This is a genomic window from Chryseolinea soli, from assembly GCF_003589925.1.
In the GTDB taxonomy this organism is placed as follows: Bacteria; Bacteroidota; Bacteroidia; order Cytophagales; family Cyclobacteriaceae; genus Chryseolinea; species Chryseolinea soli.
In genome coordinates, this window is record NZ_CP032382.1 from 3,687,075 (window position 1) to 3,744,745 (window position 57,671).

Annotated in this window: 38 protein-coding genes (2 of these 38 cut by a window edge); 16 read left to right on the forward strand and 22 right to left on the reverse strand. The window is 46.4% G+C overall.

Annotation, left to right across the window (positions count from 1 at the left end; translation table 11 throughout):
• On the reverse strand, nt 1-613 hold the 5' portion of the coding sequence (locus D4L85_RS15790; protein ID WP_119755197.1) for a metallophosphoesterase. The gene continues 134 nt to the left of window position 1, outside the view; the window shows 613 of its 747 coding nt (coding positions 1-613); the start codon lies at nt 611-613; the stop codon falls past the left edge of the window.
• 107 nt (nt 614-720) lie between these two features.
• Here D4L85_RS15790 and D4L85_RS15795 point away from each other — a divergent pair, with 107 nt between their 5' ends.
• A complete protein-coding gene (locus D4L85_RS15795; RefSeq protein ID WP_119755198.1) occupies nt 721-1,605 on the forward strand; it encodes a nucleotidyl transferase AbiEii/AbiGii toxin family protein in 885 nt (294 codons plus the stop codon).
• Here the strand turns inward: D4L85_RS15795 and D4L85_RS15800 are convergent.
• From D4L85_RS15800 to D4L85_RS15880, 15 genes are all read right to left on the reverse strand, one after another.
• Nucleotides 1,592-2,458, reverse strand: a complete 867-nt coding sequence (locus tag D4L85_RS15800; protein ID WP_119755199.1) for a type IV toxin-antitoxin system AbiEi family antitoxin domain-containing protein — start codon at nt 2,456-2,458, stop codon at nt 1,592-1,594. The two genes, D4L85_RS15795 and D4L85_RS15800, sit on opposite strands and share 14 nt — an antisense overlap.
• 569 nt (nt 2,459-3,027) lie before the next feature.
• Complete coding sequence (locus D4L85_RS15805) at nt 3,028-4,212, reverse strand: alpha-hydroxy acid oxidase (RefSeq protein WP_119755200.1); 1,185 nt, start codon at nt 4,210-4,212, stop codon at nt 3,028-3,030.
• Between the two features lie 37 nt (nt 4,213-4,249).
• Entirely contained in the window at nt 4,250-5,113 is an 864-nt protein-coding gene (locus D4L85_RS15810) for a fumarylacetoacetate hydrolase family protein (protein WP_119755201.1), read from the reverse strand.
• A gap of 18 nt (nt 5,114-5,131) precedes the next feature.
• Entirely contained in the window at nt 5,132-5,896 is a 765-nt protein-coding gene (locus D4L85_RS15815) for an SDR family NAD(P)-dependent oxidoreductase (protein WP_119755202.1), read from the reverse strand.
• Between the two features lie 42 nt (nt 5,897-5,938).
• A complete protein-coding gene (locus D4L85_RS15820) occupies nt 5,939-7,576 on the reverse strand; it encodes a UxaA family hydrolase (RefSeq protein ID WP_119755203.1) in 1,638 nt (545 codons plus the stop codon).
• A 5-nt stretch (nt 7,577-7,581) separates the two neighbouring features.
• Complete coding sequence (locus tag D4L85_RS15825) at nt 7,582-8,808, reverse strand: sugar MFS transporter (RefSeq protein WP_119755204.1); 1,227 nt, start codon at nt 8,806-8,808, stop codon at nt 7,582-7,584.
• 489 nt (nt 8,809-9,297) lie between these two features.
• Complete coding sequence (locus D4L85_RS15835; RefSeq protein ID WP_119755206.1) at nt 9,298-9,924, reverse strand: outer membrane beta-barrel protein; 627 nt, start codon at nt 9,922-9,924, stop codon at nt 9,298-9,300.
• Nucleotides 9,925-9,933: 9 nt separating this feature from the next.
• A complete protein-coding gene (locus D4L85_RS15840; RefSeq protein ID WP_119755207.1) occupies nt 9,934-10,146 on the reverse strand; it encodes a hypothetical protein in 213 nt (70 codons plus the stop codon).
• Between the two features lie 44 nt (nt 10,147-10,190).
• Nucleotides 10,191-11,543 (reverse strand): TolC family protein, encoded by a 1,353-nt coding sequence (locus tag D4L85_RS15845; protein WP_119755208.1) that lies wholly within the window; start codon nt 11,541-11,543, stop codon nt 10,191-10,193.
• A 9-nt stretch (nt 11,544-11,552) separates the two neighbouring features.
• Nucleotides 11,553-14,645 carry an efflux RND transporter permease subunit gene (locus D4L85_RS15850; RefSeq protein ID WP_119755209.1) on the reverse strand — a complete coding sequence of 1,031 codons (3,093 nt, stop codon included), beginning with the start codon at nt 14,643-14,645 and terminating at the stop codon, nt 11,553-11,555.
• Nucleotides 14,646-14,649: 4 nt separating this feature from the next.
• Complete coding sequence (locus D4L85_RS15855; protein WP_119755210.1) at nt 14,650-15,681, reverse strand: efflux RND transporter periplasmic adaptor subunit; 1,032 nt, start codon at nt 15,679-15,681, stop codon at nt 14,650-14,652.
• Nucleotides 15,682-16,363: 682 nt separating this feature from the next.
• Entirely contained in the window at nt 16,364-17,440 is a 1,077-nt protein-coding gene (locus D4L85_RS15865; protein WP_160143765.1) for an adenylate/guanylate cyclase domain-containing protein, read from the reverse strand.
• A gap of 139 nt (nt 17,441-17,579) precedes the next feature.
• Nucleotides 17,580-18,140, reverse strand: a complete 561-nt coding sequence (locus D4L85_RS15870) for a Crp/Fnr family transcriptional regulator (RefSeq protein ID WP_119755213.1) — start codon at nt 18,138-18,140, stop codon at nt 17,580-17,582.
• Between the two features lie 78 nt (nt 18,141-18,218).
• Nucleotides 18,219-19,001 carry an L-fucose dehydrogenase gene (locus tag D4L85_RS15875; RefSeq protein ID WP_119755214.1) on the reverse strand — a complete coding sequence of 261 codons (783 nt, stop codon included), beginning with the start codon at nt 18,999-19,001 and terminating at the stop codon, nt 18,219-18,221.
• Nucleotides 19,002-19,057: 56 nt separating this feature from the next.
• On the reverse strand, nt 19,058-19,822 hold the full coding sequence (locus D4L85_RS15880) for an SDR family NAD(P)-dependent oxidoreductase (RefSeq protein WP_119758820.1): 765 nt from the start codon (nt 19,820-19,822) through the stop codon (nt 19,058-19,060).
• Nucleotides 19,823-20,268: 446 nt separating this feature from the next.
• Between D4L85_RS15880 and D4L85_RS15885 the strand changes: the two genes are divergently transcribed.
• Both D4L85_RS15885 and D4L85_RS15890 read left to right on the forward strand, forming a co-directional pair.
• On the forward strand, nt 20,269-22,857 hold the full coding sequence (locus D4L85_RS15885) for a glycoside hydrolase family 95 protein (protein WP_228450918.1): 2,589 nt from the start codon (nt 20,269-20,271) through the stop codon (nt 22,855-22,857).
• Between the two features lie 89 nt (nt 22,858-22,946).
• Nucleotides 22,947-23,966, forward strand: a complete 1,020-nt coding sequence (locus D4L85_RS15890; protein ID WP_119755215.1) for a zinc-binding alcohol dehydrogenase family protein — start codon at nt 22,947-22,949, stop codon at nt 23,964-23,966.
• A gap of 61 nt (nt 23,967-24,027) precedes the next feature.
• On the opposite strand, the gene D4L85_RS15895 is transcribed toward D4L85_RS15890, so the two are convergent.
• The gene (locus D4L85_RS15895; protein ID WP_228450919.1) at nt 24,028-24,813 is read right to left on the reverse strand and encodes a 3-keto-disaccharide hydrolase; all 786 of its coding nucleotides are present in this window, start codon (nt 24,811-24,813) and stop codon (nt 24,028-24,030) included.
• 33 nt (nt 24,814-24,846) lie between these two features.
• Nucleotides 24,847-25,425 carry an RNA polymerase sigma factor gene (locus tag D4L85_RS15900; RefSeq protein ID WP_119755216.1) on the reverse strand — a complete coding sequence of 193 codons (579 nt, stop codon included), beginning with the start codon at nt 25,423-25,425 and terminating at the stop codon, nt 24,847-24,849.
• A 374-nt stretch (nt 25,426-25,799) separates the two neighbouring features.
• On the opposite strand from D4L85_RS15900, the gene D4L85_RS15905 reads away from it, so the two are divergent.
• Complete coding sequence (locus tag D4L85_RS15905) at nt 25,800-28,472, forward strand: glycoside hydrolase family 95 protein (RefSeq protein WP_160143766.1); 2,673 nt, start codon at nt 25,800-25,802, stop codon at nt 28,470-28,472.
• A 64-nt stretch (nt 28,473-28,536) separates the two neighbouring features.
• Here the strand turns inward: D4L85_RS15905 and D4L85_RS15910 are convergent, their stop codons facing one another.
• The 4 genes from D4L85_RS15910 to D4L85_RS15925 form a co-directional block, all read right to left on the reverse strand.
• The gene (locus D4L85_RS15910) at nt 28,537-28,737 is read right to left on the reverse strand and encodes a hypothetical protein (protein ID WP_119755218.1); all 201 of its coding nucleotides are present in this window, start codon (nt 28,735-28,737) and stop codon (nt 28,537-28,539) included.
• Nucleotides 28,734-32,786 carry a two-component regulator propeller domain-containing protein gene (locus D4L85_RS15915; protein ID WP_119755219.1) on the reverse strand — a complete coding sequence of 1,351 codons (4,053 nt, stop codon included), beginning with the start codon at nt 32,784-32,786 and terminating at the stop codon, nt 28,734-28,736. The genes D4L85_RS15910 and D4L85_RS15915 overlap by 4 nt, the downstream gene beginning before the upstream one ends.
• Before the next feature lie 223 nt (nt 32,787-33,009).
• Nucleotides 33,010-34,551: a RagB/SusD family nutrient uptake outer membrane protein gene (locus tag D4L85_RS15920; RefSeq protein ID WP_119755220.1), complete on the reverse strand. Its 1,542-nt coding sequence runs from the start codon at nt 34,549-34,551 to the stop codon at nt 33,010-33,012.
• A 20-nt stretch (nt 34,552-34,571) separates the two neighbouring features.
• A complete protein-coding gene (locus D4L85_RS15925) occupies nt 34,572-37,634 on the reverse strand; it encodes a SusC/RagA family TonB-linked outer membrane protein (protein ID WP_119755221.1) in 3,063 nt (1,020 codons plus the stop codon).
• A 323-nt stretch (nt 37,635-37,957) separates the two neighbouring features.
• On the opposite strand from D4L85_RS15925, the gene D4L85_RS15930 reads away from it, so the two are divergent.
• The 12 genes from D4L85_RS15930 to D4L85_RS15985 all read left to right on the forward strand — a co-directional run.
• Entirely contained in the window at nt 37,958-40,531 is a 2,574-nt protein-coding gene (locus D4L85_RS15930) for a glycoside hydrolase family 2 protein (protein ID WP_119755222.1), read from the forward strand.
• 272 nt (nt 40,532-40,803) lie between these two features.
• The gene (locus tag D4L85_RS15935) at nt 40,804-41,961 is read left to right on the forward strand and encodes a FecR family protein (protein WP_119755223.1); all 1,158 of its coding nucleotides are present in this window, start codon (nt 40,804-40,806) and stop codon (nt 41,959-41,961) included.
• Between the two features lie 177 nt (nt 41,962-42,138).
• Nucleotides 42,139-45,522: a SusC/RagA family TonB-linked outer membrane protein gene (locus D4L85_RS15940; protein ID WP_119755224.1), complete on the forward strand. Its 3,384-nt coding sequence runs from the start codon at nt 42,139-42,141 to the stop codon at nt 45,520-45,522.
• Nucleotides 45,523-45,541: 19 nt separating this feature from the next.
• The gene (locus D4L85_RS15945; RefSeq protein WP_119755225.1) at nt 45,542-47,041 is read left to right on the forward strand and encodes a RagB/SusD family nutrient uptake outer membrane protein; all 1,500 of its coding nucleotides are present in this window, start codon (nt 45,542-45,544) and stop codon (nt 47,039-47,041) included.
• A 34-nt stretch (nt 47,042-47,075) separates the two neighbouring features.
• A complete protein-coding gene (locus D4L85_RS15950; RefSeq protein ID WP_119755226.1) occupies nt 47,076-47,768 on the forward strand; it encodes a DUF4843 domain-containing protein in 693 nt (230 codons plus the stop codon).
• 35 nt (nt 47,769-47,803) lie between these two features.
• Entirely contained in the window at nt 47,804-49,423 is a 1,620-nt protein-coding gene (locus D4L85_RS15955) for a PKD-like family lipoprotein (protein WP_160143767.1), read from the forward strand.
• 132 nt (nt 49,424-49,555) lie between these two features.
• Nucleotides 49,556-50,704, forward strand: a complete 1,149-nt coding sequence (locus D4L85_RS15960) for a TlpA family protein disulfide reductase (RefSeq protein ID WP_160143768.1) — start codon at nt 49,556-49,558, stop codon at nt 50,702-50,704.
• 295 nt (nt 50,705-50,999) lie between these two features.
• On the forward strand, nt 51,000-51,929 hold the full coding sequence (locus D4L85_RS15965; protein WP_119755229.1) for an ABC transporter ATP-binding protein: 930 nt from the start codon (nt 51,000-51,002) through the stop codon (nt 51,927-51,929).
• 23 nt (nt 51,930-51,952) lie between these two features.
• The gene (locus tag D4L85_RS15970; protein WP_119755230.1) at nt 51,953-54,361 is read left to right on the forward strand and encodes a Gldg family protein; all 2,409 of its coding nucleotides are present in this window, start codon (nt 51,953-51,955) and stop codon (nt 54,359-54,361) included.
• A gap of 3 nt (nt 54,362-54,364) precedes the next feature.
• The gene (locus tag D4L85_RS15975; RefSeq protein WP_119755231.1) at nt 54,365-55,720 is read left to right on the forward strand and encodes a MutS-related protein; all 1,356 of its coding nucleotides are present in this window, start codon (nt 54,365-54,367) and stop codon (nt 55,718-55,720) included.
• Nucleotides 55,721-55,740: 20 nt separating this feature from the next.
• The gene (locus D4L85_RS15980; protein ID WP_119755232.1) at nt 55,741-57,072 is read left to right on the forward strand and encodes a MutS-related protein; all 1,332 of its coding nucleotides are present in this window, start codon (nt 55,741-55,743) and stop codon (nt 57,070-57,072) included.
• Between the two features lie 54 nt (nt 57,073-57,126).
• Nucleotides 57,127-57,671 carry the 5' portion of an FG-GAP repeat domain-containing protein gene (locus D4L85_RS15985; protein WP_119755233.1) on the forward strand. 1,309 nt of this gene lie beyond the right edge of the window, so the window shows 545 of its 1,854 coding nt (coding positions 1-545); it begins with the start codon at nt 57,127-57,129; the stop codon falls past the right edge of the window.

Below are 57,671 nucleotides of genomic sequence, written 5' to 3' on the forward strand. Positions count from 1 at the left end.
GTGGCTGATATTTTAAGATAACGGATTCCAAATCGGATGCATAGGCACTGGAGAGGATGTTGTCTTTTAGTTTTTCGGGTATCGATTTAATACTTGGTGCATGGTGGGTGATTACAACATTTTTTTCAGTGGTCGTTAATTCTAGGCTAGACTTGAGCCACGTCAAAGACGCCTGATGAATAATATAGGTGTCAATGGAACGAAGCTTGGAGAAAGAAGGATCCCTCCGGATATATTTGTAGTCGTTCATTTTTTGCTGGCAGATACTCCCATTAATTTTGGGATCGCCAAGTAATGCAAAATCTGTCCATAGTGTTGCTCCGTGAAAAGTAATATCGTTAATAACAATACTGTTATTTTCCAGAACATAAACATTCGTGTCAATGGATTGGCTTTTTATGCTGTTTAATGTCTTAGGAAAACTTCCTTTGTAATACTCATGATTCCCGAGCACATAAAGAACGGGGATATCTTTGATCACTGATTTAATCCATTCGATTCCTTTAGTTCCCAGATTTACATCGCCTGCAAAGATGACCAAGTCCGCATTATTAAAGCTGAAATCCAGAGATCCAAACTCCTGATGTAAATCACTAACGACTTGTATCCGCATGCATCAAATCAAAACAACTAATAGTGAAACTCGTAAATTTACGAAGCAACGGGATCGAAACAACCTGATTATTTTATATTTTTAGAAGAAACTTAATCCGATCCTTAATGGATATTCACATAGTAAATCGAATAAAGCGGTTAGCCATTATTGCCCTGGCTTCTGATGATGAGCTGGTCGAAGCACTGGTGTTGAAAGGAGGCAATGCGATCGATTTGTCCTATCAGCAACAGGGTATTGGCCACGGCGCCCGAACATCCTTTGATCTGGATTATTCAATTGATCATGGTGATTTCGATAAGGACCTACCTATCGCCGATAGGATAGAACGGACGTTGGCCCAGACCTTTAATGAAGACGGATATACCATGATTGACTATAGTTTTGGCCCCAAGCCGAAGATTGCGCGTGAAGAGGTGGCCGATTTCTGGGGTGGTTACAAAGTCGAATTCAAAGTGATTTCAAATTCCCTTTATGAGGAAAACAAAGAAGACCCGAAGAAATTGAGCAGGATGTCAATTCCTGTGAATATGGATAACTCACCCAAATTCGAACTTGAATTCAGTAAGTTCGAGTTTGTTGAGAAGAAGGTCGAAGCTCATGTGGATGGATTTAAAATTTACGTCTATACGCCAGAAATGATCGTGTTTGAGAAAGTGCGCGCATTGTGCCAGCAGCTGCCTCGTTATAAGGAGGTAGTACCTTCTTTCAGTCCCCGTGCCCGAGCAAAGGACTTCTACGATATTCATTTAATGGTAGAACAGTATAAAATTGATCCGGGGACAACGGAAAACCTGGAGCTGATTCAGAATATTTTTTCTGCGAAGAAAGTCCCTGTAGGTTTTATTAAAGATCTTCAGTCAGGCAGTGCCTTTCATGCTGACAACTGGAAAGATGTTGTAGTTACCTTACCCGCATCAGAAGCATTGGAGACCTTTGAATACTATCGTGATTATGTGGTAAACAAATTTGCGAGCCTTACATTCCCTTAGGATAGTAAAGTCTCCACCCTTTGTCGTAGTCTTTTTCTATCATATCATAAGTCAAATAGAAATCATATCGCATTTCCTTCTCGCGAAGAACCCGGAGCTTTCCAGCGTCAAGCCCCGCCTTTTCCAAGTAAAAGCCAATTGGTTGATGATAAGGGTATATGAAGTTAAATCGGTCTAAAATGGCCACTAGTTTATTTATCGATATTTTATCCAAGGCCCGTCGGTATGCTTCGAGAACTGAATCAACGCCGCCAGCATAGTCAGGTCTCACAGCGATATCTATTAATGTTCTTTCGATGTTGGTTACAGGAAGATCATTTAAAGTAAATACTCCGGATCGATTTGAGTACATGCCGTTATGCACCAAAAAAGTATATTCCTGGAATGTAGTAGTGTTAGCAGATTTTCGCTGAGGTTTGGCAAATGCTGAATTGATAGCACTTTGCTCCAATGTTCTGTTAATATTCTGCTTCTTACTTTGTTCAAATGAAATGTAGATAGTCTTAGGGACCTGGTTGGTTAACCCATTAAGGAATACGGCAGAGTAATGTGATAAGTACGATTTGTTTATCAACGACACAGCAACTTGAAAAACCGAAGCTTCCTGAGAGAGAAATCTTTCCTTATTCGCTTTTAAGCCCTCCAAGTAGAACACATTCTTAAACAAGATCTCGCTATTTGTCAGCTTCTCGGTGAATTTCTCAACATTCATAGAGGCGGGGAGATTCCAGTTAGCACGATTATCCTCCAATACCTGATCCAACTGGGCAAGGCTATAAACCTTAGTCGAGTCATTCTTAAAGAATGACTTAATGCTACTTTCCGCAATTATGAATCGGGATTTGTTAGCCATAAAATAGTAAAGTATATATACTTTACTACAAAGTTAGTCATTTAAAACTACATTTTGGCTTATGCACCTGGAAATATTTTCTCGGGAAGGGAAGTTCCGCAGGTAATTGATAATAGTCATTTTAATAAAGTATATATACTTTATTAAAGTTAGTACTTTAAGAACTAAAAAGCTATGATAGTACCAATAAAATAGCGGCAATGAGATAAATATAGTTCTTTATCTATCACATATATAAAGTATATATACTTTATATAAAGTTAATGATTAAAATTGACTTTGGCGCTGAAATCGCCCGGAAATATTTTTTTGATAAAGCGGCTGGGTTTGAAACCTAATAATGCATTTATTCGTAAAGTATATATACTTTACGAATCACAGTGGAATAGGAACTGCGTCACCGAAACGGGTTTTGGTAAGGCGTCCTTTTACTTCAATGCACTTTCCCTATGTTGCGGTTTAATGGTGTAGTAACCGGGTTTTCAGGGAACAAGTGAGGGACTGGGAAAACGCGTGTAACCAGAGTTCAGTTGAACTGGTTCGCTTATGCCGGGTGGCTGGAATAGCAGCTAATGGGATGGTGGGTTAAGGGTAGAAGCTTTTTGACGGATGAAAAGATGGGTCGGGAGATCTTGAACCTGTTCACAACACAGTTGTTCCATTACTTGCTGCAGTTGCGTCTTGAGCAGCGAGATCACGTGATTGCCACCAGACGGTCCCAACGCAGCCACGCCATACATGAATGATCTTCCTAGAAAGGTGAAGTTTGCGCCGGCAGCCAGCGCTCTGGCTATGTCCGGCCCAGAACGAACGCCGCTATCCATGAGTATTTTAATCTTGTTCGCAAATTTGTCTACGATTGGTGCTAAAGAGCGGATGGAAGATTGACCGGCGTCGAGTTGCCGGCCACCATGATTGGAGACAATAATGCCATCCAAACCAAGTCTGACGGCCATCTCGGCATCCTCGAGGCTGGCCACGCCTTTGAGGACCAGTTTGCCATTCCATTTGTTGCGTATGGCAGAGATTCTTTGCTCATTGAGCCGGCCAGAAAATGTGCGATTCATAAACTGTCCGAGTTGTGACATATTAAGTCCGCTGGGCATGTACTGCTTGAGTGTGGCGAATTCGGGTTGGCCGTGAAAGAGCGTTTGAAGTGCCCAGGTGGGCCGCAATGAAATTTGTAACATGTTTTGAAGGGTCATCCGTGGAGGCATAGCCAAACCGTTACGGATGTCGCGCGGACGAAATCCAAAAGAAGGAACGTCGCAGAGTAAGACCAAAACCTGGCATTGGACCTCGGTCAGTCGTTTGATGATGTTGTCGCGCAAGGAATTTTCTGCCGGATGGTACAATTGAAACCAAGCTCTGCCTTGGGTTAATTCACTCACCCGTTCGATGCTTGCAGTCGTTACCGTGCTAAGTGTAAAAGGGATGTTATGGTCGTATGCTGCCTTGGCTAGAATTTCCGTGGCACCGGGCCACATCAGGCCCTGAAGGCCTACAGGGGCCACTCCGAAGGGCGCATCATAGGTATGTCCAAAGAGTTCCGTCTTTAAATCAGGCGTGGTGTAGGGCTTGAGATACTGCGGTATTAGTTCTATCTCGCGCAGTTCACGCGTATTCTTCTCTAGGTTAACATCCTCGTTGCAGCCCCCGTCCAAATATTCGAAGGCAAAACGGGGAATGCGTTGTCGTGCACGTTCACGCAAATCCTCGATGGAAGGATACCGTGTGTCGAATTGCAATTTCATAGTCTGCGTTGTAGTATTCTCCAACAAATAGATTCAGTTAGGCAGGTTGCTCCTCATAGGATACAGCGATCTGTCGTTGGGTGCCTAACCTGTCGATACCGAGTTCAATGACGTCGCCTGGGCGAACGAATCGCGGGGGTTTCAATCCCAGTCCAACCCCGGAAGGGGTTCCAGTAGAGATCACATCCCCTGGTAAGAGCGTCATGAATTGGCTAATATAGCTAATTAGAACCGGTACCGGGAATATCATGTCACTGGTGGTCGAGTCCTGCAGCCTTTCGTTATTCACCGTCAGCCACAGGGACAGATTGTTGGGGTCTTCGATTTCATCCGCGGTCACCAGCAGCGGGCCCAGTGGCGCGAAGGTATCGGCGCTTTTTCCTTTTACCCACTGGCCGCCTCGTTCCAATTGAAAGGCACGTTCACTGTAGTCGTTATGCAAGGCGTATCCGGCGACGAAGTCGAGTGCACGGCGCTCCTCAACATGTCTTGCTACTTTGCCTATGACGACGGCGAGTTCGACTTCCCAATCCGTTTTGAATGATCTCTTTGGAATGACTACGTTATCGTAAGGACCGCATAATGCCGTTGTAGACTTGAAGAATAGTATAGGTTCTTTCGGAATGGGCGCGTTGGTCTCATGGGCATGTCGGACATAGTTAAGGCCGACGCAGATGATTTTGCTTGGCCGGCTTATGCAGGAACCGAGCCGGGCATCTGGCGGTACCACAGGACAGTTTTCTAAATTCGCGCCGAGCCATTTTTCAAGCCTGGCAAGCCCATCGCTTTCAAAAAAACGCTCATTGTAATCCTCGCCAAATCTGGAGACGTCGAGCCTTGCCTGTGCTATGATCACTCCGGGACGTTCTTTGCCCAGGGGGCCAAATCGAAATAATTTCATATAATGATATTGAAGGTTTTAGTTGTTGAGTTTTACAAATCCCCCATCGATGAGATAGTCATTCCCTGTAACAAAGCCTGCTTCATCGCTGCACAGATAAAGCGCGAGCGCCGCGATCTCCTCCGGTCTGCCCATTCTTCCGATGGGTTGCGAATGGGAGAGTTTTTCGAACATTTCTTTTTCGTTGCCTGGATAGTTCTGTTTCAAAAATCCATCGACGAAAGGTGTGTGCACCCGGGCTGGCGAGATCGCATTACAGCGAATGTTATTTTCGAGGTAGTCTTTTGCAACCGACAGTGTCATTGCTAATACAGCTCCCTTGGTAGCTGAATATGCGAACCGGTCGCGCAGGCCAACGGAGGCAGCAATCGATGCGACATTGAGAATGACACCACCACCTGCGTTTATGAACACTGGCAGTGCCGCATGCAGGCAATTATAGACGCCTTTCATGTTGACGGCCACCAGGCGGTCGAAGTCTTCTTCACTGGTCGTATCCGCTTTGCCGATGTGAGCAACGCCAGCGGAGTTTACCAAAATCTGAAATTGTCCAATGGAGCTCAATGTGTTCGACACATTTTTCTGGTCGGCGACGTTGCAACGATGCACGAATGCCTTTCCTCCCGAGCTATTAATTTCGTCAGCGACGTGCTGGGCGTTATCTGGGTTAAGCTCGACGATGTGGACCTCGGCATGTTGCTTGGCAAACATCTGTGTAATGGCTTTGCCGATTCCGCTGGCTCCGCCTGTTATGACAGCCTTCTTGTTGGTTAGTACAAACATAGTTTTATGTAGTCGGATAGATGGTTATGCAGGTATATATGATCACAATGACACGCCACGCTTCCAGGGGATGAAGTCATCTTGATTAAGTTTAACGGCTTTCGGAACGACTTCGCCGCTAGCCGCCCGTATACAGTATTCCAAAATCTCCTCTCCAAGGCCCGGGATCGTTTTCTTGCCTCGAATAACGGTCCCGCAGTCAATGTCGATGATGTCGTTCATTTGCTGGGCAAGGCGTGTGTTGGTGGCGAGCTTAATAGTGGGGCATACGGGGTTCCCGGTCGGTGTTCCAAGTCCGGTTGTAAATAGAATCAAGGTAGCGCCGGATGCAGCTTGCCCGGTTGTTGCTTCCACATCGTTGCCGGGTGTGCAGACAAGGCTTAGGCCCGCACGAGTGGCCGGTTCTGTATAGTTAAGTATTTCTGCAACGGGCGCGTTACCTGCCTTTTTGGCTGCACCTGCCGATTTGATGGCATCTGTGATCAGGCCGTCTTTGATGTTTCCCGGTGATGGATTCATATGAAACCCAGAGCCAACGGCATGTGCCTGGGCGTCGTACTCCTTCATGAGCCGGATAAACTTTTCAGCGCTGTTCTGATCCCCACAGCGATCAATAATATTTTGTTCAACGCCGCAGAGCTCAGGAAATTCTGCCAGTAACACTTTGCCTCCGAGTGCCACCAGTAAGTCGGCCGCATACCCTACCGCTGGATTTGCAGAGATCCCACTGAAGCCATCACTTCCTCCGCACTTGACGCCAATGCAAAGTTTATTGAGTGGCGCCGGTCTCCGTTCAATTCTATTAAGCTCAACCATTGCTTGAAACGTTTTTCGTATCGCCTGGATGACCAGCTGCTCCTCGCTTTTTATTTGTTGCTGTTCGAATATGAGTAGCGGCTTATTGAATTTTGGATTTCGAGCCAGGATGTCTTCACGTAGTTGATTGGTTTGAAGGTGCTGGCATCCAAGACTTAAGATGGTCACGCCGCCGACGTTGGGGTGATCTGCATATGCCGCCAGCAGTCTGCTTAGCGTCGCTGCGTCTTCTCTAGTGCCGCCACATCCTCCTGTGTGATTGAGAAATTTTACGCCATCAATGTTTTGGAAAAGGCGATGCGAGTTCGTGGAAGTAAAGGTGTCGAGGTCGACGTCTTCGAGGTTGGTTTGGTTGTTGTGGGCTTGTACCAGGCGGTGGGTAAAGGATTTGTATTTATCCGTGATCGCATAACCGAGTTCGTTATGCAGTGCTTCGCGGATAACATCCAGATTGCGATTTTCACAAAACACCGTGGGAATGAAAAGCCAGTAGTTTGCTGTTCCCACGCTGCCGTCGGGCCTATGATACCCAAGAAAGGTGCGAGCACTGAACCGTGTTGCATCGGGCGGAGACCATTGATAGTTGTGGGGTTTATAGGAATAAGCTTGTGCTGCGTGTTTGGTGTTGGAAGTTGTCATTAATCTTCCGGCGAGCAGGTGCTCCTGTGCCGTTCCTACAAGCACGCCATACATAAAGATAGGATCGCCCTTTTGAAGATCTTGTGTGAAGAACTTGTGCTTCTGTGGGATATCGTCAAGCAGTATATAGGTATTTTCCTGTACGATGATGGATGATCCTTTTTTGAGGTCCGTTAGAGCGGTAATTACATTGTCGCGGTCATCGATTTTTAATACGGTATTCATGCGTGTTAGTTTGCTTTATGTCCATTCCATCCATACCATGCCACTACCGTCAGACACAATGTCGGCACAGCGTATGAGCTGGCAGTAGAGTAATGATCGGCTATGGTTCCCATGATGTATGGTATGAATGCGCCACCGGCAATGGACATGATGATAAATGCGGATCCTCTTTTTGTATCAGGTCCCAGGTCTTTGATGCCAAGGGCAAAAATGGTTGGAAACATGATGGATAAGAAAAAGAATGTTCCAACAAGCGCATAAACGGACAGCCATCCGAAGGCGAGCAGGGCAATGCCTGTAAGCAGAATGGCGAGTAGAGCATAGGTGAAAAGCAGCGTGTTGGGTGCTATGCGCTTCATGAGTGCGGTGCCGACAAAACGGCCAACGGTAAACAAGAGGAGCCCGATAGAGAGCAGGTAGGATGCCTGCGCATTGTCAATCGTGGTAATGGTTTCCGTGCAGTAGTTGATAAAGAGGGCCGCAATGCCAACCTGTGCAGCGACGTAGAAGAACTGGGTGATAACAGCATTTCGAAAATGCCGGCGCGCGAACAATGGGTTTCTTGAGTGAGTATCTTCCTCCGCGATCGTATGGGCTGGGGCAATTTCAGGCAGGTGTGTGAAACTGAAAACGACGGCAATCAGAAAGACCACGGCGCCAATCATGATATACACCATCTTGACAGCGTCCAGTCCGCTGCCAGCACTTTTTTCGCCAAAGAAGAAGGTGGCTGCCAGGATAGGCCCTAAGAACGCACCGATGCCGTTGAAGCACTGTGAGAGATTCAGACGAAATTCGGAGGACTTTGAATCACCCAGAACTGTGATGTAGGCATTGGCCGTGGTCTCCAGAAATGCCAGTCCGCTCGCCAGTACAAACATGGCTAGGACAAAAAATTCGAAGCTTACCCACTCGGCGGCTGGATAAAAAAGGAATGTTCCCCCGGTATACAGCAGCAATCCTGCTATGATCCCAGTTTTGTATCCAAATCTGTGAGTGAAAATGCCGGCGGGAAGGGCAACCAAAAAGTAGGCTCCGAAATACGCCATTTGAAGGAATGTTGAACGGGAGGTCGTGATGTTTAGCGTATCCTGGAAATGCTTGTTTAATACGTCGAGTAGTCCATAGGCCAAGCCCCACAAAAAGAAGAGACTCGTTACCAAAGTCAATGGAATCAAGTATGAGTCTTTTTGTGGTTGTATGGTGGCGGGTGCGTCTGAAGTAAAATGCATCGTGCGTTGGGTAAAGTTTAGGTGGGCTATGTAGGCCCATCACATGTGATGGCTGGGCCAAAGCTGTTGACCTGCACCCATTCATCACATTCGATTGCGGTCCAAAGGTCGCCCAATCACTATGATCGGAAGAAGGGCAAAATAGTCAAACAGGGCATGGAAATTCATCAAAATGGGGGATGCAATCGTCGAAACGGACACAAACGGATTGAAATGGCAAAGGGCGCTCGACTGACTCCAGATATAAAAATCGGCCTCAAAGCCGATCCTCATACTGAGGCCTGAAGGCCGGCGACATTCTTAAAATCACCGCTCTAAACTTGGCTAAATTCGACGAATGATGTTCCGATGCTTAAGGTCCCGTTGACAATCCCGTCGAGGGTTAGCGGATTTTATCCATCCAAACGTACGCTCCTGCCAAGCTTTGTGCGGATATATTTCTATTGCATCTCATGGTTGGCGTTGATATATAGGAAAGTGCTAAGATTTCTATTGCAAAGGAGTTTTGAATCCAAACTGCAAGCAAACACCGTCTAATGTCCCATTATATACCTGCGTGGCGATAGGGAAACTCAGGTATTGTGATTCGAGGTATAGGATGAAAAACTTACTTAGTTTGACTGTGACGCCGACTCCGCCACGATACGTAAAAGAGGATCGCGAATCACTCGTTAGCACTACATCTTTCGAAGTCGAGCTCTCTTCCAGAAAGGGTACATCTGTGATCGCTATGCCCGTACCAGCATAAATATACGGCGAGAATTTGCGGATCTGCCATCTATACCCCACTTCCAGACCCGGTATTGTCGATGGTAATTTTCCATTGATAAACAAAGTAGCTCCGTCGCGCGCGGTATACATTGTATGAAATGATATGTTATACTGATCGAAGAACAGCCGGCCAAAAAGATGTTTTTTATAGTCAATTTGAAATTGAAAGCTGCTGGCAAATCCGGTTTCGTTAAGGGCACTGTGTGTTTTTATTGGACTATAAAGCCCTATACCACCGTTGAAATAGTATGATGGCTTCCGATGCTTTTCTTCAGTATTGGACTGGGCATGCCCTGCAGTGATGCACAATAAGACTGCTAAGCAAAAAACTAAAATGAATTTCATATGCCTGTATTATTTTAATATTTCACAAGAAAAGCCATGCTTGCTCAGGAGATCCACCACTTCCTCAGCTATATTTCTTTGCGTCTTCAGCCGCAAGACTTTGTCTTCATCACCGATATCAACGGACCAATTGTTTACACCGACTAAAAGAGAAAGTCCTCCAGCGACCAGATTTACATCCCGACTATTGAGAATTGTAGTTTTGAAGAGGAGTATTATCATATATGAAAATGAGGTTATGAATTGGTCTATTGAGTAAATGCAGGTCAGCGCCCGATCAGATTTTCAAGCTCGGCCACGGCGATGAAGTATGCTAACTGTGCTGCGTATAGGTCGGCCTCGGATTTGGCAACATCGGCCTTGACGGCAAGCAGATCACTATTCATGCTTAGCCCTGCTGCCTGTTTATCCTTTTGTACCTTTAGCTCTTCCAGTCGATACTTCAGTGCTTTCCTTGCCACTGTAACCAGGGCGATCGTTTGATTTATTTTGCGGTAGGCTTTTTCAACATCGGTATATACTTTCTGTTGCTGATAAGCCACGGTATGTTCTGCTTGTTTGAGTTGTGCTTCTCGTTGATGTAACACGTGATGGTTGACGAAGAGGTCTTGAAGATTCCATTTGAGGTTTATACCGATATAGGGCATCGAGGTCGGAAGGATGGGGTTCCCTCTCTGGTAATAATATCCGGCAATCAATCCGAGATCGGGGAGATTACTTTGGTTAGCGGCTTTAATAGAAAGAAGCGCCTTGTCACGGTTTAGACGTGCGAGCTGAAGATCCGTATTAACGGATATGCGATTCGTGTAAGTATCTACAGACGCGATGACATGCATCCCTATCGTTGCCGAGTCCGGCTCCTGAAGCTTTGTAAGAGAATTTTCTGATAAATTAGCAACCACGATTAGTTCACGTTTATAATCTTGGACGATGATTTCTTGCTTGAGCATATTTTGTTCCTCCTCGGCAACGGCTGCTCGCAAGCCCGCTAGATTGGGGGCAATTACTTTTCCGGCTGCTGCTCCGCTCTCCGCGTCTTTGACCTTAGCTTTCGCAAGCTCAAGTCGGGTAGAGGCCGCTTCCCATTGTTTTTCGCTAATGAGGATGCCATAATACAATTCCTGAACCGCTAGCGTGAGTTGCTGTGCAATTTTTACTTGTTCTGTCTCTGATACTGTTACATCGATCTTATCTATTGCTAGTCCTGTTTTGATCTTTGCCTGTTGAAGAAGAGGCTGGTACAGTGCAACGTCTGTGCTAAAGTTGTCGTGTTGGCCCATTTTGAAATTGGTATTCTCCTGCGGAAACAATTGATCACCCGTTGAAGTCGGTGCGACTCCGATAGAACCTGCCGGTATATTTAGCTCTCCTATTGAAAAGTTATACTGATAATTCGCACCGACCATTACCGAAGGGTATCGCCTGATTTGATCTTCGTTCAGCTTGCTGACCTTCTCTTTTACCTGCCAGCTTTTGATCGCCATCGGGTGGCTTCGCGAAATTGCCGAATCAATAAGTTGTTGCAAGGTGTAGCTACTCCCGGTCTGTGCCTGCAATCCGGTGCAAGTAAGCATGAGGATGGCCGATAGCACGAGGCTATATTTTATTTTCAGATTCATAAGAAACAATTATTGTACGGTTGGAAGAATATTTTTGTCCCGGTCACGGATCATGGCTATATACAAGACGGGAACGGTAAGGAGTGCCATGATCATACTCCACACAACTCCGAATGCTAACACACTGGCTAAAGGCGCCCACATTCCAGAGCCTGAAATGATCATGGGTAGGACGCCTATAGCGGCGGCCATCGCAGTAAGAAATATAGGACGCAATCTTCTTTTGGCCGATTCGATTGCGGAGGTGCGAATATCCATCCCCTGGCGTAGCAGTATGTTAGTATAATCAACCAGGATAATCGCGTTTCGAACTACTATGCCTGAGAGCGCAATCAGTCCAATGAAAGCCGTAAAGCTGAAATTATTGCCTGTTACTACTAGGCCGAAGATAGCGCCAAGTAGACTCAGCGGTATAGTGAGCATGACGATGATCGTCTCCTTCATGTTTCGGAATTGGAAGAGCAGTATGAAGAATATCAAGACAAGACTTATTACCAGCGCCGTTACCATCTCTACAAATACCTCGTCCTTGTTTGCTTCCTCTCCGCCATAGTCAATCCGGTATCCTTCCGGTAGTGTTAGTTTTTGAATCTTAGGTTTAATGGCTTCCAGCAGTTCGGCAGGTAACACATCAGGCTGTGTTTCACTTTGCACAGTAAGCGTTCGTACGCCATTTCGATGCATGATTTTGCCTGAATGCCATTGAGGAATAAGTGTAGCAATTTGTCGGAGTGGTAACTCAGCTCCTGTTGCCGGGGATGTGATGTATATATCTTGAAGGTCGGTTGTATTTCTTCGCTTGTTGGCATCCAGTCTCAAGACTATATCAATCGGGGTGTCACCTTCATACATAGTAGATATAGGGGCTCCATTAAACCCTGTATAGACGGACTGTGCGACGCTACTGGTAGTGAAGCCCAGGCGTTTGGCTTCTTCCTTGAGTTGAAGATCGATACCGTAGTAATCTTCAGAAAAGTCATCCCGAACAAACAAACTTCCCGGAGTAGTTTTTAGGATCTCTCTAACCTGATCTCTGATTTCCTTTAATCGGTTTACATCTTCTCCAACAATTCTTACTTCTACCGGTGCACTCATAGAAGAACCCTGCTGCATCAGTTTTACGAAAAATGTACCGCCTGCCGTAAGGTTTCTGACTTTGGTACTCAGTTCATGTGATAACTGCTCTGCTGTTGCCTCACTTGTTGTATTGACCAGGATGAGTGCGTAGTTTTTGGTGGGAAACTCTGGCGTAAAGTTATAGTAAAACCGGGGAGCAGACGTTCCGGTAAACGTTGCGTACGATAACACTCGGTCATCTCCCTGTATGATTTTCTGTGCTTTTAAAATAGTCTCGTTTGTTTTTTCGAGTTTCGTTTCGGTTGGCATCCATAGCTCAACGATAAACTGATTGCGTTCTGCTGGCGGGAAGAACAGCTCTCGGATGCCAAATTTGAGCAGCAATCCGACCAGAAGCAGCGAAGAGAAACTTCCGATGACTGTAATTTTGGGATGGTTTACACACCAGTCGAGCGCTACATTGTACCCATCTTGCATATAGGTTAGTACCGATTTTTTTTGTTTGGCGCCATTGGTTTCATGTCCTTGCGCATGGGTGTGTAACCCTTTTTTGATGAATGTGTAACAAAGCAATGGCGTTAAGAACAATGCCACGAAGTATGATGCGATCAATGCAATGGCTACTGTAATCGGAAGAGTCGCGATGAATTCTCCAGTCGCACCGCTGATGAGAACCATCGGTAAAAAGGAAGCAATGATTGTAATGGTAGCGACTAACACTGGCATTAAAAGGTCGTGGGCACTGCGCCAGGCGGCTGTCCATCGATCGACTTGCTCATCCAATAATTCCACATAGTTGTCGGCAATGACAATAGCGTCATCCACGACCATACCGAGGACCAAAATGAGCGCAGCCAGCGATACCTGATGCAACTCAATACCCACGGCGTTCATAATAGCAAAGGTGAGGGCCACCGTCATAGGTATAGCCATCGCTGCGACGGATGCTATTCGAAATGGCAACAACAGAAGTACAACTACAATTACCGAGACAATTGCCAGGAAGAACTCTTTTATAAAATGCGATATGTTATGGTCTACCAAGGTGGGCTGGGATACCAGCGTAGTGAGTTTGATGTTGGTCGGCATTAATCGGTTCGCCTCGTCTATCTTTTGCTCTACAGCTTTCCCAAAGTCAACGATGTTGTTCCCTTCGTGCATTTGAATGCTAAGCATGATAGCTTTATTGCCGTTGACGGCAATAATCTCATCAGGTTCCGCGTAATCTCTCTTCATGTTGGCTACATCTCCCAAGCGAACGATAGCTCCCGTTGAAGATGTGCCTACCACTTGGCTCGATAGATCATTTTCAGTATGAAAAAATCCCGTTGTATAAAGCGGTGTTGTGCTGGTATGCGTCTTCACTTCACCGGTGGCACTAATACTGTTTTGTGATTTTAACAGGTCTACCACTTGGTCAAGGCGTACACCATATTGTGAAAGTTTCTGCGAATTCGCAGACGCGACAATTTGCTCACGCTGATCACCGATGCGTTTGATCTTTGACGCGGCGGGTAGGGTGCGTATAAGGTCTTCAAGTTTCTGTGCATAATACTTTAGTTGTTCAAAACTGGCGTCTTTACTATCCAGAGCGATCACCATTGCTTCTGTGTCACCAAAATCAGAATCGACGATGGGTCCGTTTACGCCTTCCGGGAGATCTACTGCCCGCGCTATTAATAGCTGATGGCGAAGTTTACTCCAGAATATATCGGGTTGCTTCACATTGGCAGTGAGCTCTACGGTTATTACCGTCATTCCGTCTTTGGAAGTCGATGTGGTTTTGGTCTTATCCACTTCTTCATATTGAAAAAGATATTGTTCGAGTTTCTTGGTAACTTGGTCCTCCACCTGGGATGAATTGGCACCGGGAAAAAAGGCTATAACAAGTCCTTGTCGGATGGTGATTTTAGGATCCTCTCTGCGGGGCATATCAAGCAGCGAGTTGACTCCTATGGCAAATAGCATAAACAAGACGGCGAGTGTCACCTGCTTGTATTTGAGGGCAGCTTCAATGAAATTCATAACGTTATTTGATAATGGTTATATGTGCGCCATCGGCTAGTTTCGATTGTCCGTCAACCACGATTGTTTCACCTGTCGATAAGCCGGATACGACCTGAATTTTGTTTTCGACAATTCGGCCAAGGCTGATTTTTCGCTTAAAAGCTTTTTGTTGTTTGATATCGGCTATGTAGATATAGTTTTGATTATTCAGATCGTGAACGACGGATTCAGTGGGAATTAAGATATCATGCTCGTTCCTGTTGCCTGCTATTCTAGCTTCAGCAATCATACCGGGTCGTATAAGCAGATCCTTGTTGTCGATTTCTATTTTTACGGTGAATGCCCGTGACACCATATCGGCCACTGCACCTACGTCAGTTACTTTGCCCGGGAAACTTTGGTTCAAGGCACTGATATGCACTTCCGCCATTTGACCGATGGCGACTTGGTGTAGTTCTCCTTCGGGTATATATGCGGTTACTATAACCTTTCGGATATCCGCTACAACGAATAATGTAACCCCGGCAGAAACCGCTTCGCCCACTTCGGTCTGCTTTGAAAGCAACACTCCGTTTAACGGAGAATAGATATGTGCATCCGCAATATTTTTTTCCTGAATCTTTTTTTGCAGCTCGGCCTGCGTTACGGCCATACCGGCTTTTGTAAAGTCGCTCTCGCTGAGACTGCCCGCTTTATACATTAGACTAAGCCGGGTGAACTCGTCTTTGGCAAGGACCACTTGTACATCTGACAGTTCTTTATTGAGTGTATAACTAGTGAGTTCAAGTCTGGACAATAGCTGTCCGTTGGTAATCGTTTCGCCCTCTTTGTGCGAAATGTATTCTACTTTACCGGGTACCATGAACGCTAAGTTGACGGTTGTTTTGCCTTCAATGCTGCCACTCAACAATATTTCATTAGGTAGTTGTTGGGATGCCAGATTTTGTATGGAAACGGGTATGGCACTATCGGCATCTGCGTGTGGTGTCTCTTTGTTGCTGACGCATGCTGTTGCAATTAACAACAGCAGCAAGGTAAAATGATTAAGCTTCATAGAATATAATTGTTACTGGATAAGAGTTTGTGTTTGTTGTGTAGCTGGGCAAAACGTCCTGAGTTGCTATTGGTACCTGAAGAATTGTTCTTGTGTATTGATGTCGTGAATACCCAAAAAGGTCAAGATATGTTTAGCTTTCATCGTGAACTCGGGGCTTCCTGAGACAGTAAAGTTGATTGCTGTGGTTGTATTGGCATTGATGACCGGTTCGATGGCTTCTGCTTTACATTTTCCGTATGGTACTGTTTCGTATATCACATACAGTCGTGCTGGAAAATGTGACGTTAGAATCGTTAGCTCGGGACGAAATGTAAAATGCTTTCGATCTGAGTGGTATACTACGGTAATTATTGTTAGGTTCTCTTGTGATAACCTTTCTTTCAGACTTGGAAAGATCGAGGCTAGTCCCGTTTCATCTGCAATAAGCACCCAATGATTTTCGTTCGTTGAACGTTGCATCTCTGTAATTTTTATCAAAGGAACCAACAATATTCGAGACCCTTTTTAATCTAGATTAAAAAGGAAGCCGTCATGGAAAATATATGCAGGGAGTGTAGTTTATTTCCCGGACGTTAGGTCACGCGTTTAGGTGTAGGGCCCTCGTTGAATCCAACGATGAGCTTGAAAGGGGAAGTAATAGAATAGAGGATTGTAAGGCTATATTATAGCATCAAATCAGTTAATGGCTGCGATTGACAGAATATATAGCTGTTTCTGATGTTTTGCCGCGAAGTGGCAGTTGTTCAATGAACGACGTGTTGAATCTGTCTGATGTCATGGTCCATTGTGCAATGGGGGATGAAACAATTAAATCTTTCTTTCGAAGACTGCATTGTTCGAGAATTCGGGCGCACGTGTTGAGTACATCACCATGATATACGATATCTTTCTTTACGGTCTGTATCTCTGTAACGGTAACCAGACCTGTATGAATTGCTGCTTTGAACAAAGGCGTCTCACCAAATTCATCTATGAAGTATTTGCTGTTGTGGGCGATGTTGCAGGTAAAATCAAAGTATAATTCCAGGGGGGCAAGTGTTTTGCGTGCGGCCTTTGTCGACCATAGGAGAACGGCTGAGTCGCCTACAAATTGATATATGGTGGCGTTGTATTGATATATGCTGTCGGTGAGTAGTTGGAAACTGTCTTGGATAAATCGGCTATATTGACTATGCCCCATCCGCTCAGCAATAGAAGTAGACGATTTGAGGTCGACGAAAAGGAACGTGAGGTCTTCTTCCATAGGTTGGTTATACCGGCCCAACAATGCGCCCACAATGGCGTGTGGTCCGAGATATTCGTAGATCGTTATTATCATATTCAGGACAATACTAAAAAGGATCACAAAAAAAAGTATGGACAGGAAGATCCCCGAGGTAAGGAACTCCGGTACAGCACTGAATGCCTCCGGCATTGAACGTTTTTCAAGGATTAGCAAATACATTATGAAAACTAAAATGCAGCCTGCTGTCGCCAATAGTATAATGAGCCCATATTTACAGAAAGCAAACTTTCCGAAGGACAACGATTTCCAACGGATGAAGACTTTAAGTTCCAACCACGCGATACCGAGGGCTATTATTAAACCCATACAAGTCGCAAGGGGGATGAGTGCTCCACGGCCCTGTTCATTTACTTCTGTTAATTCTTGGATACCAAGTAATTTAAGGCAAACAAAAACATCGATGCCGGCTACATAGGCAATTATTAAGACCAGTATATATATCCTGTTGATTTTTTCTGTATAATGGCCCATGATATGGTTTCTTTCGTTCGTGTTACTTAATTGTATGAACATGGCGTAGCCATACAATGAGTAATGATAACCGTGACTGCAAAGGAAGGCAATACAACCGACAAAGTTTTTAATCTACATTAAAAACGCAAATGTGCTGTTAACGCCTTGCTCGTATTACGCTCAATGTCTGTTGAGTAATGCCCAGGTAAGACGCTATTTGTCCGAGTGGTGCACGTAGCAGGATCTTAGGATACATTTCTATCATGGTGTGATAGCGTTGTTCCGCCGTCTGAAATTGGAGTGATTCCAATTTTATGGAGAACAGCGTTAATACATCTATGGCAACATGAAAAAACATTTTTTGCAGTGCTGGAATTCTCGTCAGCATGGGGTCGAGCTCTTCATAATTGATGGTTCGTACCGTTGTGTCCTCCAATGCTTGCCATCCATAGGGTTCGGATATTTGATGAAATATACTGTTCAGGGGCGCAGTAAATGTGCCTTCGTCAAAGAAGAACTGGGTTATATCTTTTTCATCCTTATAGTAGAATGTTCGGACGAGACCCTTTTGGATGAAAAATATTTTTGATGAGTAATTATTTGGCGTTATAAGGAGGGCCCCTTTTGTATAGGATGCTGGTTGAAATTTTTGCTCCACTTCCGCGCATTCTTGTGCGGTTAGTGTTACTTTTGAGTTGATAAAGTTGAGAAGGTCCATGGCGGGTAAGTTTGTTTTACAAGTTAATGTTTGCGTGTTTAAAAGGTTAGTATAATGTGCTGAGGTTTAAAAACTATGTTAAGATATAGATCGATCAAGATGGACATATCCACCGTCCACATGAATGAGTTGGCCGGTAGTATGACTCGAACGTTCTGAAAGTAGAAAGATAGCCATGTTGCTGATTTCGTCGGCTGTGGTCATCCTTTTTTCGAGTGGAATTTTGCCCGTTATGGACGCGAGCTTTTCCGACGGATTAGGAAATCTTTTGATCCAAGAGTCATACAGGGGCGTATAGCATTCTGCTACAATAACGGCATTAACCCTGATGCCATGCGGTAACAGCTCGACTGCCCATTCCCGAGTCAGAGCATTCCGCCCACCATTGGATGCAGCGTATGCAGAGGTTCCACCCTGACCAGTCTCGGCGGTTTTGCTTCCGATGTTTACGATTGATCCCTTGCTTCTGATTAACCACGGCAGTGCATAGTGTGCCATGAGATAATAGTGCACCAAGTTCTTATGAATGCTGTTGATGAAAAGCTCATAGTTGCCGTTCGACAGTCCAACGCCATCATTGACGCCTGCGTTATTTACCAAGCCGTCGATTCTGCCAAAGTTGGCGACGCAGATGTCAACAGCTTTTCGGCACTCTTCTGGGTTTGTTAATTCCGCCTCAATACAGAATGCGTTTCCTTGGGTTGCCTTGATGGCCGCTAGGACTATGTCGTTATCAGCTTTACTTCGTCCAATTATGACAGGAATGGCGCCTTCGCGGGCGAGTGTCCTTGAGATTCCTTCTCCGATGCCTTTTGCTCCGCCAGTAACTATGAATACTTTCTCCTTCAATAAGAAATCCATATATGGTTGTTTTGGTTGTAGTTCAATATAGTTGATTGACCTTCTTGGCGCGTTAATCAAGTATTCAATTTTATGAGGCCCCAGTAGAGGGGGTAATCATTTCCGGTAATGAATGCTGCCTCATCGCTGCATAGATATAGGGCAAGCGAGGCTGCCTCCTTAGGAGTGCTTAGGCGACCGATGGGTTGCAACCTGGACAGCTTTTTGAGGTCTATTGTCCCCTGTCCGGGATAAGTGTCATTGACCAATGCATGCGCGGGGGGCGTGTGAATGCTAGCCGGTGAAATGGAATTGCAGCGAATATTTTCGTAAAAATAGTCTCGGGCAATGGAAAGGGTCATGGCCGTGATGGCACCTTTTGTGGTAGAATACGCGAACCTTTCAGGGAGGCCGATTGATGCGGCAACGGACGCTATATTCAGAATTACGCCACCGCCAGAATTACGCAGCAACGGGATGGCAGCGTGTATGCAGTTGTAGGTGCCTTTGATATTAACCGCCATTAACCAGTCAAAGTCTTCTTCGCATGTCGTATCGGCTGTACCTAGGTGCGATACGGCGGCACTGTTTATTAGAATGTCGATATCTCCAATTGTTGTAAGCAAATCTTTCACCTGGATGTGGTTGGCAACGTTGCATCGATGGGTGTGTGCTTTTCCTCCCGCCTTGCGTATTTCATTCACAACATCCATTGCGAGCTTGGGATTGACATCCACGATATGGACTTCTGCCTCGTGCAGAGCAAATGTTTCAGCGATGGCACGACCAATTCCACTTGCACCCCCGGTAATGACAACTTTTTTCTTGGCCAATGAAAACATCGTTTGGTATAGCGTCTGTGTACTTATTCGGGACCTCCATTGCGGTTCGCATGCGTGTCCGCTCGTGTAGAGTGATGACAAACAGCGACGCATTTGATACTCACCTAAATTTAGGAATTGCACGAGCGGAGCGCTGTACAATGGTGGATGGCATTTCTTGACTACGAACGGTGTTAAAAAAAAGCGGAAAATTAACGATATCTTAATATTCCGTGAGTATTGCGAGCTGGCGGCGTTGTCTATCAGGATAGCGCCACAGTCTTTCTGCACACTGCAGCAGGGAGATGCGTAGGCATGTTAAACCTTGGTTTGGGACAAAGGGGTGACTCACGTTGACAATTCTGGCATTGCTCAGCGGAGTCAACTCGCTTTGTAACGCAGTACGACAGCTACTGATGACGACAAGTCCCAGCTAAATTTTCAATCTAACCTTTTTATCAGTTATAATGACCGTTAGTAACATTCGCGAACAGCCAAGGCGATATCTTCCAGCTTTGGTTGTCTATCTAAAAACTCATCACATGCGTATCTTATTTTGTTTCGTAGCAGTGTTTGCTGTTCTGTCTATCAGCAGAACGACAATCGCACAGAATGTACAGGAGAATACTCGTGAGGAGAATAGGGCTGACTTATCGCTGTGGTATACAAAGCCGGCCACCAAGTGGGTGGAGGCCCTTCCGTTAGGAAACGGGAGAATTGGTGCTATGATGTTTGGTATCCCTGATAAAGAGCTGATCCAACTGAATGAAACAACGCTCTGGTCAGGAGGTCCGATTAAGTCGGACATTAACCCGAATGCTCCTGGCCTTCTGCCACTGGTTCGCAAGGCGTTGGCAAACGGACAGACCTCCAAGGCCGACAGTTTGGTTCGTCTTACGCAGGGTAACTACACAGAGTCTTTTCTCCCCATGGGCGATATTTCAATCGAGCAAGACTTTAGCAAGGGTGACATGCATGACTATTATCGTGGCCTCGATATAGCAACGGCGACACAAACAACCCGCTTTAAGGTTAAGGGTGTAGCGTTTACGCGAGAGAGCTTTATATCAGCGCCTGACAACGTTATGGTGTTGCGATTTACGGCATCACAGGCAGGCGCGTTGAATATGAGGTTAAGCGCCAGCAGTTTGCTCCAAAGTTCGATAGCTGTTTCGGGGCACGAACTGATTGTAGCCGGCAAAGCACCTGCGCACGTTGATCCCAGTTATCTACATGAGCCTCGGGAGCCAATTGTTTATGAAGATGATTCAAAGTGTAGTGGAATGCGTTTCCAGTTTCGGATACGTGTTCTCGCGGGCGATGGTCAGGTTATTGATGATAAGTCGGCCTTAGTGATTAGAAACGCCACCAACATAACCGTATACGTTACCGCTGCCACCAGCTTTAATGGTTTTGATGTTTGCCCGGATAGCGGAGGCAAGGATGAAAATAAATTAGCGTCCGATGCCATGGCAGCTGCCGTGAAAATGCCATTCAATGCGCTTCGAGCCCGCCATGTTGCCGATTATTCGAAATATTTTTCGCGTGTGAGGCTTCAGATCGACCAGGATGGTGAGAACGCAAATGCAAACCTGCCTTCTGATTTGCGCTTAAAAGCTTATTCGACGGGAAGCTCGGATCATGGACTTGAGGCGTTGTATTTTCAGTATGGACGATACCTGCTCATTTCCAGTTCGCGACCGGAAGGACGTCCGGCTAACCTTCAGGGACTGTGGAATAAGGAGTTGCGTGCACCGTGGAGCTCCAACTATACGATTAATATCAACACGCAGATGAACTATTGGCCTGCAGAAATTACCAACCTTTCCGAGATGCATGAGCCTTTGTTGCGCTTTATCATGCGCGATCTTTCCGTCACGGGAGCGCGTACAGCCAAAGAATTCTATGGACTTGGTGGATGGGTTGCAAACCACAATACAGACATCTGGGCGACGTCCAACCCGGTGGGTGAGCGTAAGGGTGGCCCACAATGGGCGAACTGGCCTATGGGGGGTGCGTGGCTTTGCAGGCATCTTTGGGAACACTTCAACTTTACCCAAGACCTTGCATTCCTCAAGGAAGCATACCCGGTGATGAAGGAATCTGCAAGATTTGCTTCTCAGTGGCTGGTGCTAAACGCGGATGGTTACTGGGTTACTTCTCCCTCGGTGTCTCCGGAGAATCAATATATCGATGATAAAGGAAAACGCCAGGTAGTGGCAGTCGGCTCGACGATGGATATGTCCATTACGTGGGATGTGTTCACGATGGTTATTGCGGCAGGCAAGATCCTGGAGGACAAAGATATCTTTGTCTCTGAACTGGCAGCAAAACGTGGTAAACTACTTCCGCTTCAAATCGGAAAGAGGGGTAATCTGCAGGAGTGGAGTAAAGATTGGGAGGATGGAGATCTAACCCACCGGCACGCCTCCCATCTCTATGGATTGTATCCTGGGATTCAGATTTCGCCGATGCAGTCAATACCGTTTGCCAGTGCAGCTCAGCGCAGCCTAGAGATTCGGACTGACGTTGGTACCGGATGGAGCCTAGGGTGGAAGATCAATTTTTGGGCGCGCCTCCTGGATGGGAATCACAGCCACAAATTGCTGCGACGATTACTGCACTATACTGAGGACAGCGGAACGAATATGGTTGACGGAGGAGGAACCTATCCCAACTTTTTTGATGCACATCCTCCCTTTCAAATTGATGGTAATTTCGCTGGCACGGCAGGCATTACGGAGATGCTTTTACAGAGTCAGCTCAATGAGATATTTCTATTGCCTGCCCTTCCGGATGAATGGGGAAAGGGACGCGTGTCAGGACTTCGTGCGAGAGGTAATTTTGAAATTGCGATCGAGTGGGATCAGAATACGTTGACCAATGGCGAGGTAAGGTCACTGATCGGCGGGCCTTGCACGATACGCACGAAGGTGCCAATCAAAGTGCAGGGATTGAAGTCGACCAGCAAGCACGAAGGAGATTACTATATTACGACGTTTAAAACGCAGAAAGGGAAGACGTACACCTTCAGCGGACAGCGGACAAAATCATAGCAGGAACGTTATTTTAAGTTGTCTGTTTTGGCCGTGTAACCATTGGCAGACGTTGAAACTTAAAACGCTGATGCCTGAGATTAAACAGTATGAAATACATAGTTTGTGAACAGCCGGGTCGATTCGTTCTAAAGGAGAAAGAGATTCCGGATTTTGAGTCGGGTAATGCGCTGCTTACGGTTAAGCGAGTAGGCATTTGTGGAACTGATTTGCATGCCTTTAAGGGTAATCAGCCGTTTTTTAACTATCCCCGGATATTGGGCCATGAGCTGGCGACGGTCGTTCTTGAAGTCGACGAGAATGAGCAAGGGATCACGCAAGGAAGCAGAGTGGTCATCATTCCGTATGTTAACTGTGAGCGGTGTGTCGCCTGCCGGAGTGGGAGGTCAAATTGCTGTGAACGCATTCAAGTGCTCGGCGTCCATATCGACGGAGGAATGCAAGAGGTGATTTCAGTGCCGTCGCGGCTGCTCATTAAGGCGGATGAGCTGACCCTTGATGAAATAACAATTGTTGAGCCGCTGGCTGTGGGCGCTCATGCCCTTAGGCGGGCGAATGTTCAGAAGACGGATGTTATTGTGGTGATGGGATGTGGACCTATTGGTCTTGGAATTATTCAGCTCGCGAAATACATTGGTGCACGTGTGATTGCTGTGGATATCAATGAACATCGGTTACAGGTTGCCAAAGAATTTTTTGAAGCCGACTTAGCTGTACGCGAGAGTGATGATGATTTGGCAAAGATTAGGGATTTCACTGGCGGTAATCTGGCGGATTATGTTTTTGATGCTACTGGCAGTCGCGCTGCGATAGAAGGTGGGATTAAATTTATGAATCACGGCGGGGCTTTTATGCTAGTCGGGTTGACGAAGGGCGAATTGTCTTTCCATCATCCGGCCATTCATGCAAAGGAATCAACCATTATGTGCTGCAGAAACGCTACCCGTGAGGACTTCATTTTTGTGATGAATGCCATTCGGAAAAAAAGGTTTAATTCGTCAGCCTATATTACGAGGCGCGCGGCGCAGGAGGAGATATTGACCGGTTTTCCTGATTGGGCAAATCCTGCGTCTGCAGAAATCAAAGTGTTGACGAGATGGTCTGAGTGAAGGGGGTGACACGGCATTGCATTTCAACCCGATGCGTGCCCTGAAAGCGCCTGGCAGGCCCTCATTCGAGCAGGCGTATCTTGATGTTGCGGAAATTGATTGGCTGTCCTTCGCTTTGAAGAGCGATGAAACCGGATTTTAACGCCTTTCCCGGCTGCCACTCGCTGGTGTTATACTCTTCTACTGATCCACCGCCGATAGTAGGTTTGGAATATTGGAGTACCGTGTCGCCATTGATTAGATGAGTAATCAGGGAATCACCCAAGACAATTAAATCTGCTTTGACCCACGTACCAGGTTTGTAGGATGGGGAGGAAGAGTCAAGGCAGTGGCTCTCGTATCGTTTTCCGTTAAACAGTATTTCTGTACCGGGTGAGCACATGTTACCCGTCGGTCGAGGTTGGCCGTCTTCCAGCTCAGCCAGGAACTGCATTTCAACGCAGATCGGCCAACCTTGGTCCACGTTCATCGTTCTGGGGTCTTGGGCGTGGAACATGACGCCGCTATTGAGAGCGGTATTTGCTGGCGCGTCGTCGCGCACCTGTCCGATAAATTGGTATTCAAGGGAAAGGTGAAATTTTGAAAAAGGGGACTTGTAGTAAAGGTGTCCGAATTGGCCGTCGAATTTCTTATAGTGATCATATCGAACTTTGATCATGCCCTCTTCGACCCGAAATGTTTCGCCGTAGTTATCGCCGACCGGATGATGATTGATTTTAACGATCCAGTTGCTGATGTCACTTCCGTTGAACAGATTTCTCCATTCATCGGCGGGTTCGGAAGAATAGCACGAAGCCAGCGCAATGATCGACACGATCAAAATCACGTGGAATGTAGTTTTTTTCAAGGTTTTCGAGTTTGACGACTTGTCGATCTTACGCTATGCTACAGTTACCAATGTCGACGAATTCCTGAGCTGGTTGCGGAGACACTGTGTTGCGCGATACACGTGGTTCACCACGGATTGGTACTTGACACCTGTAACCTCGACGATCTGTTCATATTCGAGTTTCTCAAAAAATCGGAGGTATAGGATTTCGCGTTGCCGGGCTGGTAGTCCATTGAGGGCCCTTTCGATTTGCTGTTTACGGAAAGTTTGTGTTTCGTCTTGGGCAAGCATGTCTTCATAGCTAATCTGGAAGTCTTCATCCAGGGGGTCGATTGGCGTTTGCTTTTTCTTCGCGCTTTTCAAGTGGTTAAAACAGATGGACCGGATGGCCCGATACATGTAGCCCTTTACATTCTCGATTCGGCCGATTTGCTCTTTTTTTACCCACATTTTGACAAATAAATCCTGCACCAGGTCTTCTGCCACCTCTTCATATGACACTAGGCCACGTGCGTAGGAAATGAGCCCGGGATAGAGGTGATAATGGAAGGTTGCGTAGCAATTCTCACTTCCCTGACACACTGAATCCCAGAGTTGCGAAAGTCTCGTTGATTGATTTGAGGTTTGCATAGGCTTTTAGGTTTGTTCTCATGTTTAGCACACGATTGCAGCACCTAAGGTCAATAAAAGCTTCAGGGGGTAGGGAAGGTCAAAACGGTCAAAAAAGGAGTACAAATCGTGCAAACCGACCAGACGGGGCCAAAAATCAGGTTTTTGACTTCAGCAATGGCGGCTTTCCTTTGGGATTTTTGCCTTCTAAGGTCTAATTACTCAGGATCCTGGTATTTTCTATAAACCATCGCCAAGCTGCCACGCGCCAAAATCCTTTTAATGGCTGGACATTTTTCTTGTTCTATACTCTCCAGGTGGGTATGGAATCGGAAATAATTTGTCTAGAACTAGAGAAAGGAACGAACTATGGTTGCCGGAAATAGTGCCATCTTTTGTCATACAGGTTTTTTGAAAAGCTATTTTTGCGACTCAGGAAAAAAAGTTTACCGTCATTCCGTCAAGAGGCTCAGGCCGACAAAACGGTTGTCAATGGGGTTAGAAAAAGGGCACTGGCCCATGCCTGGGGAACTGATAGGCAGGTTCAATACTTTGTAGATGCCATTCTAGTGAGTTGTCAATTTAGTGAAGAAGAATCCGTGCAGACTGTAGCCGTATACCACTTATTTACCCCGACCGAGGCCATTCGCGAAGGCAACCACGCCTCTGGTTATTACCATTTTTTGTTTGTTATGAGACTGCAAATCCTGATCGTGCTTTTTCTGTTCTGTTTGAATGGCTACTCGCAGACAAAAGCAGTTGTGGAGCCTTCCTTATTGTATTATTTTACAACGCCGGCCTCAACCTGGAGTGAGGCTATTCCGATCGGCAATGGCCGAATGGGTGGAATGGTTTTCGGCGGAACGTCCAGCGAACGAATTCAGACCAACGATGATACGTTTTGGTCTGGTGAACCGCGCGATTTGCAACGTCCAGGCGCTTATGCTTATATGCCAGAAATCCGTCAGCAACTGTATGACGGTAACACAGCTGAAGCGGCCAGATTAATAGATGAGTATATGCTAGGCCCCTGGAACCAAAGCTATATGCCGTTGGCTGATATTCTATTAAGCATGGCGGTTGATTCAGCAACAAACTACAGACGCGAGCTTGACTTGCGCACCGGGGTAGTAACGGTCTCTTTTGCCAGTGAAGGTGTCAACTATGAGCGCGAAATTTTCGCTTCGTTTCCGGATCAAACCATTGTAATTCGCATAACAGCCAGTAAGAAAAGGGCAATCAATTTGACAGCAGGGCTCACCAGTTTGATAAGGCATCAGACCACGACGGAAAACAACGCCTTGGTTATTAGGGGCCAGGCGCCTGTGCATATCGAACCGAATTATCAAGGAGTGCACGATCCCATTTATGTGCCGGACCACGGAATGCGGTTTGAGGGGAGGCTACTGTTTTCGGAGACCGATGGTGAACTGACAGGAGAGGGCGATCAACTAAAGTTGCGGAACGCCTCTTGTGTGACACTCACCTTTATAGCTGCCACGAGCTACAACGGGTTTGACAAAGATCCATACAAGGACGGAAAAGATGAGAAGGGGCTCGTCCAGTCCTACGCGGAAAGACTTAAAGGGAAGAAATATAAGAGATTGTACGAAACGCATATCAAAGATTTTGCTTCGTTATTTGATCGGGTAAAGATTGATCTCGGTAATACGTCAGATTCCAACTTGCCAATCGATAAGCGAATCGGGCGTTACGACGGTCATGATCCTGCGTTAACGGCGTTGTATTTTCAGTTTGGACGCTACCTGTTGATTTCCTGTTCGCGCCCTGGCTCTCAGCCTGCGAATTTGCAGGGGATATGGAGCAATTTGTTGCAACCTGCCTGGAGTGCGAATTGGACGATCAATTGTAATGCCCAAATAAACTACTGGCCCGTGGAAATAGCGAACCTTTCCGAATGCCATCTGCCATTCATTGACCTCATCCGCGAGACGACGGTTGACGGAAGTAAGACTGCCAGGAATCTCTATCATTCACGTGGGTGGGTCGCTCATCATAATCTGGACCTATGGCGAACGACCTGGCCGGTGGGGGGAACAGGGCTATGGGCCATTTATCAGGTGGGCGGTGCGTGGTTATGCCAGCACATCTGGGAGCACTACCTGTTCACGCAAGACAAGCAATTTTTGAATGAGAACTACCCGATATTACAACAGGCCTCTTTGTTCTATCTGGATAATTTACAACCCAACCGGGAGGGTCATCTCGTCACAAGCCCTGCGGTATCTTTTGAGAACCACTACCGGAAATCAAATGGAGAAAAAGGATGGGCGTGTGCGGGTCCGGCTCAGGACATGCAAATCATGCGGTCGCTCTTTAAAAACACGTTAGCGGCAATCGACATTTTGAAAAAGGATCAGGATCAGTCATTCAAGAAGAGTCTCCTGGAAGGGTATGAAAGACTTGCTCCAATGAAGATAAGTCCGACGACGGGTCGGCTACAGGAATGGGACGATGACTGGGAGGCCACGGATCAAAACGATCAAGTGCCACAGGGTTGGGGACTGGTGGCAAGTAACCTTATCTCGGTGCACAAGACCCCGGAGTTGGCAGAAGCTTTTCGCAAGACGGTTGAATTTCGCAAACCTGGACATGGTCAAAATGCGGCAAGCTGGACCGGTGCGTTCGCAGCTAATTTCTGGGCAAGGCTCGGTGAGGGCGATAGTGTGCAAAGCATTATAGACATTCATTTTGACAAAGCGTTGTATTCGAACCTCACCTGTAAGTTTGCCAATTCCTGGCAAATCGATGGCAACCTGGGGTTAACGGCAGCTATTGCTGAAATGGTGTTGCAAAGTCAGGATGGGGAGATTTCGCTACTTCCTGCCCTAGCATCGAAATACCCTTCGGGTAATGTTACGGGTCTAAAAGCAAGGGGAGGCTACGAAGTGGATGTTTTTTGGCGCGAAGGTAAGCTTGAGAGAGCCGTTGTTCGGTCAACGAACACAGAGGCGCGAACGGTTTCATGTCGCTATAAAGACAAAACAAAGACCTTACCAATAAGTCCGTTGGGAACGCTGGTCCTTTCATTGAAAGACTTTCAATGAGAAAGGAAGCTATTTAGCAGGTTTGGAATACGACAGATGCTGAAAGGCTACAGTGGATGATATTTTAATCATTATCGGGGCGATCGTTTGTCCTCATGGCGGTGGCGCCTTTCAGGTCGTTGATCTTTCTCATAATTGACTTAAAACTAGATCGTATTTTCGATGGATGAATGTTTTTTTTCTTCACGACAAATGGAAGATCAACGGCTCCATTTTGGAAGCCTTGATGTTCAGATCCAAAGCGGTTGACATATTTAGAGCTCATAACGATGATTGATTTAACTTTTTTCTAAATCTCTTTACATATTCTGAAGGAGTTATCGTAAACAGTTTTGTAAACTGTTCCCTAAAATATTGCACATTCTCAAAGCCAATCGTGTAAGCCACTTCTTTGATCCGGCTGTCGGTTGTGATGAGTAATTCGGCAGCGCGTTTCAACTTAAGATAGCGAATAAACTCGTTTACCGAAAGGCCTGACATCGATTTTACTTTACGGTATAGGTTTGAGTGACTCATGTTCATGACCTTTGCAAACATGGCCACCGTAAAATCCTCATTGACAAGGTTATCTTCTACGGTTTGAATACATTTCCTCAGGAACAATCTATATTCTTCGGATACTTTTTCTGCGTTTTGTTGGAGTGTGATCTCGTTAAAAAAATATTTACGTAGCGAGCTTCGACCCTTAAGGATATTTTTAATACGTGCCAGGAGGAGCTCTTTTTCAAATGGTTTTGTTATATAGTCATCTGCTCCGCATTCAATACCTTTCAGTTTGACTTCGGGGGAAGAAGTCCCGGTCAGAAGAATGACGGGAATATGACTGTAGTCCGGTGATTCTTTAATGATGGAACAGAAATCTACACCGTTCATGCCTGGCATAACGATATCAGAGATTATGATGTCGGGTGATGTTTTTTTCATGATCTCAAGTCCCTCATTGGCACTGCCGGCTTCGATAATGCGATAGTCTTGCAGAATCTTTCGGATATAGCTTCGTAATTCAGGATCGTCATCGATTGCCAGAACAGTGGCTTTTCCGCCGATAAGATTTTCCACTTGTTCACCCGATGGTGCTGTTTCGGAAACGATCGGTGTAATGTCAGCCAGTTCGAAAGCCAATTCTTCAATGAGATTTGGTGCATCGTCAGTGACGGTGACTGCGTCATCAGGCGGATTTCCCTTAGGGAACTGGTAGGTGAACATGGTGCCGCGGTCTGGAGAATTCTTGTACGTTAAGCTTCCTTGTTGCATCATGGCAATGCGCTTAGAAACGTGGAGTCCGATGCCAAAACCATTCTTTTTTGGACCTGAAGGATCATCGGCGCGATAGAATTTGTCGAAAAGTTTTTGTCCTGTTGCCACTGGAATTCCCGGGCCAGAGTCTCGTACCTGAATTTCAATGAGGTCGGCATGTTCGGTTAAGGTGATGGACACCATGCCTTCCGGCGGGGTATATTTTATGGCGTTGGATACGAGGTTGAAAAGCACAATTTCCACTTTTTCGCGGTCCGTGTAGGCGGTTATACGGCTTGCCGAAGATTGAAAATTGTATTGAATTCTCTTGGCTTTAACCTGATTTGTAAAACACAGGTATACTTCGTTGCAGACATCGTTCATGTCGATTACTTGCAAATGAAATTGCGCGACGTCGTTTTCTGTGCTTTTGAAAAGGAGGAGCTGGTCCACCAAACTCAAAAGCCTTGAGGCATTCCGATGTACGGCACTGATGTCGACTACATTGATATTTTTGCCTTCGTTGTTCAATAGATCTTTGATCGGATTGACAATCAGGGTAAGTGGTGTGCGAAGTTCGTGAGCAATGTTTGTGAAAAAGGAAATCTTCCGTTCATTCAGTTCTACTTCCTGTTCTGCTTTAAGTTTGGATAACTCAAGCTCATGCTCCATTTCAGCTTTCTTTCGCTGATAGTAGCTGTATCCGTACAGGGAAGCGGCAATGATGAGGGCATACGCGATATACGCCCACCAGGTGCGATACCAGGGCGGGAGCACGACAACGGTAATTATCTTTGGACTTTTACTCCATTCGCCATTGGCGTTGGTCGTCCGAATTTGGAGTACGTAGGTGCCGTCCTGAAGACTTGAGTAGTTTATGATTTTGCTGTCGCGCAGGTAGTTCCAGTCCTTGTCCCATCCATTCAAAAAGTAAGAGTATTTGATTTTTCCGGCGTAAGAATATTCGGGGGCGACAATGTCAAGTGAAAACATAGCCTTGCTATAAGGCAGAACTATTTTGTCAAAGTCGTATCCATTTTCCGTGTTCTCAACAAAATTGTTGTCGAGCCCGACATTGCTGTTGAGTACTCTCATGCCGGTAACGTAGAGATTGGGAAAGGTCATTTGCTGACCGATGGTATCGGGGCTCACCACGGTGAGTCCGTTTAGACCACCGAATAGAAGTGTGCCATCAGAGAGCGTGGCCGAGGCATTGAAATAGAATTGATCACCTTGGAGCCCATCTGCCTCTGAGTAATTTTGAAACGATGGAGAGTTACGGGGCTTGAAACGCGACAATCCTGAGAGTGTACTGACCCAGATGTAACCGTGTCTATCTTTTTCAAACCGCTGGACGGTGTTGTTAGGTAGTCCCTCGCGCTCAGTAAATGTTTTAATAGAACCGTTTGTGGCGTTGTACATTAGCAGTCCGGTGCCTTGCGTACCCATCCAGACTGTTCCATTTTCTTCAAAGCTAAAATCCCTCACGCTCGCATCGACGTCTATGCGCTGTATCTGAGGGCTGTTTTTACTTAATCGTATGGCGGCGTCAAAAGTACCGACCCAAAGGTTTCCGCGATGATCATCGCCGATTGAAACTATTTGATCGGTTATGGGGAAGCCGGCGTCAACGAAGCAATCGCATTCACGGTTATACTTGAACAGCATTTCGTTTTGTTCACGTTCGGCAGCGCTGCCGTGGATACATCCGGCCCATAAGGTGCTGTCCGGACCTAGGAACAAACTCCAGACGAACTGTTCTTGCGTTCGTCCTTTAAATTTAATGGGGATAAAAGTTTTGCGTTTCTTATCGAACTTAAACACGCCGGCTCCATAAGTTGCTACGAATATATCACCGAATTTGTCCTTCGCTATAGAAGGTACATGGTCCGCAGCTCTCGGGTAACCCATCTTTGAAGGTTGGAAATTTTCAAATTTATCGGTGATGCGGTTCCAGACGCTAAGGCCATTTTCGTCCGTACCGATCCAGACGTTATCGCCATCTTGGCATAACGAGAAGACAACATTGGACGCTAGGCTATTTGGATTGTTAGGTTCGTGGCGAATGACGTTGAAGAGTCTTTTTTTGCCTTCGATTATGCTGACACCGCCTCGCATGGTGCCAATCCATTTTCGTTGTTCTTCATCAATGTACACACAATACAAGTGGTTGCTAGAAATGGAATGAAACTCATCCTGTCGGTAAACCTTATCGACATTCTTATTTTTGGGGTTTACGACATATAGGCCGCCACCATCGCTGGAAATCCAGTTTAAACCGTTCGAGTCATGGACGATGTGCATGATTCTGTTGCTGTTTATGTCGCTGTTGCTGATCTTGAGGGGCAGGAGTGTTCCCGCCTTCAGATTAAACTCATAGATACCTGCGTTGGTGCCGATCCAAAATGTGCCGTCTGCTTGCTCGGCAATGCAGTTTGACGTTGGGATATCTTTGAATAGAAATTTTGCTTGTCGATGTTTCCAGTCAAGTATGACAACCCCACTGGCTACGGTTGTCAGATACAGCGTTCCATTGTGCCCTTCTCCAATGTCGAGTACGTTGACGGGTTGGGTTGTGCCCAGATCAATATAGGTTGCGCGCGTCGACCCAATTGGGCACTGAAAGACGCCAAAGGACGTCCCTATAAAAACATGATTATGATGATAGCGTAGAATGTTGACGTATGGTCGGTTTGATAGTTCATGTCCGCTTGCATCGTAGAATCGTATTCGGGAAAACGTGGAGGACCGCGGTTCCATCACGGCTGCGCCACGGCGTGTTCCAATCCAAATCTTTCCTGTGCTATCTCCTGTCAATGCATTAACTTGATTGTCTGGTAAACTGAGCGTGTCTTCAAATCGCGTTCGGAACTTCGTAAATGAATAGCCATCGTAGCGATTCAATCCGTCAAATGTTCCGATCCAAATGAAGCCGTATTTGTCCTTTGTTATAGAGGTCACCGTGCTGTTTGACAATCCGGCCTGTACATCTAGTCGGGAAATCGTTTGCCCATGGCAATAGAGCGTGGATAACACCACGACAGACCATGCACACATAGCAATCAATATCCTTCTCATCGTCTGTCAAACGCGTTTGATTAGCGGTTTTTCACCACAAAGTTGCGTAATCTATGCAGATAAAATAGCCAAATTTCCACAGAGTTCAAATGAGCGAAACGGGGGTGTTTAGAGGGCTTATATAGTAGTGAAATGAGGGTAAAGGCGACGTATCCGTAGGGCTCTAAAAGCAAAAAAAGCACCCCGAAAGCTCGGGGCGCTTTAATCAACTAACTAACCCAAATCAATAGTTGTCATTTTGTATGAGCACGCCTTTGCTCCGGTCAATATCGGCTTGTGGAATTGGCCAGAAGTCGAACTTAGGATTGTACACTTTTTTCTTGACGTTGGTGTTGCCTGGAACGTTTTCAAACCCGTTCAGTTTGTCCATCGCAATGCCCCAACGGCGTAGGTCCATATAGCGAAGTCCTTCAAAGGCCAGTTCAACGCGACGTTCATGTCTGATGTGGTTGCGCATTTCATCTTTTGTTAAACCTAGCGGCAATTCCGGCATACCAGCGCGAGCGCGAATTTCGTTAATGGCGCCATAGGCGTTAGCGGGGCCGATGTTCTCGTTTTCTGCTTCGGCATACGTCAACAGCACTTCCGCGTATCGCAGCAATACCAGGTCCTGAGAGCTGATCGTGCTGTAGCCCGGGTTGTTCTGAGCCGGATCCAACATTTTCTTGATGGCAAAACCTGTGGTATTTGCATTTGAACCACCTATAAAGACCGGCTGTGAATTGTACTGCATCCATCCTTTGCTTGCGTCGTCGCCTGGGAAGAAGAACGATTGCCTGAGGCGCGGGTCGCGATTTTCGTAAGGGTTTAGCGGATCGTATACTGCAGAGGTAGCGATCGGCAACCCATCGGCGCCTTCATACTCATCAATAAGGTCTTTCGTAGGCTGGAACGCTTGCCAGTTTCCGATAACAAGATCAATCCCTTGTGTAGGGTAGGAGTTGGGAGGGAGATTCTTAATAGAGAACAAGATTTCGGGATTGTTGCTTTGTCCTGGCTTGTAGAAAATTGCATTGAAGTCATCTGCAAGGCTAGCTTTGCCACCGTCAATAACGGCTTTAGCCGCCGCCGCCGCATCGGGCCATTTTCCTTGATACAAGAATACGCGTGCTTGAAAACCCTGCGCACTTGCTTTTACGGCATGACCGTCGCCGTAAGCCTGATCGGGTAATTTGCTTACAGCATCTTCCAAGTCGGCGTTAATGAGTGCGAGTACTTCTGCTCTGGTTGATTTTGCTTTTGGTTCGCGGAAGGAAGTGGTGGCTGGTTCGGTCATGATGACCACGTTACCGTAGAGCTGTGCTAAGTAGAAATAGAAGTAGGCACGGAGAAATTTTGCTTCGCCGATATATTTATTTCTGTTGCTCTCCTCCATTGGGATGTCCTTGACGTGATAGAGCAGGTCGTTAACCGCCGCAATGGCTTGGTAGCAGATGTTGTAAGTGTTGTACACATAGCCGCCGGTGTTTGGGGTTGGGCCGGAAGTGCTAATTTCGGTAAGTTGCCCATCCCACGGATACTGATTGTATCCGTCGTCAGAAAGTGCGTCCCAACCGGCAGGAAAGAACAGTGACACAGCGGCAGAGTTATTTTTTAGAAAAGCATAATTAGCTGTAAGTGAGGCTTGAACGTCACTTTCCGTTTTCCAAAAGCCTGACGACGACAGCTTATCCAGAGGTGCGACGTCCAGTTTGTCGAGGTCACAGGAAGTAGCGCTTATTAAAATCAGCAGTACTGCCAGAATGTGATTATTTAATGTCTTCATAAGTTCGTTGTTATGAGTCTTTAAAGTGATGCGGACAAGCCAAGTGTGAATACCCGGTTTTGCGGATACGCGACGTAGTTACCACTGACAGAAGTTCTCTCGGGGTCTAGGCCTTTGTATTTGCTCCACGTGTGCAGATTGTCGCCGGAAAAGAAGAATCTCAGGCTTTGCATTTTGATCTTGCTGACCAGCGCTGAGGGTACTGTGTATCCTAGCGTGAGATTTTTCAGGCGCAAGAAACTTGCATCCTGCAGATAGTAGGTAGAGTTATAATTTTGGACGGCGGGATAACTATCGGCAACATAAATCCGAGGCATGGTCGTCGACGGATTGTCCGGTGTCCAGCGGTTTCGCCAGGCGGTAGTCGGTGCTGATCCTTGTCTGAAAGGCTCGATTCCCCAGCCTGATACGTATAGTTTCTGCCCCCAGGAGCCGTAGAATTGAATTCCCAAGTCAAACCCTTTCCAAGCAAAGTTCGCGGACAGATTATAGGAGGCGACGGGATAACGGCCCTTGGTATAGGTTCTGTCGCTGGCATCGATCTTGCCGTCGCCGTTTACGTCCTTAATTTTGAGGTCACCAGGTTGCGGAACGACGGGTTGCTTCGGGGAGTTGTCAATCTCTTGCTGAGATTGAAATATTCCGTCCCATTGGTATAAATACCATTCATCAAGTTCATGCCCTTCTTCCCGGATAGAGTTGTCGGATATGTCCCGGCTTCCATAGCTTACTAATTTATTCTTGTAGTGTTGAATGTTGGCGCCCAATCTGAAATTGATGTCCTCGGCGATCGTGCCGCGATAGGCGACTTGTGCCTCATATCCTATGTTTCTGATCTTTCCATTGTTTACCGTAGGAGCATTCAAACCTGTGTACAAAGGTACTTGGTAAGACCGCAGAATGTCGTAGGTGTCCTTCTTGAACCAATCGAAAGAGAATTCAAGTCTATCGTTGAGCACGCGGGCATCGAAGCCAAAGTCGACCGTTTTTGTTGTTTCCCAAGTAAGGTTAGGATCAACAAGGCCTGGTGCGTAGAAACCAGTGGAGAGGCCATTGAACGGGTAAACCGATTGTGACAAAACATTTTGGTACGGATATGTGCCGATATTCTGGTTGCCAAGTTTACCCCAGGATCCTCGCAACTTCAGGTCATTCAGCCATGACACGTTGGTAAGGAATGATTCCCTGCTGATTCGCCATCCACCGGAGAAGGCATAAAAGAGTCCCCAACGATTATCGCTCGGTAAACGGGACGTTCCATCGTAGCGGGTACTTGCTTCCAGCAAGTATTTATCATCGTAGTCGTAGTTGATACGGCCATAGTAGGAGCGAATGGCCCATTCGGCTGCTGTGCCATAATTGGTCTGTCCATCAGCGGGACCGGCGTTTAACTGGGTGAGCTGATTGGTAGGAAATTCACGACGCGATGCTCCGAGGGTATCGGCTCGGTTCTGTTCTTGCTGACCACCAGCCAGAATTTTCGCGAAATGTTTTCCCATTTGTTTTTCATAAGTCAGCTGAGAATATAAGACTGTATAAAGGTTCTGAGCTTGACCGACTTTTAGACCGAGCGTACCGACGTCAACAAAATTTTGCGCAGACAGGTCGGAATACAAATACATGGGAATTCTGCCGCGAAAATCTGAAGATTTTGCGTTTCTGTAATTTGCACCTCCTCTTGTTTCCCAGTTTAGGCCTTTAATCAATTCAACATTAATAAATCCGTTCAACTGTGCATAAACTTCGTCGGTGTTTTGAGATAAGTTTTCGGCGATGGCGACTGGGTTTTTGTTACCGGCCTCATTTGAATAAGCGCGGAAAGTATATCGTCCGCTGCCATCCCATAATTTGGGCGCGTAAAGTGGCGATTGTGCAAGCGTAGCGAGGAATTGATCGGTCGAACCTTGTGGTGCACCCTTCCTTTTACCATATCGGATCATGGAGTTTGTTCCGAAGGTGATGTGCTTGTTGATTTTGGTTTTCAAATTGAGCTGCAGGGTGGACTTGCGATAGTCAAAACCACGCATCACACCAGGTTGATTGGTATGTCCGAGTCCGATACTGAAGCTTGTGTTTTCGTTTCCGCCATTCACGTTGAGATAATGGTTTTGGACGTTGACGGTTCGGAACATATCACCCAGCCAATTGTGATTTGGATATTTGTTTCGATCTGTAGCGTTTCGATACAAGTCAATTTGATCTTGTGAATAAATCGGATTGAGTCCTGAATTGACGCGGGCCTCGTTGTTGAGTGCCATAAACTCAGCCGAGTTGGTTATTAAATCAGGAAGGGCCGTGGCTTTTGTGGTACCGTTGTTGAATGTATAGGTTATACTGGTTTTACCAGATTGTCCTTTTTTTGTTGTAACCACAATCACACCATTGGCGCCACGTGCACCATAGATTGCTGCCGCGGCAGCATCCTTTAGGATGGTGACATTAGCGATGTCATTGGGGTTAAGCGCACTGATGTTTCCCGGAAGGCCATCAATAATAATTAAAGGATCAGTACCTGCGCCGCTGAAGGTTCCAATCCCGCGGATTTTAAAGTTGACACCTTCATTGCCAGGTTCGCCTGAGTTTTGAACAACCTGGAGCCCTGGGAGTTGTCCTTGTAAAAGCGCCGCCGGGTTTGTGACCACACGTTTGTTTAAGTCTTGGCCACTTACGGTTGCGACCGCACCGGTCACCTGCGCCTTGTCCTGGCTACCATATCCGACGACCACGACTTCGCCCAATGTTGTCAAGTCATCGGCTAGTACGATGGTAATTGAGGATCGGCCGGCGATGGCGACTTCCTGGGATTGAAATCCAACAAATGAAAACACTAATGGTATCGAAGTATCCGATACAGAAAGCGAATAGTTACCCCCGGCATCCGTGACGGTGCCCGTGGTAGTGCCCTTTAAGAGGACGCTTACACCGGGTAATGGATTGTTTTCGGAGTCCGTGACAGTCCCCGAGATTTGCTGCTGAGCCTGTGCCAGCAAGGGCAGCATGACCCACAGCATGGCAATGATCGTGACTAGTAATCGCGGTGATCGATTACGAGCCTGAATTATTTGATTTGTAGAAATGTGCATTTGTTTTCGTTTTAGGTTTAGTTGTTTGGTTAACTACTAAGGTTTCCACTACTGCGGGCTGTGGCCGCGGTGGTGTGACAGGGAGCGTACTACTATCCGGAATTTTGCCTTACTGTTTTCATTCTTTCGAGGTTTGTTTCAGGTGTTTAATGAGGAAACTAAGCCGGCGAGAAGCATTGCCGTATGCGTACCTTTTTATACCGGCTGTCCATATGACAAACGATTCCGGAAACGATACTCAACCTGAGAGTATAAAAAGTTTAGAGCGTTGTCTTTCAGCCAAAACCTGATTTGTCTTGTCAAACTTGAAACCATGGTATCACATGAGTATCCGCACGTTTTCCCTACTTTTTATTTGTATTTTTTTGCCAATCGTTGTTTTTTCCAGATCTCCGCGAAAAACACTCAATTTTAATAGGGATTGGAAATTCAGGATTGGGGATCATGCCGGTGCCCACAAGGAAGCATTTGACGATCGCAATTGGGATCGTGTGGGTATTCCGCATTCCTTTAGTACCCCTTACTTTCTGGAAACAGATTTTTATGTCGGCTATGGCTGGTATCGTAAGGAATTTTTCTTGACAAAGGAAGAGTTTAAGCGGGCGATATCACTTGAATTCGAAGGCGTTTTTCAAGTAGCCGAAGTTTTCGTCAACGGAAATAAGGTGGGTGAACACAAAGGCGGCTATACCGGTTTTTCGTTGGAGGTTTCCAAGCACCTGCGGGAAGGAAAGAATGTTGTCGCAGTGCGAGTGAATAATCTATGGAATGCACGATTGGCGCCCCGGGCGGGCGAACATGTCTTTTCGGGTGGGATATATCGCGATGTTAAATTAGTAATTACTGATGCTGTTCACGTTGCCTGGTATGGGACATTTATTACGTGTAATAATGTAGATAAAATGAGTGCCGATGTTAATGTAGTGACGGAACTTGTGAATGGTGAATCCGTCACCAAACATGTATTGGTGAAAACTGAATTGCTTGATCCCAGTGGCAAGTCTGTGGCCAGCCTCGTTGAACGGACAACCATATTACCGCGCGACACCGCTGTTGTGACGCAACAGTTTAATAAACTTAGCCAGCCGATCCTGTGGAACCTGAACAATCCTCAACGGTATACGGCAGTAATTTCTGTGATGGATGGCACCGATCTGATGGATGTTTACAGCACGCGGTTTGGGATTCGTAAAATAGCTTGGACTGTCGATAAAGGTTTTTTTCTTAACAACGAGCATGTTTATCTGAGGGGAGCAAACGTACATCAGGATCACGCGGGCTGGGGTGATGCGGTATCGAATGCAGGTTTGTTTCGCGATGTTAAGTTAATAAAGGATGCGGGTTTTAATTTTATACGGGGCTCCCACTATCCACATGATCCTGCCTTTGCTGAAGCCTGCGATTCGTTGGGGGTTTTGTTTTGGTCAGAGAATGCGTTTTGGGGAATTGGAGGAAGTTCTGAGAATCCAGAAGGGTATTGGAACACGAATGCTTATCCTCCACATGCTGCTGATCGCGCAGGATTTGATGCCAGCGTATTGCAGCAGCTTGCCGAAATGATCCGGATAAGCCGTAACCATCCGTCTATCATCACATGGAGCTTATGCAATGAGCCATTCTTTACCTTGCCCGCAACTATTGAACCCCTTAGCAACTTGCTGAAACGATGTGTGACGCTTGTTCACAACATGGACCCTACACGTCCGGCAGCCATTGGAGGTGCCCAGAGGCCGTTGGATCAAACACGCATTGATCGTTTGGGGGACATTGCTGGGTATAATGGGGATGGTGCCACGATTGAGGCCTTTCAGAATCCGGGTGTTCCAAGTGTTGTTTCTGAATACGGGAGCACGATTGCCGAGCGGCCTGGGGACTACTCGCCGGGATGGGGGGACTTGTCCAAAGACAACGGTATGGAGCTTCATCCATGGCGAAGTGGCCAGGCGATTTGGTGTGCCTTCGATCATGGTTCCATCGCTGGGTCACGTCTGGCCCGCATGGGAATAATCGATTACTTCCGTATTCCGAAGCGTTCCTGGTTTTGGTATCGGAATAACAGCTTGAATATTCCGCCACCTGCATGGCCTAAACCAGGGGAGGCGACAGCGCTAGTATTGAGCAGCGACAAGATGGTTGTAGGTACTGACGGGACCGATGATGTGATGTTGACGGTGACTGTTGTCGATATGGCCGGCATACCCATCGCGAATTCGCCTGCAGTGACCTTGCGCGTGGTTAGTGGTCCCGGCCAGTTCCCGACGGGGCGAAGTATTACGTTCGAACCGGGGAGCCTGATAGGGATTGTGGATGGACTGGCGGCAATTGAATTCAGGTCCTTCTTTGCCGGTAATACTGAGATATGGGCCGAATCTGCCGGTCTAATAACTGGGAGGCTTAAATTGTCCTTCACAGGAGATGTCACATTTGTCGAGGGGAACCCTCAAAATGATCGGGTAGGCCCGGTGCTCTTGGCGCCGAAGGAACATGGTCAACGACGAGTTTTAGTTTTTGGAAGGAATAATCCAACGTTTGCCAGCAGTTCAAACCAGGGACATGGAGCGGGTTTCGCAACTGACGGTAGTCCTGCTACATGGTGGGAGCCGGCAGGCGAAGACAACCATCCTTCCTTAACGGTCCATATGGAGCGGGGGGTCAACGTATCTGATGTAAAATTGGAATTTCCTTCAAAAGCTATTTGGCAGTATAAGGTGGAGGTTTCTGACAATCAGACGGACTGGACGCTGGTTTCTGATAACATGAACCGTATCAGACCGGAAAATAATGTACATCTTAAAGTCAAAGGGGTAAAGGCAGGAAGCTATTTACGGGTGTCGTTCAAGTCATCTTCGACCGCTAAGCTTGCTGAAATAAAGATTACCGGTACGCAGGACAACTAACTACAAGCAAGAATAGCATTGATTAAAAATGTTGGTGACGGGCAAAATCGGGGCGCCGCGGAGCGGTTCGAATTTTACATCCTCCTCCCAGGAAAGCTCTAAAATGCGGAACGAGACCTCGACTACCGTTGGTATCTGAAGGTATAACGGCGATAACACGCTTTACTAAATCGATTGATATTCAGTTTAAGAAGGGTGTTAATAAAAAGTTACTTTCCTATTAAGGGATAGTGTGGATTTTTCGCGCTATACTGTTGGCAGTAAATATTTTTATGAGCTCCAAATTACCACCAAAGGAAGTACAAGAGTTAGCCTACAAATGGAGGAAGGGGACCATTACTCCGGAAGAAAAAGCCAAACTGGAAGACTGGTACAACCAGGAACCGACTGACGAAATTCTTTGGAGTCGGCATGATGACGAAGAGACATTGAAGAACAGTCTACTGGAGAAGATCAATATTGAAGTAGATGGAGAAGAAACTAAGGTAGTGCCTTTCCCGACCAGTACAATAAGGTATGTGAAATATGCTGCAGCAGCCATGATCGTAACGGCGGTGACCTTGTGGTATACGGTTGATTTTAATTCTCAGACGCAAGTAGATCATACTATCGCGCAAACGAATATTGATCGGCTACCCGGAAGAGATGCCGCTACCTTGACATTGGGAGATGGTTCTGTGGTGCAGTTGGAGGAAGTGGGAGATGGGACGATTTCCACGCAGGGGAACGTCGTGGTGAGCAAGAAAGGTGGTCAGGTTTCGTACCTCACGCCGGCTGATGATAATGGTGGCGAGGTTCATATTAATACTATTAGCACGGCGCGCGGGAACCAATATAAGCTTGAGCTCTCGGACGGTACAATGGTATGGATGAATTCGGCATCATCGATGCGATTCCCCGCGCATTTTGCTGACGACTTGCGCGAAGTTGAGCTTACAGGTGAGGCGTATTTTGAGGTTGCGAAAGATGCTAAACGACCGTTCGTGGTAAAATCCGGTGACGCTGTGGTCGAGGTGCTGGGAACACACTTTAATATCAATGCATACGAAGACGAGGGGTATATAAGAACAACTCTGTTGGAGGGGGCGGTGAAAGTAAGGAATAAGGACTCGTTTGTGATCATCAAACCTGGTGAGCAGGCTGTGCAAAAGCAACAGCAGAGAGATATTCAGAAGAGCCAGGTTGACGTGGAGCAAGTAATGGCTTGGCAGCAGGGGTTCTTTGAATTCAATAATTCATCCTTGCAAGAAATAATGAGACAGATAAGCAGATGGTACGATGTCGACGTCCGTTTCGAAGGAGCATCGAAAGGGAAGAAGTATGGAGGACGTATCAGTAGACATACAAATTTGAAGGACATCCTGAATCTTTTGCGCGCCAGTGGCGCCGATTTCGCGATGGAGGACGGCGTGCTGGTTGTAAGGTCTTAACCATCCTTTGGTGTAAGGTATATCCACCACTGTTCAATGTTTTTAGTTGAAGTTGAATTGTATTGACCTAATTTGGTCGGTGCACGATGCCTTATTGTGTTTTTTTAGACCACCTAAACTGTACAACTATATACCTATGCGTAATGCACATGTCTAAAATAAACCTTACCTAAACCTATGTACAAAAAGGCAAAAGAAAATTTCGCAAACCCCAAAATTTTTCGAGTCGCGAAACTGACAGTTTTCATCTCGCTGGTTTTTCTAATGAAGATCAGCGCCCACAGCAATGCACAAACGGTCACCCTGAAACTTAAAAATGCAACTGTTCAGGAGGTCTTGAAACAATTGTCTCGTAAAACTGGAATATCGATCGTGTATGATGAAGCCTATTTTGAAAAAGCAAGTCGTATCGACATTGATGTGAAGGATGTACCGCTTGAGAATGTCTTGGACATTTGCTTAAAACAAAGTGGATATTCTTATTCTGTTCAAGGAAGTACTGTTGTTATTGAAAAAGGCAAGAGTTTTCCAAAGGGACACTTTACGAATAATGTTATCACCGTGTCTGGTGTTGTCAGTGAGCCAACAGGCCCCGTGCTTCCAGGGGTAAGCGTAATCATTAAAGGAACAAAGTCGGGAACGGTAACGGATTCAAACGGTGCTTACACCATTCAGGCTCAGGAGACGGATATATTAGTGTTCTCCTTTATAGGATTCGCTAAATATGAAGTGGCGATCGAAGGACAATCTTATATTGACGTTGTATTGACAGAGAATTCAACGGAGTTAGGAGAAATTATCGTTACTGGTCTTGTGAATCGAAATGCAGAAAGCTTTACGGGTTCGGTGAAGACGGTGACCAAGCAACAGTTGCTAGCTGCCGGTAATCAGAACCTGTTTCTAAGTTTGAAGAATCTCGACCCCTCCTTCCAAATCCAAGAAAACCTGGCTATGGGGTCGAATCCTAACAACCTCCCGGTTGTCAATCTTCGTGGCAAGTCGAGCATGCCTGACTTGACGGGTTCATTTAGTGGCAATCCGAATCAGCCACTCTTCATCTTGGACGGTTTTGAGACGACGCTGCAGCGTGTGTATGACCTGGATATCAACCGGATCAAAAGTGTAACGATTCTCAAAGACGCTAGCGCGAAAGCGATTTATGGTGCGAAGGCCGGTAATGGCGTCGTCGTTATTGAAACCGTTGAACCCGAAAGTGGGCAGATGCGTGTAAACTATACGGGCAGCTTGAATTTGGAGGCTCCGGATCTCAGTGGGTACAACCTGATGAATGCGAAAGAGAAGCTTCAGTGGGAAAGAGATCATGATATGTGGACATCACCTTTGCCGGAAATAAACAGCTTCCGAGAAGATGCTTATAACAAGCTATATCAAGATGTATACACGAAAGGCGTGGATACCTATTGGCTAGCCAAACCGGTGCAGACGGGTGTTGACCAAAAGCATTCCGTTTTATTTGATGGCGGCGACGAGGCTTTCCGGTATGGCGCGAGTTTCTCCTACAATGGAATCACCGGTGCCATGAAGGGGTCGGACCGGAAGACCTATACCGGTAGTACAACGCTGTCCTACCGGTTGAAGAAGCTACGCTTTCGCAACATGCTCGAATTCTCGCAGAATAACGCGCACAATTCTCCCTATGGGTCATTTGCTAACTACGTTGGTTTGAATCCGTATTGGACGCCCTACGACGAAAATGGAAAGCTGAAACCAATCGCCGGGTTCTATCCCAACGGTGCGACGTCGGACGGTTGGGCGATAACCTATAACCCACTTTATAATGCTTCGCTGAATATCATTGATGAAAGTCGTTATACGCAAGTGATCAATAACCTGTATACGGAATGGGATATCGTTGATCACCTCAGGTTCACAGGGAGTTTAGGCTACACCAGTCAACGGAACGGATCAGACAAGTTTTTGCCGCCAAGCCATACCGACTTTATTGGCTATACGGAGGCGAATGGCCTCCTTGATTACAAAGGGCTGTGGGCAAAGACCGACGGGACGATGCGAATGGTGCAGAGCAACCTGGGACTGAGCTACAATGCGGTGTTTGGGAAGCACTTTCTGTTTGCTAATGCAACCTTGAATATTGCCGACCAACTCACCAAAGTAAACACCTATGTAGCCGAGGGGTTTGGTAGTGATAATGCAAACGACATTTCGATGGGAACGCATTATCAACGCGCAAGTTCTCCGACCGGGACGGATGACCATGCCAGAACCCTTGGCGTTGTCGGCATTGGAAACTATATGTATGATAACCGATTCATGGTTGACGTGTCATATCGGACGAGCGCGTCCTCTATTTACGGTGCGAATAGCCGATGGGGATCATTCTGGTCTGTGGGTGCTGGATGGAATTTACACAATGAACGTATCGTGCAGAATCTAGGAATATTCAGCAATTTCAGAATCCGCGGGTCTTTCGGATATACAGGCTCACAGAATGCTAACTCCTACATGACTCTGGCGACATACAGGTATGGCACTGTAGTTTATGACGGTACAAAAGGAGCGACGCTTATTGCACTGCCTAATCCTGACTTAAGATGGCAAAAGAACATGGACTATAACGCGGGAGTTGACCTGACCATGTTTGGTGATAAGCTGGCGATAACGGCTGATATTTACAGAAAGATCACGACGAACTTGCTCGTAGACCTTTCTGCGCCACCTTCGTTTGGTTTTGAAACCTACAAGACAAACTTAGGGAAGACTCAGAACGCAGGCTATGAGGTGTCGCTTCGATATCAGGTGTTCCATAACTCTGCACGGCGTGCCTATGTGAATATTTCCGGAACGGCGACGCATATCAAAAATACGCTGAAGGAAATATCCAATGCGTTTGGCAGCTATAACAAAAAACAGAATGAAAATGTCACTGGCGAAAACAAGCTGTACACAGGGCCGGTGGCTCGCTATATCGAAGGGCAGTCCTTGAGTGCACTTTGGGCTGTTAGGTCACTCGGAATAGATCCTGCCTCTGGGAATGAAGTCTTTGTAGATAGGAATGGCAATCTCACGGATCAGTGGTCTGCCCAGGACTTAGTTATTGCCGGTAATGCTGACCCAACGTTGCGTGGTACGATAGGGTTCGATGTTGGATACAAAGGATTCAGCATATCCCTTATTTGTCTGTACAACGTTGGCGGTAAGATCTATAACGCAACGCTGGTTGAGCGGGTTGAAAACATCGATGGGCGTTCCAATCTTGATCGTAGGATTTATGACGCCTGGAGCGAGCCAGGAGACATTTCGCGCTATAAAAGGCCGGAGGTTAGTAGCTCGATACAAGTGATCAATTTTACAAAACCTACCACGCGCTTCATTCAGGATAACAACGAACTATTCTTTTCAACAATCAATGTTGGGTATGAGGTGCAGAGCCGAAAGTTTTTGGAAACATTCAGAATGGAACGTCTGAAGATTGCCTTCTATACCAATGAACTAGGCAGGATATCATCTGTAAAGACAGAACGTGGGGCGCAATATCCCTTCGCGCGCAACTTCTCGTTCTCGGTACAGGCTACTTTTTAATGTAAAAGGAAATTCCACTATGAAAAAAATATACAAACTCAGCTATGGATTCATACTAGTCGCAGTATGTCTGATGACAATCTCCTGCGAGGACTGGTTGGATGTAAATCCATCGACCCAGCTTGATCGGGACGGACTATTCTCGACAGAGGCGGGTTATCGTGACGCTATCACAGGGACATATTCGCAGATGACGAGCACGAGCCTTTACGGTCGCGAAATGACGTTTGGAGCGTTGGACGTACTGGCGGGTTACTACAACCCGACGCAATCGGGTACGACTACGTACTATAAATTCTTTTATCAATATCCTTATAAACTCGACAACGCAGGGAAGGATGATGCTTGTGTAGCCGTCGTTGATAAGATGTGGTCGGATACCTATGGCGCTATTGCCAACCTGAACAGTTTACTTGAAACAATCGACGATAACAAGACGGTATTTTCAGGTGAGAACTACCAGGTCATGAAAGGCGAGGCGATCGGCCTTCGTGCTTTTCTTCATTTTGATCTCCTCCGCATGTTCGGCCCGAGTTATACAGTAGATCCGGCGGCCAATGCAATTCCATATGTGGACACCCTATCTTCACGCGTAAGCCCTCTGCTTACAGTTGAACAGGCGGCTGATCGCATTATATCGGAACTCCAACGTTCCCTGATGCTGATGGAAAAAGATCCCATTATAAGCGGTGAACAACCATCAATAGTGTTATCGTCTGCTGTTTCGACTGAGACCATGCCGGGCTATCACAATCGCAAATACCGATTTAACTATTATGCTGCTGCTGCAGCGTTGGCCAGGGTATATCTCTGGAAGGGTGACAAAGTGAACGCCTTGAAGTATGCTAAGCAAGTCATAGCCGTTCAGGCTTCACGATTTCCATGGGTTGAGGATGCGAATTTGACAAGCATCAGCACAGCGAATGCGACCAACAAAGATAGGACTTTTACAACGGAACATATTTTTGGATTAAACGTACGTGCGCTCGAAGGCACTGTTCCCTTACATTTTTCTCCCGTTGGCATGGGGTCTTCTACGGGACTGTTGCTGTATTCAAGCCGATACATCAAAAATCAGATATATGAATCCAATACCCTTGATCCTCGGAATCAATACCTTTTTCTAGCTGATGGCAGCAACTTCTTTCCAACCAAACTCTATCAGGACGCCGTCACGTCAAGCTGGTTTAAAAATCAGGTGCCGCTCATTCGCATTTCGGAGATGTACTATATCGCGGCAGAATCTGAACCGAATGTTGAAGACGGTCTAGTGTGGCTTAACACTGTCCGGCAGGTTCGGAAATTGAGTGTTCTAGATGCCGCGACGGTTCCGAATGCCGAGACATTGGATGTTGAAATTCAAAAGGAATTTCAAAAGGAATTCATTTGTGAGGGCCAGCTTTGGTTCTACTATAAACGCAAGAATTTAGAGTCATTGCCGTATTCCTTTAGTTTCTCGGACACCAAGTTATATGTATTTGACTTACCTGCAGACGAAACAGCATTCGGCGGCAGATAGTGTCGAGAGTTCACAATTCTAAAATCGAAAGACTATGAAAAATGTATCAATAATCGTCTCTGTCGTTGTGTTCTTCGCTTTAACGTGTTGCCAGAAAGAAACTCCAATATTTGAGAGTAAAAGCACTGTGCATTTTGAAAAGGATAGTGTAGTGCATCCTTTCTATATCCAACCGAGTTCCGTTACCCAAGACACTGTGGACATTGTGATCAAGCTTGTTGGAAAGTTGGCAAGTCATGACAGGGTTGTGGAGGTTCCGATTGTGGAATCAACTGCTACGGCGGGTGTGCACTACAAGCTTCTCGGACCTGTGGTGCTGAGCAAGGATTCATTCAATGCGCACCTGAAGGTGGTTTTGTATCGTACGGAAGACATCGCTACCGATACCAAGCTAATTAAATTTGAGATTCGGGATTCGGAGGAAGTTTTTGTTGCGGGCTTTCCTGAAAACACTTCTTTCCGATTATACTTCTCTGACAAAATTGAGAAACCGACTTGGTGGGATGGAACCTTCTATGAGTTTCCGTTTTCGGAGATCAGAATGAAATTTTACATCGATGTCATGGGCTCGGCGAATGCGCCCAATACGTTCGCTCCGGAAAATGGGTTTATGTATACTGTTTTTAAGCTGAAGAGGGCGTTGGTAGACTACAACGCAACGCATGAGGAGCCCTTGTCTGATGAAAGTGGAGCGATATCGTGGGAGGTGGATTGGATTAACTACTGACGATCATCATGAAATCTAACCTAAGAATTAAACCTATGAAACAAAAATTCAACGTTAAATACTTTGTGCATGCTCTTCTAGTGATGTTGCTTGTTCAGGGCTGTTACGACGATATCGGGAATTACGACTATAGCGAGATGCCGGGCCGTATCATCATCGATGCGAGCTCAATTCCAAAGGATTACTCGGCCATGCTTAGCGACGACACGGTGCGGATTAGTCCCGTGATTTCATATGCGGGTGCTGAGTCGGATTTGAGGTACTCGTGGCAAATGTGGGATAAATTAAGTAATACATATGTGACCTTCCGGGAGGGAAAGAACCTGGAGTATAAATGCGGTATAGATGAGTTCGTTGGTGATGTTGGTTCGTATGTGATCAGACTTTCCGTTGCAAATAAAAAATTGCCGGTATCAGAGCAAGCGCCGACCGGGAATGAGGTGTATTCGGGGATCGTTACGTTGAACGTTGTTTCGGCGCTGTTTCGAGGACTGGTGGTGCTGCATGGTGACGGCACCCAATGTGATCTGGGTCTAATTGAGGATAACATCTTTCTGCCCAAGGCAACCGACGTGGTGACCAAGAATGTGACGCCTGATTTTTATTCCTTCTACAATCAGGGTTCAAAAATAAAGGGCATCGGGCGACAGTTAGTAAAGGATGGATACATTGATAGTTGGTTTGGTCAAATATTTGGCGAATGCAATTTCTACGTTTTTACTGACCAAGGTTCAACACGTGCCAATTACCTCACGCTTTCAAAGACCTCAAGCGATTATTCCGCATTGTTTATTAACCCATCCGATGCGAGCGGAAAGCCAGAATTCTATTCAGTATACGGAACGGGAAGTGCACGGGCGCTCGTTGACGATGGACGTGTGTTCTATGGCTATTTTGTAGGTCCGTTGTACAATGAGGAATTTGAATATGACGCAGCCCCTTTTGCCCTGAGTATTGGCAATGCCGGCTGGAGTGGGGGTACTAGCATCGGGACCATAGCATTTGATAAGTTGAGCAAAGGGTTCATGTATAGCCTGTACAGTCAAGGGGCAACCTATTTGTATAAGTTCCCGACCTCGACCGTGGCTGGTGTTGGATTGGAGCCGGGTAACACGAATGCGGATTTGATCTATATGGATGTTTCGGCGCGTGGGCAGGATACGCGGGCGGTCATGAAGGATGTCTTGACCGGCGAGAAGTTTTTAGGAGTCTTCAACTTCTGGGCGGGTGATCGTGCACAGGTGACGACAGGTCGTTATTCGATGAAGGACCTTCCGCAGATCGATGATGCGCAGTTTTATGCGATAGGAGGAGGCGTTAATTTGACCTACTATGCGACGACGAAAGATTTATACCAGTATTTGTTCCAAGGATCAAACACAGCATCGTCGGTTTTTTCAGCTCCTAACGGGGAGGTGATAACGATGGTGAAGATTATCAAATACGAATCGTCTGGAAATTCAACGAGCTTGTATCAGTATTCGAATAGAATGATGATAGTCGCAACGGTAAATGGCGCCAATCAGGGCAAGGTATATGCATTTATAGTCAACGGCGTATCCGGAGCGTTGACACTTGCTTCGGTTTATGATGGAACAGAATCCGGAGGTGAGCACTTTGGTATAATCTACGATACTGAAATTAAGGATCAATAGTCTGAAGTTGTTTTGAACTAGAGGGGGTGTCGAGGTTCTGTGGAGTTGCTGTTTTGCGGTTTAGGTTGATGAGAAAATAGGATTAAACAGTTGCCTCGTACACCTTCCTCGGTTCTGATTTTGAAAATGAATATGAAGAAAAAATCGTTTTTAGGAATAGGCTGCTGTGCGTCATTAGTATGTGTTTTGCTTGTAAGCTGTCAAGCGGTAGGGCAGGCGGCCTTGAAGAAGGTGCGGCCTGCACAGGAGAAAGGTTTCCCTAAATACCGAGGGCAATTGTTTTTAGGAGAAACTGTATCTATTGTGGACTTGCCGATTCAGCCGTTTAAACTAAAGACGCCGGATGGTAAGGTCGTGTCGAATGATCAGCTGTTGGGCAAAGTTGTGGTCTTGGATTTTTGGTCCACTTGGTGTTCGCCGTGCAAGAAACTTACCGCCGAGCTTAGTAGCGCGTTTCAGCAAAGGAAGTTTTTCAAGCGTAGCGACTTTCAAATGATTGGCGTCAACTACAACGAGGATCTGGTTTCAAAAGGCGGCGATCCGATCAAGTACTGGAAGGAGCATGGCTACAAGTTTCCAATGACAGTCAACAACAATGCATACGGTAAGTCAATTTCAGCTGGGAATCCAACCATCGTCGTCATTGGAAAAGATGGAATCGTAAAAGGTAGGTGGGATGCCTGGACGCCTTCCACGGCGCGTGAGGTTTCAATGTTTACCTCAGTTTTGCTGGACAATCCGGAGATCGGTATAGAAGATATTTCGCGGGCTGCTGCCGCAGGCGACTACGAGAAAGCGGAGTATTTCAGCAGCGCTTTTTTGGCAAAGTACCCAGAGGAGGTTGAATATGTCGCACCATTACGATTTTCTATTTTGATGGAAAAGTCACAATCGGATGCGTTGTATTTCATCAGACCTGTATTAATTAATGCAATTGACTATAAGAAGATCGTGACGGCGATCGTGCAATCTGAATTTGACAAGGAACAGGCGACGGTGGAGGCAGAATTCAAGCGCACTGAACTTCCCACAAACTATGTTGAAGACATCATGGGATTAACAAAAGACCGCGCCTTTGACTATGTCGTTGAACGAGCCAATCTGCAATATAATGCTGACCTTTTTATTGTGCTCTCCGAAGAGGCCCTTCAGGATGGGGACAAGGAAGGTGGGATAGCATTCCTAGAGAGGGCGTTGAAGATCATATCCGACAAAATAAATTCCTGGGAATCGGAGTCAAAACGCCTACGCGATAGACTAAAAGGTCTGAAGGCCAACTAGTACTGTTTTACTGACCATGCGCATGGTCATAGGTAAACTCCAGGCGTGTGGCATGATGCCCTTCGGAGGACGCAAATCGCATTGATATAGTTTGTAAAGTTTTAGAGACGACTAAGGGATGTTAGCTTGTTCGTACGCTATAATGATGCTGCTATACCTTGATCTGGTAAGCCAGTGCGCGTGTTGGTTTTCTGGACCAGGTGTCATGGGTGCAACAATAGCCAACAGTGGACGCTCACACGATTGCATAATGGGTCTAATAACAGAAAAAAATTAAGAGCTAAATCATTGATGAATGCGGGATTTAATTGTCAAAATTGAAAATTTGTCGCATCGGTACACCAACGCGTGGGCTATTCGGGGCATTAATATTGAGATCGATAAAACAGGGATCGTTGGGCTGCTCGGTTCGAACGGTGCCGGAAAATCGACGACGATGAATATCCTGTGTGGTGCGCTTAATCAGACTGAGGGAAATGTATATATACAGGGAATCAACATGCGGGATGATCGTGTAGCCGCGAAGAGGGAAATTGGCTTTCTTCCACAGAACCCGCCGTTATATCTTGACTTAACCGTCGACGAATACCTGAATTACTGCGCTAGCCTTCGATTGTTACCAGAGGAGCGGATCAAAGATGCAGTGAATGAGGCCAAGGAGCGTTGTGGTGTGCAACACTTTAGTAATAGGTTGCTGCAAAATCTTTCCGGGGGTTACCGTCAGCGCGTAGGTATCGCTCAGGCGATTGTTCACCGACCCAAGCTGGTTGTTTTGGATGAACCTACCAACGGTTTAGATCCCAATCAGATCATTGAAGTTCGCGCGTTGATCAGGGAGATCGCCCTTGATCGTGCTGTCATTTTTTCCTCTCACGTGCTTTCGGAGGTACAGGTGTTGTGCAGAGACATTGTGATGATAGAGAATGGCAGAATTGTATTCTCTGATACCATGGATGCCTTCAATAATTATGTGGAGCCTCATAGTATGTTAATCCATTTTGAGATCCCGCCCTCAGCAGAGGAGCTTAGGCAAATACCAGGAATCGCCAATGTTGATTTTCTGACCCAACGCCAGGTGCGTTTGCATTTTTCTGGCGACCAGGAGATCGCTGAACGTGTGGTAGAAGCTAGTGTGAAGAAAGGCTGGCGCCTACGAGAGATCAGCCTGGATAAAACATCCGTTGATGAAATATTTAAACAGTTGTCATCTAAAACAACACACTAGCTAAAGCATTAATTCTTATAAAAATGAAAGTCGTTTTTAAGATAGCAATAACTGAACTTCGTACACTCTTCTATTCTCCGATTGCGTGGTTGCTGATGATTGTTTTTATGATACAGTGTGGGGGGGAATACTTTTCAGTGTTGTCTATGGTCGCCAAACAACAGGAAATTTCCATTGGTGGAAGGGGAATGTTTTACTCTCACCTTACGGACTTTGTGTTTCTAAGCAACTTCGGAATGTTTCAGCAGGTAATGAGGAATCTATACTTATATATTCCTCTGTTAACCATGGGCCTTGTTAGCCGGGAGATCAGCGGAGGTACCATTAAGCTTTTGTATTCCTCGCCGATAAGCGTTTCCCAAATTGTTTTTGGTAAGTATATGGGGATGATCGGGTATAGTTTGATTCTGGTTGCTGTGATGGTGGTATTCGTTGTGGCGGGCACGTTCCATATTAAGGAGCCGCAAATTTACATGTTGCTATCAGCGATGGTCGGTTTCTTTTTGTTGCTCTGTGCGTATTCGGCAATCGGTCTGTTTATGAGTTGTCTGACGGGTTATCAAGTCGTTGCAGCATTAAGCACATTTGTGATGATTGGGTTGTTGAGTTATCTGGGCGAGGTGTGGCAAAGGGTCGCCTTCGTGCGGGAAATGACGTATTACCTTTCCATCAATGGCCGAACGGAGACGATGCTTCGGGGATTAATTACGAGCAAGGATGTGATCTATTTTGTGGTCATCGTCTACATATTTCTGGGTCTGAGCATTTACAGACTCAAGGCAGGCATGGAGTCGGTGTCTGGTATAGTGAAAGCAGGTCGGTATGCAGCGATTGTGGGTTCAGCCCTACTGGTTGGATATGTCTCTTCAATTCCTGGATTGATCGCATATTGGGATGTCACCTTCGGAGATACAAGGACCCTTACTCCAAAGGTCCAAGAAATTCTTGCAGACTTCGGAGAAGAGCCGGTAGAGATAACGGCCTATGCGAATTTGCTGGATGGAACCTTTCATCTTGGAAGTCCGGGAACGTATAAAGCCAACCAGGAACGTTGGGAGTCCTTTCGTCGGTTTAAAACTGACATCAGCCTTAATACGGTGATGTATTACGATAGTGTGACAATAGACGAAGGACGCATGGGTGACCCCGGTAAGAATCCGACGTTGAAGCAACTGGGTGAACAGTATGCGAAGGCCATGGATATTGATCTGGAGGACGTAGTAGCGCCGGAGGAAATTCGTAAGCGAATTGATTTGAGCGAAGAGAAGAACCGATATGTCATGCAATTAATGTGGAGGCATCGCACAACCAAGCTTCGCGTGTTCGACGATATGATGATGTGGCCAAGCGAAACGGAAGTAGCAGCGGCGTTTCTGCGTTTGCAACAGGCAAACCTGCCAACGATAGCATTCATCAAAGGTGATCTGGAACGCGACATTAATACCTTAGGTGACCGTGATTATAAGGCATTGACAAACCTTCCTACCTTCCGCTATTCACTGATTAACCAAGGCTTTGATGTAGTCGACATTTCGCTAGATCGCGAAGATATTCCGGAAAGCATCACGGCCGTCGTGTTAGCCGATCCTCGGGTTGACTTGTCACAGACTGCCGTTGAAAAGATTCGAAAGTATATTCAAGAAGGTAAAAACATCATGATTGCTGGTGAGCCAACCAAGCCGGGGAAGGTGAACACGCTGAAGCCTATTCTTGATGAATTAAGTGTGGCAATGGATAACGGGATGATTATCCAGGAGGGCCTTGTCAATGCGCCGAATTTTGTTGAAGCCGTTGTAAATAAACAGATGCAGGAAGTTTTTAAACCCCTCGGCGAAGCTATTGCCGACAGCGCCAAGTTGACCATGCCTGGTGTGGCAGCCCTAAACTATACTGGAGACGACCGGTTTACGGTCCAGGTGTTTGCGACTACTGAAAAATACAAGACGTGGAATCGTATCAGACCATTGAATTTGGACGTGGTGACGAGGGCTGTTGCGAAAGAAACTCGAAGTGAAGACGGAAGGAAAATATTGGTAGAAGGAAAGAAGGCCGCAATTCAAGACACCGTCGGAACCGTAACATTTTCCCAAGCACAAGGTGATGTCGCCGGGCCGCTTACAACGGTACTAGGGTTGACCCGCACGGTAAAAGGTAAGTGGCAACGCATTATCGTAGCGGGTGACGCTGATTTTCTGAGTAACATGGAGTTGTCGCGCCGAGGAACAGCAAACTTCATGTTTAGTACATCGCTGTTCAGTTGGATGAGCTATGGTAAGTTTCCTGTTGATACGAGCAGGCCGACGGCGAAGGACACCGGTGTCAAGATAACGATGGATGATTTGAGATTCCAGCGCATCATCCTTCAATGGATTATACCGGGTATTTTTCTTGCCTGTGGGACGGTTATATTAATTAGACGCAAACGAAAATAGGAGATGGTTTTCGCTACAGATAAGCAAACATTGGAAGATTTGAATATCTTCGGCCGACAGGGTGGTGGATCTATCTTGGCGATATTCAATCGCTGTGTCTCACGCGGTGGCTCAGCGTTGCTTGAGGAGATGTTTCAGGCGCCGCTACGGGACGGTGCAGCGATCACGAATCGTTGCCGAATCATCGAGGATTTCGCTGCCGGAGAGTTTCACCTGCCAATCAAGGGAGGGCAGTTTGATGTGATTGAGCCGTACTTAGCCACAAGTGACGAGCGTACTCGGCTATCGGTTGGTGAGGGCAAAATGGGCAACAGAATTGAAAAGATGTTGGCCCCGGATATCGTGGAGAACGGAATCAAGCGCGGTGTTGCTGAGCTTGTGATGGCATTGCGGTCGATACGGACATTTATAACCTCGCAAGTGATTCAGGCTGCCCAAAGCTATGGCGCCGAGCGGGACGCCATTCAGGCGATCTTAATCGGTGGCGAGTTAGAGGTTGTCTTCCAAGATGTAAACGAGGATAAGTTCAATGATCGTGAGCTAGCGGCCTTTGATAGCCTATTGCGTTTTCGTCATCGTGAACCGATGCAAAAACTGATGCGACTGGTCTATCAACTGGATGTATACTTAGCCGTCGCCCAGGTGGCGCGTGAACGGAACTTTATCTTCCCGATAATAAGTACGTCGAAACAGTTGCTATTGAAATTGGAAGGTGTTTGCCATCCTGCGGTCCAGGGAGCCATAGCAAACTCATTGGACGTTGGTTTCGACAAGAATGTGTTGTTTCTCACGGGGGCAAACATGGCGGGCAAATCCACCTTTATGAAGACGTTGGGCGTCGCGCTTTACCTGGCACACATGGGTTTCCCCGTGCCTGCCACTGCGATGGTGTTCTCTGTTATGGACGGCCTTTACACAACCATCAATTTATCCGATAACCTGAGTGCTGGGAGCAGTCACTTCTACGCGGAGGTGTTGCGTTTGAAGAAGATTGCCAACGAATTGGGAGAGGGTAAAAAGCTCGTGGTCATTTTTGATGAACTGTTCCGTGGGACAAATGTCAGCGATGCGCACGAAGCTACCGTCGAAGTGGTGAGTGCCTTTGCCACGAGAAGGGACAGTCTATTTGTGGTGTCGACGCACATCATAGAGGCAGGTCATTTGTTGGAAAAGAACAATAGGAATATACGCTTCATCTACATGCCGACCAAAATGAAGGGACACGTTCCGGTATATACCTATATACTTGAGGAAGGTATAACTGCCGACCGACACGGCATGGTGATTATCCGAAACGAGAAGATATTGGAGATGTTGAAAGAAGGGATTAAAGCCAAGAAGGGCATGTCCGTGCTATAAAAGTATAACGAGGGAATTGAATGGGACTGATGGTAGACAAGCAGACGCTGGAGGACTTAACGCTGGTCGGGAAGTATAAGATAAATTCTGTGTATAGCATTTTTCGAAAGGTTAAGACGACAGGAGGGGAGAAGTTACTCGATAAGCTGTTCAGTCAGCCCTTGGATGATGCCGATGCTATTAACATGCGGGCGCGCTTGTTTCAATATTTCCAGGAAAAGGATATTTCCTTTCCTTTCGCTCCTGCAAATGTCCAGATCGCCGAAGACTATGTGGGCCTGGGGTTAAACACATCGAAACTGGGGAACCTGCTCTCATGGGTTATTCGGCGAATGCAAGGGCTGTTCCTTCGCGATGATCTGTACCAAGAGTTTCGAAAGAAGCAGCGTATAACCATTTTAATCCTTGAGCAGCTGCTGTATGTGATCAATCATTTGGATTATGGGAATAAAAGCCAGTATCGAAATCGGATTGAGGAGGTGAAAGATATCCTAGGGCGGTCGGAACTTAAGAAGGTGTTGGAGAAAGCTCCGTCCGCAGATGGCCCTTTCTACGAGTTTGTGACCTACGACTATCTGCTGCGTGGTGCGATGCATCAGAAGGCAGAGCAGCTATTAATGTGCATTCATGAGCTTGATGTCTATATCGCCGTGAGTGGCGTGGCTCGGGAGCGGAAGTTTTCTTACGCGTCAGCTCATCCCAGTGACCAGATCACGCTGCACGCAGTTAATCTAAGGCATCCGTCATTGAATAAAGGTGTTCCCAACACGATTTCGTTACGCCGGGATAAGAATATGATTTTTCTCACTGGTGCAAACATGGCAGGAAAGTCAACATTGATGAAGTCAATAGGTATTTCGATTTACCTGGGGCATATCGGATTTCCGGTGGCGGCGGAGTCAATGGCGTTCTCTGTAATGGACGGATTATATACGTCTATCAACGTCTCTGATAATTTGAATCTTGGCTATAGTCATTTTTATGCGGAGGTGCTGAGGGTGAAACATGCTGCCGAGCAAGTCGGTGCCGGCAAGAACATGGTCGTGATTTTTGATGAATTGTTCAAAGGCACCAATGTGAAGGATGCCTACGATGCTACGCTGGAGGTGACGCGGGCTTTTTCGGAATATGACAATTGCTTTTTTGTGATCTCAACGCACATCGTGGAAGTGGGTGATGCATTGCGGGAACAACCCAATATTCAATTTTTGTTTTTGCCAACTATGTTGAAAGAGGAAGTGCCGCAATATAGCTACCGTCTGGAAACGGGGATATCGAGCGACAGGCATGGAATGACAATCATTCGGAAGGAAGGTATACTCGATATCATTCGCCGAGCGGAGGATGGCTAACACTGGGTGGAGTCATTTTATGTTGGATGGTTTAGTGGTAATAATTTATTTCGAATGATAAAGGTCAATTTGCTGGTCGCTACCTTCTTGTCGCTGACGGAGTTTTTGTTTGGACAGGGTGCTACAGATCGTATCCGATCAAAGAACTTCCCGAAGTTTCCGCAAGTGTCCAATGTCGATATCGCGGGAGCACCTATACTTTCTCAGCCGGCACTTATTGTTGGTAAGGAAAAGGAAATTCGGACTGAGAAACATGGCTTGGCATACCCTGCTTTTTATGATTGGAATCGGGACGGGAAAATGGATTTGTTGCTGGGCGAATTTGAAACGGGCCAAACAGGATCCTATATTAAAGTATATCTGAACACGGGTAGTAACAACGCGCCAGCCTACTCCGGGAAGTACTTTTATGCACGAGACGTAAAGGGAGATACTCTGACGGCGTATCAATGGTGTTGTATCGGGGTACACCCACGGGTTGTGGATCTAAACGGTGATGGATATCCAGATATATTGACCGGCCAGTACAATCCTGGGCAAGTTTCATGGTGGCGAGGCTCGAAGGAAGGCTTTTTGCCAAGACAATTTGTGGAGCAAGA

What these genes read in the sequence shown, in the direction of transcription:
- D4L85_RS15795 (WP_119755198.1), top strand. Translation starts at nt 721, where the DNA reads ATGGATATTCACATAGTAAATCGAATAAAGCGGTTAGCCATTATTGCC.
- D4L85_RS15800 (WP_119755199.1), bottom strand. Translation starts at nt 2,458, where the DNA reads ATGGCTAACAAATCCCGATTCATAATTGCGGAAAGTAGCATTAAGTCA.
- D4L85_RS15805 (WP_119755200.1), bottom strand. Translation starts at nt 4,212, where the DNA reads ATGAAATTGCAATTCGACACACGGTATCCTTCCATCGAGGATTTGCGT.
- D4L85_RS15810 (WP_119755201.1), bottom strand. Translation starts at nt 5,113, where the DNA reads ATGAAATTATTTCGATTTGGCCCCCTGGGCAAAGAACGTCCCGGAGTG.
- D4L85_RS15815 (WP_119755202.1), bottom strand. Translation starts at nt 5,896, where the DNA reads ATGTTTGTACTAACCAACAAGAAGGCTGTCATAACAGGCGGAGCCAGC.
- D4L85_RS15820 (WP_119755203.1), bottom strand. Translation starts at nt 7,576, where the DNA reads ATGAATACCGTATTAAAAATCGATGACCGCGACAATGTAATTACCGCT.
- D4L85_RS15825 (WP_119755204.1), bottom strand. Translation starts at nt 8,808, where the DNA reads ATGCATTTTACTTCAGACGCACCCGCCACCATACAACCACAAAAAGAC.
- D4L85_RS15835 (WP_119755206.1), bottom strand. Translation starts at nt 9,924, where the DNA reads ATGAAATTCATTTTAGTTTTTTGCTTAGCAGTCTTATTGTGCATCACT.
- D4L85_RS15840 (WP_119755207.1), bottom strand. Translation starts at nt 10,146, where the DNA reads ATGATAATACTCCTCTTCAAAACTACAATTCTCAATAGTCGGGATGTA.
- D4L85_RS15845 (WP_119755208.1), bottom strand. Translation starts at nt 11,543, where the DNA reads ATGAATCTGAAAATAAAATATAGCCTCGTGCTATCGGCCATCCTCATG.
- D4L85_RS15850 (WP_119755209.1), bottom strand. Translation starts at nt 14,645, where the DNA reads ATGAATTTCATTGAAGCTGCCCTCAAATACAAGCAGGTGACACTCGCC.
- D4L85_RS15855 (WP_119755210.1), bottom strand. Translation starts at nt 15,681, where the DNA reads ATGAAGCTTAATCATTTTACCTTGCTGCTGTTGTTAATTGCAACAGCA.
- D4L85_RS15865 (WP_160143765.1), bottom strand. Translation starts at nt 17,440, where the DNA reads ATGGGCCATTATACAGAAAAAATCAACAGGATATATATACTGGTCTTA.
- D4L85_RS15870 (WP_119755213.1), bottom strand. Translation starts at nt 18,140, where the DNA reads ATGGACCTTCTCAACTTTATCAACTCAAAAGTAACACTAACCGCACAA.
- D4L85_RS15875 (WP_119755214.1), bottom strand. Translation starts at nt 19,001, where the DNA reads ATGGATTTCTTATTGAAGGAGAAAGTATTCATAGTTACTGGCGGAGCA.
- D4L85_RS15880 (WP_119758820.1), bottom strand. Translation starts at nt 19,822, where the DNA reads ATGTTTTCATTGGCCAAGAAAAAAGTTGTCATTACCGGGGGTGCAAGT.
- D4L85_RS15885 (WP_228450918.1), top strand. Translation starts at nt 20,269, where the DNA reads ATGACCGTTAGTAACATTCGCGAACAGCCAAGGCGATATCTTCCAGCT.
- D4L85_RS15890 (WP_119755215.1), top strand. Translation starts at nt 22,947, where the DNA reads ATGAAATACATAGTTTGTGAACAGCCGGGTCGATTCGTTCTAAAGGAG.
- D4L85_RS15900 (WP_119755216.1), bottom strand. Translation starts at nt 25,425, where the DNA reads ATGCAAACCTCAAATCAATCAACGAGACTTTCGCAACTCTGGGATTCA.
- D4L85_RS15910 (WP_119755218.1), bottom strand. Translation starts at nt 28,737, where the DNA reads ATGAGCTCTAAATATGTCAACCGCTTTGGATCTGAACATCAAGGCTTC.
- D4L85_RS15915 (WP_119755219.1), bottom strand. Translation starts at nt 32,786, where the DNA reads ATGAGAAGGATATTGATTGCTATGTGTGCATGGTCTGTCGTGGTGTTA.
- D4L85_RS15920 (WP_119755220.1), bottom strand. Translation starts at nt 34,551, where the DNA reads ATGAAGACATTAAATAATCACATTCTGGCAGTACTGCTGATTTTAATA.
- D4L85_RS15925 (WP_119755221.1), bottom strand. Translation starts at nt 37,634, where the DNA reads ATGCACATTTCTACAAATCAAATAATTCAGGCTCGTAATCGATCACCG.
- D4L85_RS15930 (WP_119755222.1), top strand. Translation starts at nt 37,958, where the DNA reads ATGAGTATCCGCACGTTTTCCCTACTTTTTATTTGTATTTTTTTGCCA.
- D4L85_RS15935 (WP_119755223.1), top strand. Translation starts at nt 40,804, where the DNA reads ATGAGCTCCAAATTACCACCAAAGGAAGTACAAGAGTTAGCCTACAAA.
- D4L85_RS15940 (WP_119755224.1), top strand. Translation starts at nt 42,139, where the DNA reads ATGTACAAAAAGGCAAAAGAAAATTTCGCAAACCCCAAAATTTTTCGA.
- D4L85_RS15945 (WP_119755225.1), top strand. Translation starts at nt 45,542, where the DNA reads ATGAAAAAAATATACAAACTCAGCTATGGATTCATACTAGTCGCAGTA.
- D4L85_RS15950 (WP_119755226.1), top strand. Translation starts at nt 47,076, where the DNA reads ATGAAAAATGTATCAATAATCGTCTCTGTCGTTGTGTTCTTCGCTTTA.
- D4L85_RS15955 (WP_160143767.1), top strand. Translation starts at nt 47,804, where the DNA reads ATGAAACAAAAATTCAACGTTAAATACTTTGTGCATGCTCTTCTAGTG.
- D4L85_RS15960 (WP_160143768.1), top strand. Translation starts at nt 49,556, where the DNA reads ATGAAGAAAAAATCGTTTTTAGGAATAGGCTGCTGTGCGTCATTAGTA.
- D4L85_RS15965 (WP_119755229.1), top strand. Translation starts at nt 51,000, where the DNA reads ATGCGGGATTTAATTGTCAAAATTGAAAATTTGTCGCATCGGTACACC.
- D4L85_RS15970 (WP_119755230.1), top strand. Translation starts at nt 51,953, where the DNA reads ATGAAAGTCGTTTTTAAGATAGCAATAACTGAACTTCGTACACTCTTC.
- D4L85_RS15975 (WP_119755231.1), top strand. Translation starts at nt 54,365, where the DNA reads ATGGTTTTCGCTACAGATAAGCAAACATTGGAAGATTTGAATATCTTC.
- D4L85_RS15980 (WP_119755232.1), top strand. Translation starts at nt 55,741, where the DNA reads ATGGGACTGATGGTAGACAAGCAGACGCTGGAGGACTTAACGCTGGTC.